Source organism: Streptomyces sp. PH10-H1 (assembly GCF_030063355.1).
Lineage (GTDB): Bacteria > Actinomycetota > Actinomycetes > Streptomycetales > Streptomycetaceae > Actinacidiphila.
On the sequence record NZ_JASISZ010000044.1, the window covers coordinates 1 to 55,587 of the forward strand.

The 55,587-nt window shown below is 71.6% G+C and carries 54 protein-coding genes and 1 pseudogene (1 of these 55 only partly in view); 23 read left to right on the forward strand and 32 right to left on the reverse strand.

Annotated features, from left to right (window positions below; all coding sequences use genetic code 11):
- From QMK24_RS24600 to QMK24_RS24615, 4 genes are all read left to right on the forward strand, one after another.
- On the forward strand, positions 1–253 hold a 253-nt coding region (locus QMK24_RS24600), incomplete at its 5' end, for an ATP-binding protein (protein ID WP_502989162.1).
- Positions 250–963, forward strand: a complete 714-nt coding sequence (locus QMK24_RS24605; protein WP_283468929.1) for a response regulator transcription factor — start codon at positions 250–252, stop codon at positions 961–963. The genes QMK24_RS24600 and QMK24_RS24605, both read left to right, overlap by 4 nt.
- Positions 964–1,082: 119 nt before the next feature.
- On the forward strand, positions 1,083–1,829 hold the full coding sequence (recO, locus tag QMK24_RS24610) for a DNA repair protein RecO (protein WP_283468930.1): 747 nt from the start codon (positions 1,083–1,085) through the stop codon (positions 1,827–1,829).
- Positions 1,830–1,911: 82 nt separating this feature from the next.
- Positions 1,912–2,730 carry an isoprenyl transferase gene (locus tag QMK24_RS24615; RefSeq protein ID WP_283468932.1) on the forward strand — a complete coding sequence of 273 codons (819 nt, stop codon included), beginning with the start codon at positions 1,912–1,914 and terminating at the stop codon, positions 2,728–2,730.
- A gap of 192 nt (positions 2,731–2,922) precedes the next feature.
- On the opposite strand, the gene QMK24_RS24620 is transcribed toward QMK24_RS24615, so the two are convergent.
- From QMK24_RS24620 to QMK24_RS24635, 4 genes are all read right to left on the reverse strand, one after another.
- Entirely contained in the window at positions 2,923–3,330 is a 408-nt protein-coding gene (locus QMK24_RS24620; protein ID WP_283468934.1) for a Fur family transcriptional regulator, read from the reverse strand.
- Between the two features lie 68 nt (positions 3,331–3,398).
- A complete protein-coding gene (locus QMK24_RS24625; protein WP_283468936.1) occupies positions 3,399–4,292 on the reverse strand; it encodes a metal ABC transporter permease in 894 nt (297 codons plus the stop codon).
- Entirely contained in the window at positions 4,292–5,059 is a 768-nt protein-coding gene (locus QMK24_RS24630; protein WP_283468937.1) for a metal ABC transporter ATP-binding protein, read from the reverse strand. The genes QMK24_RS24625 and QMK24_RS24630 overlap by 1 nt, the downstream gene beginning before the upstream one ends.
- 23 nt (positions 5,060–5,082) lie before the next feature.
- Positions 5,083–6,048, reverse strand: coding sequence for a metal ABC transporter substrate-binding protein (locus QMK24_RS24635; protein ID WP_283468939.1), 966 nt, complete (start codon positions 6,046–6,048; stop codon positions 5,083–5,085).
- Positions 6,049–6,189: 141 nt separating this feature from the next.
- Here QMK24_RS24635 and QMK24_RS24640 point away from each other — a divergent pair, with 141 nt between their 5' ends.
- The gene (locus QMK24_RS24640; protein ID WP_283468941.1) at positions 6,190–7,572 is read left to right on the forward strand and encodes a glycine--tRNA ligase; all 1,383 of its coding nucleotides are present in this window, start codon (positions 6,190–6,192) and stop codon (positions 7,570–7,572) included.
- A gap of 61 nt (positions 7,573–7,633) precedes the next feature.
- On the opposite strand, the gene QMK24_RS24645 is transcribed toward QMK24_RS24640, so the two are convergent.
- The gene (locus QMK24_RS24645; protein WP_283468944.1) at positions 7,634–8,173 is read right to left on the reverse strand and encodes a hypothetical protein; all 540 of its coding nucleotides are present in this window, start codon (positions 8,171–8,173) and stop codon (positions 7,634–7,636) included.
- A 169-nt stretch (positions 8,174–8,342) separates the two neighbouring features.
- On the opposite strand from QMK24_RS24645, the gene QMK24_RS24650 reads away from it, so the two are divergent.
- The 3 genes from QMK24_RS24650 to QMK24_RS24660 all read left to right on the forward strand — a co-directional run bounded on the left by QMK24_RS24650 (position 8,343) and on the right by QMK24_RS24660 (position 11,073).
- Positions 8,343–9,587, forward strand: coding sequence for a sensor histidine kinase (locus QMK24_RS24650; RefSeq protein ID WP_283468946.1), 1,245 nt, complete (start codon positions 8,343–8,345; stop codon positions 9,585–9,587).
- Positions 9,575–10,219: a response regulator gene (locus QMK24_RS24655; RefSeq protein ID WP_283468948.1), complete on the forward strand. Its 645-nt coding sequence runs from the start codon at positions 9,575–9,577 to the stop codon at positions 10,217–10,219. The genes QMK24_RS24650 and QMK24_RS24655 overlap by 13 nt, the downstream gene beginning before the upstream one ends.
- Before the next feature lie 92 nt (positions 10,220–10,311).
- Positions 10,312–11,073 (forward strand): DUF4097 family beta strand repeat-containing protein, encoded by a 762-nt coding sequence (locus QMK24_RS24660; RefSeq protein WP_283468949.1) that lies wholly within the window; start codon positions 10,312–10,314, stop codon positions 11,071–11,073.
- Here the strand turns inward: QMK24_RS24660 and QMK24_RS24665 are convergent.
- The 3 genes from QMK24_RS24665 to QMK24_RS24675 form a co-directional block, all read right to left on the reverse strand.
- Entirely contained in the window at positions 11,052–11,666 is a 615-nt protein-coding gene (locus tag QMK24_RS24665; protein ID WP_283468951.1) for a TetR/AcrR family transcriptional regulator, read from the reverse strand. The two genes, QMK24_RS24660 and QMK24_RS24665, sit on opposite strands and share 22 nt — an antisense overlap.
- A gap of 120 nt (positions 11,667–11,786) precedes the next feature.
- Complete coding sequence (locus QMK24_RS24670) at positions 11,787–12,737, reverse strand: aldo/keto reductase (protein WP_283469003.1); 951 nt, start codon at positions 12,735–12,737, stop codon at positions 11,787–11,789.
- Between the two features lie 177 nt (positions 12,738–12,914).
- Complete coding sequence (locus tag QMK24_RS24675; RefSeq protein WP_283469004.1) at positions 12,915–14,369, reverse strand: MFS transporter; 1,455 nt, start codon at positions 14,367–14,369, stop codon at positions 12,915–12,917.
- Positions 14,370–14,482: 113 nt separating this feature from the next.
- Here QMK24_RS24675 and QMK24_RS24680 point away from each other — a divergent pair, with 113 nt between their 5' ends.
- A complete protein-coding gene (locus QMK24_RS24680; protein WP_283468952.1) occupies positions 14,483–15,391 on the forward strand; it encodes a helix-turn-helix transcriptional regulator in 909 nt (302 codons plus the stop codon).
- A 15-nt stretch (positions 15,392–15,406) separates the two neighbouring features.
- Here the strand turns inward: QMK24_RS24680 and QMK24_RS24685 are convergent.
- Positions 15,407–16,178, reverse strand: a pseudogene (locus tag QMK24_RS24685) (MFS transporter); the annotation flags it as partial.
- Between the two features lie 107 nt (positions 16,179–16,285).
- Between QMK24_RS24685 and dusB the strand changes: the two are divergent.
- From dusB to QMK24_RS24700, 3 genes are all read left to right on the forward strand, one after another.
- Positions 16,286–17,428, forward strand: a complete 1,143-nt coding sequence (dusB, locus tag QMK24_RS24690) for a tRNA dihydrouridine synthase DusB (protein ID WP_283468955.1) — start codon at positions 16,286–16,288, stop codon at positions 17,426–17,428.
- Between the two features lie 388 nt (positions 17,429–17,816).
- On the forward strand, positions 17,817–20,531 hold the full coding sequence (gene ppdK / locus QMK24_RS24695; protein WP_283468957.1) for a pyruvate, phosphate dikinase: 2,715 nt from the start codon (positions 17,817–17,819) through the stop codon (positions 20,529–20,531).
- A gap of 170 nt (positions 20,532–20,701) precedes the next feature.
- Positions 20,702–21,514, forward strand: coding sequence for an HAD-IIB family hydrolase (locus QMK24_RS24700; RefSeq protein ID WP_283468959.1), 813 nt, complete (start codon positions 20,702–20,704; stop codon positions 21,512–21,514).
- A gap of 51 nt (positions 21,515–21,565) precedes the next feature.
- Here the strand turns inward: QMK24_RS24700 and QMK24_RS24705 are convergent, their stop codons facing one another.
- Positions 21,566–22,510 (reverse strand): hypothetical protein, encoded by a 945-nt coding sequence (locus QMK24_RS24705; protein ID WP_283468961.1) that lies wholly within the window; start codon positions 22,508–22,510, stop codon positions 21,566–21,568.
- Positions 22,511–22,743: 233 nt separating this feature from the next.
- On the opposite strand from QMK24_RS24705, the gene QMK24_RS24710 reads away from it, so the two are divergent.
- Positions 22,744–22,911 (forward strand): hypothetical protein, encoded by a 168-nt coding sequence (locus tag QMK24_RS24710; RefSeq protein WP_283468963.1) that lies wholly within the window; start codon positions 22,744–22,746, stop codon positions 22,909–22,911.
- 24 nt (positions 22,912–22,935) lie between these two features.
- Here the strand turns inward: QMK24_RS24710 and QMK24_RS24715 are convergent, their stop codons facing one another.
- From QMK24_RS24715 to QMK24_RS24730, 4 genes are all read right to left on the reverse strand, one after another.
- The gene (locus QMK24_RS24715) at positions 22,936–23,850 is read right to left on the reverse strand and encodes an oxidoreductase (protein WP_283468964.1); all 915 of its coding nucleotides are present in this window, start codon (positions 23,848–23,850) and stop codon (positions 22,936–22,938) included.
- A gap of 144 nt (positions 23,851–23,994) precedes the next feature.
- On the reverse strand, positions 23,995–24,444 hold the full coding sequence (locus QMK24_RS24720) for a hypothetical protein (RefSeq protein ID WP_283468966.1): 450 nt from the start codon (positions 24,442–24,444) through the stop codon (positions 23,995–23,997).
- Between the two features lie 274 nt (positions 24,445–24,718).
- On the reverse strand, positions 24,719–24,916 hold the full coding sequence (locus QMK24_RS24725; RefSeq protein WP_283468968.1) for a DUF397 domain-containing protein: 198 nt from the start codon (positions 24,914–24,916) through the stop codon (positions 24,719–24,721).
- A 13-nt stretch (positions 24,917–24,929) separates the two neighbouring features.
- Positions 24,930–25,781, reverse strand: coding sequence for a Scr1 family TA system antitoxin-like transcriptional regulator (locus QMK24_RS24730; RefSeq protein ID WP_283468969.1), 852 nt, complete (start codon positions 25,779–25,781; stop codon positions 24,930–24,932).
- 160 nt (positions 25,782–25,941) lie between these two features.
- Here QMK24_RS24730 and QMK24_RS24735 point away from each other — a divergent pair, with 160 nt between their 5' ends.
- Entirely contained in the window at positions 25,942–26,373 is a 432-nt protein-coding gene (locus QMK24_RS24735) for an ATP-binding protein (protein ID WP_283468971.1), read from the forward strand.
- Positions 26,374–26,389: 16 nt separating this feature from the next.
- Here QMK24_RS24735 and QMK24_RS24740 read toward each other — a convergent pair whose 3' ends face one another.
- The 13 genes from QMK24_RS24740 to QMK24_RS24800 form a co-directional block, all read right to left on the reverse strand.
- Positions 26,390–27,028 (reverse strand): PhzF family phenazine biosynthesis protein, encoded by a 639-nt coding sequence (locus QMK24_RS24740; protein WP_283468972.1) that lies wholly within the window; start codon positions 27,026–27,028, stop codon positions 26,390–26,392.
- A gap of 106 nt (positions 27,029–27,134) precedes the next feature.
- Entirely contained in the window at positions 27,135–28,373 is a 1,239-nt protein-coding gene (locus QMK24_RS24745) for a type III PLP-dependent enzyme (protein WP_283468973.1), read from the reverse strand.
- Entirely contained in the window at positions 28,370–30,139 is a 1,770-nt protein-coding gene (locus QMK24_RS24750) for an IucA/IucC family protein (protein WP_283469005.1), read from the reverse strand. The genes QMK24_RS24745 and QMK24_RS24750 overlap by 4 nt, the downstream gene beginning before the upstream one ends.
- 23 nt (positions 30,140–30,162) lie before the next feature.
- The gene (locus QMK24_RS24755; RefSeq protein ID WP_283468974.1) at positions 30,163–31,392 is read right to left on the reverse strand and encodes an MFS transporter; all 1,230 of its coding nucleotides are present in this window, start codon (positions 31,390–31,392) and stop codon (positions 30,163–30,165) included.
- An 11-nt stretch (positions 31,393–31,403) separates the two neighbouring features.
- The gene (locus QMK24_RS24760; RefSeq protein WP_283469006.1) at positions 31,404–33,149 is read right to left on the reverse strand and encodes an IucA/IucC family protein; all 1,746 of its coding nucleotides are present in this window, start codon (positions 33,147–33,149) and stop codon (positions 31,404–31,406) included.
- An 83-nt stretch (positions 33,150–33,232) separates the two neighbouring features.
- The gene (locus tag QMK24_RS24765) at positions 33,233–34,426 is read right to left on the reverse strand and encodes an ATP-grasp domain-containing protein (RefSeq protein WP_283468975.1); all 1,194 of its coding nucleotides are present in this window, start codon (positions 34,424–34,426) and stop codon (positions 33,233–33,235) included.
- Between the two features lie 84 nt (positions 34,427–34,510).
- Positions 34,511–35,533 carry an ABC transporter substrate-binding protein gene (locus tag QMK24_RS24770; RefSeq protein WP_283468976.1) on the reverse strand — a complete coding sequence of 341 codons (1,023 nt, stop codon included), beginning with the start codon at positions 35,531–35,533 and terminating at the stop codon, positions 34,511–34,513.
- Positions 35,534–35,609: 76 nt separating this feature from the next.
- On the reverse strand, positions 35,610–36,455 hold the full coding sequence (locus QMK24_RS24775; RefSeq protein WP_283468977.1) for an ABC transporter ATP-binding protein: 846 nt from the start codon (positions 36,453–36,455) through the stop codon (positions 35,610–35,612).
- Complete coding sequence (locus QMK24_RS24780; RefSeq protein ID WP_283468978.1) at positions 36,452–37,552, reverse strand: FecCD family ABC transporter permease; 1,101 nt, start codon at positions 37,550–37,552, stop codon at positions 36,452–36,454. Before QMK24_RS24780 ends, QMK24_RS24775 begins: the two co-directional genes overlap by 4 nt.
- Positions 37,549–38,517, reverse strand: coding sequence for a FecCD family ABC transporter permease (locus tag QMK24_RS24785; RefSeq protein WP_283469007.1), 969 nt, complete (start codon positions 38,515–38,517; stop codon positions 37,549–37,551). Before QMK24_RS24785 ends, QMK24_RS24780 begins: the two co-directional genes overlap by 4 nt.
- A 146-nt stretch (positions 38,518–38,663) precedes the next feature.
- Entirely contained in the window at positions 38,664–38,987 is a 324-nt protein-coding gene (gene nirD, locus QMK24_RS24790) for a nitrite reductase small subunit NirD (protein ID WP_283468979.1), read from the reverse strand.
- Positions 38,984–41,614, reverse strand: a complete 2,631-nt coding sequence (gene nirB, locus QMK24_RS24795; protein WP_283468980.1) for a nitrite reductase large subunit NirB — start codon at positions 41,612–41,614, stop codon at positions 38,984–38,986. Before nirB ends, nirD begins: the two co-directional genes overlap by 4 nt.
- A 2-nt stretch (positions 41,615–41,616) precedes the next feature.
- Entirely contained in the window at positions 41,617–42,873 is a 1,257-nt protein-coding gene (locus tag QMK24_RS24800; protein ID WP_283468981.1) for an NAD(P)/FAD-dependent oxidoreductase, read from the reverse strand.
- A gap of 182 nt (positions 42,874–43,055) precedes the next feature.
- On the opposite strand from QMK24_RS24800, the gene QMK24_RS24805 reads away from it, so the two are divergent.
- From QMK24_RS24805 to QMK24_RS24815, 3 genes are all read left to right on the forward strand, one after another.
- A complete protein-coding gene (locus tag QMK24_RS24805) occupies positions 43,056–43,481 on the forward strand; it encodes a MarR family winged helix-turn-helix transcriptional regulator (protein ID WP_283468982.1) in 426 nt (141 codons plus the stop codon).
- A gap of 76 nt (positions 43,482–43,557) precedes the next feature.
- Positions 43,558–44,142: a cysteine hydrolase family protein gene (locus QMK24_RS24810; RefSeq protein ID WP_283468983.1), complete on the forward strand. Its 585-nt coding sequence runs from the start codon at positions 43,558–43,560 to the stop codon at positions 44,140–44,142.
- Complete coding sequence (locus QMK24_RS24815; RefSeq protein WP_283468984.1) at positions 44,139–45,044, forward strand: GlxA family transcriptional regulator; 906 nt, start codon at positions 44,139–44,141, stop codon at positions 45,042–45,044. Before QMK24_RS24810 ends, QMK24_RS24815 begins: the two co-directional genes overlap by 4 nt.
- A 32-nt stretch (positions 45,045–45,076) precedes the next feature.
- On the opposite strand, the gene QMK24_RS24820 is transcribed toward QMK24_RS24815, so the two are convergent.
- The 3 genes from QMK24_RS24820 to QMK24_RS24830 form a co-directional block, all read right to left on the reverse strand.
- Positions 45,077–45,553, reverse strand: a complete 477-nt coding sequence (locus QMK24_RS24820) for an OsmC family protein (protein ID WP_283468985.1) — start codon at positions 45,551–45,553, stop codon at positions 45,077–45,079.
- 45 nt (positions 45,554–45,598) lie between these two features.
- Positions 45,599–47,773 carry a molybdopterin oxidoreductase family protein gene (locus QMK24_RS24825; protein WP_283468986.1) on the reverse strand — a complete coding sequence of 725 codons (2,175 nt, stop codon included), beginning with the start codon at positions 47,771–47,773 and terminating at the stop codon, positions 45,599–45,601.
- 68 nt (positions 47,774–47,841) lie between these two features.
- Positions 47,842–48,561: a SanA/YdcF family protein gene (locus QMK24_RS24830; protein ID WP_283469008.1), complete on the reverse strand. Its 720-nt coding sequence runs from the start codon at positions 48,559–48,561 to the stop codon at positions 47,842–47,844.
- Positions 48,562–48,798: 237 nt separating this feature from the next.
- On the opposite strand from QMK24_RS24830, the gene QMK24_RS24835 reads away from it, so the two are divergent.
- The 3 genes from QMK24_RS24835 (at position 48,799) to QMK24_RS24845 (ending at position 51,685) form a co-directional block, all read left to right on the forward strand.
- On the forward strand, positions 48,799–49,275 hold the full coding sequence (locus QMK24_RS24835) for a gamma-glutamylcyclotransferase family protein (RefSeq protein WP_283468987.1): 477 nt from the start codon (positions 48,799–48,801) through the stop codon (positions 49,273–49,275).
- 66 nt (positions 49,276–49,341) lie between these two features.
- Positions 49,342–50,295, forward strand: a complete 954-nt coding sequence (locus QMK24_RS24840) for a sirohydrochlorin chelatase (RefSeq protein ID WP_283468988.1) — start codon at positions 49,342–49,344, stop codon at positions 50,293–50,295.
- Positions 50,296–50,350: 55 nt separating this feature from the next.
- Positions 50,351–51,685 (forward strand): deoxyguanosinetriphosphate triphosphohydrolase, encoded by a 1,335-nt coding sequence (locus QMK24_RS24845; protein ID WP_283468989.1) that lies wholly within the window; start codon positions 50,351–50,353, stop codon positions 51,683–51,685.
- A 68-nt stretch (positions 51,686–51,753) separates the two neighbouring features.
- Here QMK24_RS24845 and QMK24_RS24850 read toward each other — a convergent pair whose 3' ends face one another.
- Positions 51,754–52,314 (reverse strand): NAD(P)-dependent oxidoreductase, encoded by a 561-nt coding sequence (locus tag QMK24_RS24850; protein ID WP_283468990.1) that lies wholly within the window; start codon positions 52,312–52,314, stop codon positions 51,754–51,756.
- Between the two features lie 12 nt (positions 52,315–52,326).
- On the opposite strand from QMK24_RS24850, the gene QMK24_RS24855 reads away from it, so the two are divergent.
- The 3 genes from QMK24_RS24855 to QMK24_RS24865 are packed head-to-tail and all read left to right on the forward strand — an operon-like array spanning position 52,327 to position 54,384.
- The gene (locus QMK24_RS24855) at positions 52,327–52,602 is read left to right on the forward strand and encodes a winged helix-turn-helix transcriptional regulator (RefSeq protein ID WP_349307908.1); all 276 of its coding nucleotides are present in this window, start codon (positions 52,327–52,329) and stop codon (positions 52,600–52,602) included.
- A gap of 45 nt (positions 52,603–52,647) precedes the next feature.
- The gene (locus QMK24_RS24860; protein WP_283468991.1) at positions 52,648–53,907 is read left to right on the forward strand and encodes an NAD(P)/FAD-dependent oxidoreductase; all 1,260 of its coding nucleotides are present in this window, start codon (positions 52,648–52,650) and stop codon (positions 53,905–53,907) included.
- A gap of 18 nt (positions 53,908–53,925) precedes the next feature.
- Positions 53,926–54,384 (forward strand): GNAT family N-acetyltransferase, encoded by a 459-nt coding sequence (locus QMK24_RS24865; protein WP_283468992.1) that lies wholly within the window; start codon positions 53,926–53,928, stop codon positions 54,382–54,384.
- A 28-nt stretch (positions 54,385–54,412) separates the two neighbouring features.
- Here QMK24_RS24865 and QMK24_RS24870 read toward each other — a convergent pair whose 3' ends face one another.
- On the reverse strand, positions 54,413–55,587 hold the 3' portion of the coding sequence (locus QMK24_RS24870) for a glycoside hydrolase family 9 protein (RefSeq protein ID WP_283468993.1). Its footprint extends 727 nt past the window's final position; 1,175 of the gene's 1,902 nt are visible here — the last part of the coding sequence; the start codon falls outside the window, past its right edge — the gene reads right to left on this strand; it ends in the stop codon at positions 54,413–54,415.

Below are 55,587 nucleotides of genomic sequence, written 5' to 3' on the forward strand. Positions count from 1 at the left end.
CGGCATCGTCGGCATGCGGGAGCGCGCCCGCAGCGTCGGCGGGCGGCTGGTGGCCGAACCCCGGGCGGACGGCGCCGGGTTCGCCGTCACGGCAGTGCTCCCGCTCGGGGGATCGCTGGAGGACGGCCTCGAAGACGGCGAAGACCCTCCGGAGGTCCCGGCAGAAGGATCGCTGCCAGACCCGATCGCAGTCCCGCTCGCAGATCCGATCGCAGTCCCGCTCGCAGATCCGCTTGAAGGAGCGACCCGATGACGTCACCGATGGCATCCACCGCAACCGCTCCGCCGACGATCCGGGTGTTGCTCGCCGACGATCAGACGCTGGTGCGGGCCGCGTTCGCGATGCTCGTCGAGTCCGCGGCCGACATGGAGGTGGTCGGGCAGGCGGGAACCGGCCGGGAGGCCGCGGCGCTGGCCGGCAGCGCCGGCGCCGATGTGGTGGTGATGGACATCCGGATGCCCGACCTCGACGGCATCGAGGCGACCAGGATCATCGCCGCGGACGGCGCTCTCGCCGGGGTGCGAGTGCTGGTGCTGACCACGTACGACACCGACGAGCACGTGGTCGCGGCGCTACGGGCCGGAGCCAGCGGCTTCCTGGTCAAGGACACCCGGCCCGCCGAGCTCCTGGACGCCATCCGCACGGTCGCCGCGGGCGACGCGCTGCTGTCGCCCGGCCCCACGGCCCGCCTCATCGCCCGCGTCCTGCGGCTGCCCGACCGGCCGCCGCCCGGCCCCGCCCCGGCCGGTCTCACGGGTCTGTCGGACCGGGAGCAGGAGGTCCTGACGCTGGTCGGCCGGGGCCTGAACAACACCGAGATCGGCGAGGCGCTCGGGCTCAGCCCGCTCACCGCCAAGACCCACGTCAGTCGCATCATGGGCAAGCTCGCGGTCCGCGACCGCGCCCAACTGGTCATCGCCGCCTACGAGTCGGGACTGATCCGGGCGGCGGGCGAGGGCTGAGGGCGAACGGGCGTCAGTGGGCGATGAGGACGAGCGCGAGGGCGATGAGCGCCGGGACGGTCTGTACGAAGACGATGCGACGGCCATGGGGCGCCGCGTGGTACGGGACAATGGGCCGTATGAGTCTGTTCCGCGACGACGGCATCGTGCTGCGCACCCAGAAGCTGGGTGAGGCGGACCGGATCATCACGCTGCTCACCCGCAGGCACGGGCGGGTGCGGGCGGTGGCCCGGGGAGTTCGCCGCACGAAATCGAAGTTCGGGGCGCGGCTGGAGCCGTTCAGCCACGTCGATGTGCAGTTCTTCGCAAGGGGCGGGGAGCTGGTCGGGCGCGGACTGCCGCTCTGTACGCAGGGTGAGACGATAGCTCCGTACGGTAGCGCCATCGTCGCCGACTACGACCGCTACACCGCCGGCACGGCGATGCTGGAGACGGCGGAACGGTTCACCGACCACGAGGGCGAGCCGGCCGTCCAGCAGTATCTGCTCCTGGTCGGCGCCCTGCGCACCCTGGCCTCCGGCGACCACCAGCCGCGGCTGATCCTCGACGCCTTCCTGCTGCGGTCGCTGGCGGTGAACGGTTACGCGCCGAGTTTCGACAACTGCGCGAAATGCGGGATGGGTGGGCCGAATCGGTTCTTTTCGGTTGGAGCGGGAGGAGTCGTCTGCGCCGAGTGCAGGGTGCCGGGAAGCGTCGTACCCTCACGGGAGTCCCTTGAACTCCTCGGCGCGTTGCTCGGCGGGGACTGGGAGACGGCGGACGCGTGCGAGCCGCACTTCTGCCGGGAGGGCAGCGGGCTGGTCGCGGCGTATCTGCAGTGGCACCTGGAGCGCGGACTGCGCTCGCTGAAGTTCGTCGAGAAGTAGCAGCAACACAAAAACACCAGCGGTAACAGCGGTATCAGCAGCAGAAGCAGTAAGAGACGTAGACGTAGGAGAGGCAACGCGCATGGCACGTCGCGGGATTCTGGGCCGTTCCCGACCCGAGTACCGGGCTCCGGACCCGCATCCGTCCGGCGCCCTGCCCCCCAAGATCCCGGGGGAGCTGGTACCTCAGCACGTCGCCATCGTCATGGACGGCAATGGCCGCTGGGCCAAGGAACGCGGCCTCCCGCGCACCGAGGGCCACAAGATCGGCGAGTCCGTCGTCCTCGACGTCCTCAAGGGCAGCCTGGAGCTGGGCGTCAAGAACCTCTCCCTGTACGCCTTCTCCACCGAGAACTGGAAGCGCTCGCCCGACGAGGTGCGCTTCCTCATGAACTTCAACCGCGACGTCATCCGCCGCCGCCGTGACGAGATGGACGCCCTCGGTATCCGCATCCGCTGGGTAGGCCGGATGCCCAAGCTGTGGAAGTCCGTCGTCCAGGAGCTCCAGGTCGCCCAGGAGCAGACGAAGAACAACGACGCCATGACGCTCTACTTCTGCGTCAACTACGGCGGCCGCGCGGAGGTCGCGGACGCGGCCGCCGCCATGGCCGCGGACGTGAAGGCCGGCAAACTCGACCCCTCCAAGGTCAACGAGAAGACCTTCGCGAAGTACCTGTACTACCCGGACATGCCGGACGTGGACCTCTTCATCCGCCCCTCCGGCGAGCAGCGCACGTCCAACTTCCTGCTCTGGCAGTCCGCCTACGCCGAAATGGTCTTCCAGGACGTCCTCTGGCCCGACTTCGACCGCCGCGACCTCTGGCGCGCCTGCCACGAATACGCTTCGCGCGACCGCCGGTTCGGGGGCGCGCTGCCGAACGAGGTTCCTCGGGAGGGCTGACGGTGTCCGAGGCGCGGGTCCGTTCGGCCGGGCGCGGCCTGGTCGCGGCGTCGCTGCTCGGACTGCCGGTCTCTTCATCGCGATGGGGCGCGCCGGGGTGGCAGAGGCGTCGCAGCCGGAGGCGTTCCCCGGCACCGGACGGGGCGTACACCTGCATCGACCGCTGAGCGGTCGGGCTTCCGTAGCCGGAGGCTATTTGGCGGCGCACTCGGCGCACGTGCCGAAGATCTCCACCGTGTGGGCGACGTTGACGAAGCCGTGGTCGGCGGCGATGGCCTCGGCCCACTTCTCGACGGCGGGGCCCTCGACCTCGACGGCCTTGCCGCAGACGCGGCAGACGAGGTGGTGGTGGTGGCCGTCGGAGCAGCGGCGGTAGACGGACTCGCCGTCGTCGGTGCGCAGGACGTCGACCTCGCCGGCGTCGGCGAGGGACTGGAGCGTGCGGTAGACGGTGGTGAGGCCGACGGAGTCACCACGGTGCTTGAGGAGGTCGTGGAGGTCCTGGGCGCTGCGGAATTCCTCGACCTCGTCGAGCGCGGCGGCGACGGCGGCACGCTGCCGGGTCGATCGGCCCTGCACGGGGGGCTTGGCGGTCGTCACCGGTGCCTCCTTCTCGGTCGTAACCGTCCGGATGTCCGGTCGGTCGTCATTGTGTCAGGCCGGAGCGGCTAAACCCGAACGTCGTCCTGCTGGGTGCGCGCCCCGGGCACCTCCAGGGTGCACCGGTTCTCGGCTGCAGCGGAACCACGCGCCCGTTTTCTGGCGAGCGGACCGGCCAGCGCGGCCAGCGTGATGAAGATGGCGATGGCCAGCAGAACGATCGTCGGTCCCGACGGTACATCGACGTAGAACGACGTGACGGCGCCGGACAACGAGACCGTGACGCCGATCAGGACGGCCAGCGCGAAGGTCATGGCGAAGCTGCGCGACAGCTGCTGTGCGGCGGCCACCGGGACGACCATGAGGGCGCTGACGAGCAGCAGGCCGACCACGCGCATGGCGACGGTGACGGTGACGGCGGCGGTGACCGCGACGAGCAGGTTCAGCAGCCGGACCGGCAGCCCGGTGACGCGGGCGAACTCCTCGTCCTGGCAGATCGCGAAGAGCTGCCGCCGCAGTCCGACTGTGACAAGCACCACAAAGCCGGCGAGCGCGCAGATGGTGGTGACGTCCTGCGGCGAGACGGTGTTGAGCGAGCCGAAGAGATACGTGACGAGATTGGCGTTGGAGCCCGTCTTGGACATGCTCATCAGCATCACGCCGCCGGCCATGCCGCCGTAGAAGAGCATCGCGAGGGCGATGTCGCCATGGGTCTTGCCGTACCAGCGGATCAGCTCGATGGCGACGGAGCCGACGACGGCGACGGCGGTGGCCATCCAGATCGGGCTGGCGTTGAGCAGGAAGCCGAGGCCGACGCCGGTCATCGCGACATGGCCGATGCCGTCGCCCATCAGCGCCTGGCGGCGCTGGACGAGGTAGATGCCGATGGCGGGGGCGGTGATGCCGACCAGGACGGCGGCGATCAGGGCCCGCTGCATGAAGGCGTAGTTGAGGATGTCCATCAGCTCAGCAGCCCCGTCCTGATCGGTTCGGCGTCATGGGCGTGCGGGTGCACATGGTCGTGGCCGGGCAGCGCGTGCTGGCCCACGGCCCGGGGCGGCGGGCCGTCGTGGACGACGCAGCCGTCGCGCAGCACGACCGCGCGGTCGATCAGCGGCTCCAGGGGTCCCAGCTCATGGAGGACGAGGAGCACGGTGGAACCGCCCGCGACCTGCTCGCGCAGGGTGCCGGCCAGTATTTCCTGGCTGGCGACGTCCACACCGGCCATCGGCTCGTCCATGATCAGCAGTTCGGGGCCGCCGGCCAGCGCGCGGGCGATGAGCACCCGCTGGTGCTGGCCGCCGGACAGCGCGTTGACGGAGTCCTTGGCGCGGTCGGCCATGCCGACGAGCTCCAGGGCCCGGTCGACGGCCGCGCGGTCGCCCCGGCCCAGCCGCCGCAGTCCGGTGCGGGCCAGCCGGCCGGAGGAGACGACCTCGCGGACGGTCGCGGGCACTCCGCTCGCGGCGGTGGTGCGCTGCGGTACGTAGCCGATCCTGGCCCAGTCGCGGAAGCGCTTGAGCGGGGTGCCGAACAGGTCCAGCTCGCCCTCGCTGAGCGGCACCTGGCCGACGACGGCGCGTACCGCCGTCGACTTGCCGGAGCCGTTCGCCCCGAGCAGCGCGACGACCTCGCCGCGTCCGACCGCCAGGTCGACCCCGCGCAGTACGGGCCGTGAGCCGAGTGAGGCCGTCGCCCCGCGCAGGGATATGACCGGGTCCCGCTGCATGCGTACCTCCGTCACTGGTGCCTTCATTTGGGGCCGAGCGCCGTCTGCAGGGCCTTGAGGTTGCTCTGCTGGACCTCGAAGTAGTCGCGGCCCTTGGACTTGTCGGTGATGCCCTCGAGCGGGTCCAGTACATCGGTCTTGAGCTTCAGGTCGCCGGCCAGGGTCTTGGCGGTGGTGTTGCTGGCCAGCGTCTCGAAGAAGACCGTCGTGACGTGGTGCTCGGCGGAGAGCTTCTGCAGGGCCTTGATACGGGCGCCGCTGGGCTCGGTCTCGGGGTCGATGCCGCCGATGGCCTCCTCGACCAGGCCGTAGCGCTCGGCGAGGTAGCCGAAGGCCGCGTGGGTGGTGATGAAGGTGTCGGAGGCGCGGTTCTTGAGCCCGTCGGTGAACTGGGTGTTCAGCGCGTCCAGCTTCTTGACCAGCGCGTCGGTGTTCTTCTGGTACGCGGCGGCGTTCTTCGGGTCGGCCTTGGCGAGCGTGGTGTTGACGCCCTTGGCGACCTCGGCGTACTTCACCGGGTCGAGCCAGACGTGCGGGTCGGCGCCGGCCTCGCCCACGCCGGAGTGGTTGTCGCCGGTGGTGTGGTGATGGCCGTCGACCTCGGTGCCGTGACCCTCGAGCTGGGTGAGGGATGCGGCGTCGGCGGTGTTCTTCACGCCGGACTGCTTGACGGCATCGTCCACGGCGGGCTGCAGGCCCTTGAGGTAGACGATCACGTCGGATTCGCCGAGGGCGGCGGTCTGCTTGGGGGTGAGCTCCAGATCGTGCGGCTCGACGCCCGGCTTGGTGAGCGCGGTGACGGCGACATGGTCGCCGCCGATCTGCCCGGCCAGGAACTCCATCGGGTAGAAGGACGCCGTGACCTTCAGTTTCCCGCTGTTCCCCGCGCTGCCGGCGGCGTCGGTCGCGGAGCACGCACTCAGCGTGAGCAGTGCGAGCGCGGAGACTGCGGCGACGGCGGCGGGTATCAGACCGGTGCGTTTGTTCATGACACCCATTTTCATCTGAAGTGGAAACGATTGTCAATTGGCCTAAGTCCCCGGACTTCCGCCGGAACCGATTTGATACCGGGGCCACGCCCGCCGGTAACCTGGGGCAACTGACCGCTTCGTCGTACTGAAGAGAGCACCGTGGCCGCCGACAAGATCGACACCATCGTCAGCCTGAGCAAGCGCCGAGGCTTCGTATTCCCGTGCAGCGAGATCTACGGCGGCTCCAAGGCCGCCTGGGACTACGGGCCACTCGGCGTCGAGCTCAAGGAGAACATCAAGCGCCAGTGGTGGCGCTCCATGGTCACCTCGCGCGAGGATGTCGTCGGACTCGACTCGTCGGTCATCCTGGCACGCGAGGTCTGGGAGGCATCGGGCCACGTCGCGACGTTCTCCGACCCGCTGACCGAGTGCACCTCCTGCCACAAGCGCTACCGCGCGGACCACCTGGAGGAGGCGTACGAGTCCAAGCACGGCCGTCCGCCGGCCAACGGCCTCGCCGACATCAACTGCCCGAACTGCGGCAACAAGGGCGCCTTCACGGAGCCCAAGCAGTTCTCCGGCATGCTGCAGACCCACCTCGGCCCGACCCAGGACGCGGGCTCCATCGCGTATCTGCGGCCGGAGACCGCCCAGGGCATCTTCACCAACTTCGCCCAGGTGCAGACGACCTCGCGCAAGAAGCCGCCGTTCGGCATCGCCCAGACCGGCAAGAGCTTCCGCAACGAGATCACGCCCGGCAACTTCATCTTCCGCACCCGCGAGTTCGAGCAGATGGAGATGGAGTTCTTCGTCAAGCCGGGCGAGGACGAGCAGTGGCACGAGTACTGGATGGAGCAGCGCTGGAACTGGTACACCGGCCTGGGCCTCAACCCGGACAACATGCGCTGGTTTGAGCACGCCAAGGAGAAGCTGTCGCACTACTCGAAGCGCACCACTGACATCGAGTACCGCTTCAACTTCGGCGGCAACGAGTTCTCCGAGCTCGAGGGTGTGGCCAACCGCACCGACTTCGACCTCAAGGCGCACTCCGAGGCCTCGGGCCAGGACCTGTCGTACTTCGACCAGGAGGCCGGCGAGCGCTGGTTCCCGTACGTCATCGAGCCGGCGGCCGGCGTCAACCGCGCCATGCTCGCCTTCATGCTCGACGCGTACAACGAGGACGAGGCGCCCAACGCCAAGGGCGTCATGGAGAAGCGCACCGTCATGCGCCTCGACCCGCGCCTGGCGCCGGTCAAGGTCGCCGTCCTGCCGCTGTCCCGCAACCCGCAGCTGTCGCCGAAGGCCAAGGGCCTGGCGACCGATCTGCGGAAGAACTGGAACATCGAGTTCGACGACGCGGGCGCCATCGGCCGCCGTTACCGGCGCCAGGACGAGATCGGTACGCCGTTCTGCGTCACGGTCGACTTCGACACGCTCGATGACAACGCGGTGACGGTGCGCGAGCGCGACACCATGAAGCAGGAGCGCGTGTCGCTGGACCAGATCACGTCGTACCTCGGTGGCCGACTGCTCGGCTGCTGATCGCTTTTCGCCTCAAACGCCCGGCGGGGCCGGAATCCAGCCCCGCCGGCGTTTGAGGAGATCAGTGAGGTGCTGACGCCCGTACGGCAAGTACCACGCACAGCGCGGCCAGTGGGAGTTCGGCGCACACCGCCATCCCGATCGCGGACGCGATATCCGCCCCGGGCGCGGCCGTCGTCACGTCGAACCACGCGTCGACCACCAGCAGCATCGCGGTGGCGGCGGCGGCCGGCCCCCGGCGGGCGTCGCGGCGGCGCAGCAGCAGGCCGGTGCCGATGAGGCCGATGGCCTCCAGAGCGTCGAGGCCCACCCAGGCGGTCGACCAGTGGGACGCCTGCGCCGTGGCCGGGAGCGAGGTCGCCAGGACGAAGAGCCAGGGGATCATGGCCAGGCCCAGCGCGACCAGGAGGTAGCCGAGCGGTCGCGGCCGGCGGGGCACGGGCTCCGGGACGGCGAACAGCTCGATGATCTCGGCGCCGTAGGAGTTCGCGCGGTTCGCGGCGTTCGCGGCGTTCGACGTGTGCGTGGTGTGCGTGGTGTGCGACGCGGCCGCGGTGGCCGACGGACCGATCCGGGTGGTCGGCATCTCCAGGACGGACATGGTGGTGATCTCCTTCCGGACCCGGCGGTCGGGCACAGGAGCAAGCCTCGTCCGCGGGCCCGCCCGGGTCAGTAACCCCCGGGTCCGACTTGAGGTGGTGCTGGCTATACCCCGAGACCGGACCCCTACGGGATGCACACGGCCCCACCTGGGGCTCTACGGTGAGCGCATGGCATCAACAGGGCCGCTGCGGCGCGCACTCCGACAAGCCGCCGCGTACGCCCCATGGTCGGCCTGGGCGTGGCGGAACACGGCGTTCGTCACGGCGGGTGTGCCGCCGGCAGCCGCGAGCGTGCTGCTGATCTTCGCCCTGGTGACGGACTGGTGGTCGCTGATCCTGCTGCCCGCGCTGCTCCTGGTGTCCGGCCCGCTGACGGCGCTGCAACGCAGCCGGTTCTGGTCGCTGCTCGGGCTGAACGTCCCCCGGGTGACCCGGGCGAGGCCCTGGTACACCCCGCGTGGCGCCTGGCAGTGGCTGCGTTCCGAGGCGACCTGGCGGCAGTCCGGCTACCACCTGCTGGCCGCCCCGCTGGCGGCCACCGGAGCGGTGGTCGTCGTCTGCTCCTGGGTCGCGGGGATCTTCGGCACGCTGGTCTTCTCCTGGGTGTGGGCGCTGCCGGTCCGTGACCGGCTGCCCGGCTGGACCGAGCAGTACACGCTCGTCACGGGTGTCGGACTCGTCCTGCTGTTCCTGACGCCCTTCCTGGCCGCCGCCGTCGCCCGGCTCGACACCTCCGCGGCCGCCGCGCTGCTCGGGCCCAACCGGGCCAAGGAGTTGCGGCGCCGCGTCGAGGACCTCGCCGAGAGCCGGGCGGGCGTGGTGGACGCGGCGGACGCCGAACGCCGCCGTATCGAACGGGATCTGCACGACGGCGCCCAGCAGCGGCTGGTGTCCCTCGCGATGAACCTCGGCCTGGCCCGCGCCACCCTCACCGACCTGCCGCCCGAGGCGCGAAAGGTGATCGACGAGGCGCACCGCGAGGCCAAGGAAGCCATCGAGGAGCTCAACAACCTGGTGCGCGGCCTGCACCCGGCCGTCCTGGACGACCGGGGCCTGGACGCCGCCCTGTCCGGGGTCGCCGCGCGAGCGCCGCTGCCCGTCCATCTGAAGGTGGAGATGGAGCGGCGCGCCTCGCCCACCGTGGAGGCCGTCGCGTACTTCGTGGTCTCCGAGGCGCTCGCGAACGTCGCCAAGCACGCGCGGGCGGACCGCGTGGACGTCGGGGTGCGGAGGCACGGGGACGTCCTGCGGGTGACCATCATCGACGACGGGATCGGCGGCGCCGACGTGGCCGGCGGGACCGGCCTGGCCGGGCTCGCGCAGCGCGTCGGGTCCGTCGACGGATCGATCCGGATCAACAGCCCCGCCGGGGGCCCGACCATCATCACTGTGGAGTTGCCGTGCGGGCTGTAATCGCCGAGGACTCGGTCCTGTTGCGCATCGGACTGGTCAAGGTCCTGGAGACCGCGGGCTTCGAGGTCGCCGCCGAGGTGGGCGACGCCGAGGCCCTGCTGTCGGCTGTCGACGAGCACCGGCCGCAACTGGCCCTGGTGGACGTCAGGATGCCGCCCGGCTTCACCGACGAGGGGGTACGGGCCGCCCTGGTGATCCGCCGGCAGTGGCCGGACACCGCCGTGCTGCTGCTCTCCCAGTACGTGGAGGAGCGGTACGCGGCCGACCTGCTGTCGGCCCATGGCGGCGGAATCGGCTATCTGCTCAAGCAACGCGTCGCGGACGTCGAGGAGTTCATCGACGCGCTGCGCCGGGTCGCGGCCGGCGGCACCGCGCTGGACCCGCAGGTGGTCGCGCAGCTGCTGCTGCGACGCAACACCGACCCGCTGGAGCGGCTGACGCCGCGCGAGCGCGAAGTGCTCTCGCTGATGGCGGAGGGCCGGTCCAACGCGGGGATCGCCGAGCAACTGGTGGTCAGCGAGAGCGCGGTCGCCAAGCACATCAACAACATCCTCGCCAAGCTCGATCTGCCGCAGTCCGACGGTGACCACCGCCGGGTGCTCGCCGTGCTGCGCTTCCTGGAGGGCGCGTGAGCGCCGCGGGCGCCGGGGGCGCCGGAGGTGTGGATGGCGGGCGGGTGGATGCCGGGCAACGGCGGCGCCGTGGGGCTTGGCTTGTCGTCGCGGTGATCAGCGCGCTGTTCATCGTGGCGCCGATGGCCGTGGAGACCTGGGCGTACTTCGGCGGGCACCGGCCCGAGCCCACCCAGTCGCTCGAACTCCCGCCCGGGGGACGGGTCCATCGGCTGCAGGTGGACGCGGGCAGCGCGTCGGTGACGGTGCGCCCCGGGCCCGCGGGCCAGGTGCGCGTCAAGCAGACGCTGACCTGGTCGACGGCGAAGCCGCAGGTCAGGAAGGTGTGGGATGGCGGTGTCCTGAAAGTGCAGGCGGAATGCCCCGGCTGGTGGTCGCTGACCGGCCTGGACTGCTCGGTGAAACTGGAGTTCGACGTCCCGCCGGAGATCGAGATCCAGGTCGTGGGCACCTCGGGGTCCACCGAAGTGCGCGGCACCACCGGCCGTCTCGACCTGACGAGTACCTCCGGGTCCACCACCCTGACCGATGTCGGGGGCACCATCTGGGCCCGCACCGGATCGGGGGCCATCGACGGCACCGGGCTCTCCTCCCGGACGGCCGACGTGGGGGCGAACTCCGGTTCGCTGGACCTGGCCTTCGCCTCCGCCCCCGACAAGGTGACGGCCGAAGTGGGTTCCGGCGCCGTGACGATCGGCGTCCCGCCGGGGTCCCGCTACCAGGTGGTCGGGCGCAGCGGGAGCGGGTCGCGGGAGTACGCCACGGGGCTGCAGGAGAGCAGTTCGCCGCGGATCATCGACGCGACGGCGGGGTCGGGCTCGGTGGATGTCGTCTATACGTCCGGGGCGCCCTGAGCCCGCAGTCCGTGCAGCAGCAGGTCGCAGACCGCGTCGAAGGCAGCGTCGATACCGGGCTGCGACCACTCGGCGGCGTACGCCGGGTCGTGGAAGCGGCCGGTGGCGTCCCAGACGGCGCGGGCGGCGGTGGCGGGGTCGACGGGTTCGGGCAGGGAGAATTCGCCGCGCGCGACCCCGTCCTCGACGATGGCGGCGAGCTGTCCGACCAGGTCCTCGACGTGCTGGGCGACCACCGCGCTGGCCTCGCCCGCGAGCGCCATGTACGTCGCGAACAGCTCCGGATCGCCGCCGGCCTTGCGGCGCTTCGCCGCGAACAGCTCCGTCAGCCACTGCCGCAGCCGCACGGGCGCGGGCTGCGGCCCCGCCGCGACGGCGGACAGCGTGGAGTGCGACTGGTCCAGCCAGCGCTGCGTGACGGCCTCGCGGAGCGCGGCCTTGCTGGCGAAGTGCCGGTAGACGGTGCCGTGGCTGACGCCCAGGGCCCGCGCCACATCCACGACGGTGGCCTTGGCGGGGCCGAAGCGGCGCAGTACGTCCTCGGTGGCTTCGAGGATGCGGTCGGTGGTCAGGGTCCGGGGTGGGGACGGCATGGGGGGCCTTTCGGTGCGGGGTGGTACGTCCCCAGTGTGGTGGGTGCGGGGGGTGAGCGGCTATCGGGTGCCGACGTATCCGCACCCGTCGCCGCAGGCTACGCCCCCGCAGGGATGGCGTCAGCGCTCGCTGTCGAGGTGCGCCATCTGTGCCTGCGGGTAGCGGTCGCCCGCTGCGGCGCCTGCCGGGACCGCGGCCTCGATCGCGGCGAGGTCGGCCGCGTCGAAGGTCACGTCGAGCGCGCCGAGAGCTTCGGTGAGGCGGTCGCGGCGGCGCGCGCCGACCAGCGGCACGATGTCCTCGCCCTGCGCCAGCACCCATCCGATCGCGGCCTGCGCGACGGTGGCGCCCTTGGCCCCGGCGATCTTCCGGAGCGCCTCGACGAGTCCGAGGTTGCGGTCCAGGTTGTCCCCGGAGAAGCGCGGGCTCATACCGCGGAAGTCGCCGTTCGCGCCGGATTCCGCGGAGCGCTCGCGCGTCCAGTGGCCGCTGAGCAGCCCGCGGGACAGCACGCCGTACGCGGTGACGCCGATGCCTAGTTCGCGGGCGGTGGGCAGGATGTCGTCCTCGATGCCGCGCGAGAACAGCGAGTACTCGATCTGCAGATCCGAGATCGGGGCGACGGCCGCGGCCCTGCGCAGGGTCTCGGCACCGACCTCGGACAGCCCGATGTGCCGTACATGGCCGGCCTGAACCTGCTCGGCCATGGCGCCGACGGTCTCCTCAATCGGCACGGCGGGGTCGACGCGGGCGATCCGGTAGATGTCGATGTGGTCGGTGCCGAGGCGGTTGAGCGAGTAGGCGAGGAAGTTCTTCACAGCGGCGGGCCGTCCGTCGTACCCGGACCAGCCCCCGTCCGCGTCGCGCAGCGCCCCGAACTTGACGCTGATGACGGCCTGGTCGCGGCCCTGGGTGCTGGTGCGCAGGGCGTCGCGGATGAGCAGTTCGTTGTGGCCCATGCCGTAGAAGTCGCCGGTGTCGATCAGGGTGATTCCGGCATCGAGCGCGGCATGGATGGTGGCGGTCGACTCGGTGTCGTCGCTGCGGCCGTAGAGGGCCGACATGCCCATGGCGCCGAGTCCGAGGGCGGAGACGCGGGGGCCGGTGGTTCCGAGGGTGCGGTGCTTCTGCACGGGGAGCTCCTTGGACGGGGAGTCGGGGAGGGGATACCAGAAGCATGGCATATGGACTGACATATTTCAATAATTGTCATTCGATAAGCGAGGGATGGGGGACGTACGGCCGGGTCAGACGATGGCGCGGGGCAGCCGCAGGCTCAGCAGAACGGTCAGGGCGACCACGCCGAGCTGCACGATCAGAGTGGTGACCAGGGCGTCCCGCATACCGACCGACGGGATCAGGGCGAGGAAGAGCGTGCCGAGCGTCGCCACACCGAGCGCGAGCGCGGACTGCTGGGTGGTGACCATGACCCCACTGCCGACACCGGCCCGCTCGGCGGGAACGTCCGCGAGCACGATCCGGAAGAGCACCGGGAGCTGCAGTCCCTGCCCGAAGCCGGCCACCGCCATGCCGGGCGCGAGCGCGAACCCGTTCAGGTGCGGCCAGTCGTACAGGGCGGCGGCCACCAGCAGGACGAGGCCGAGCGCCTGGATCAGGCCGCCGACGGTGACCACGCGGCTGCCGTACCGCGCCACCAGCCGCGGCCCCATCAGAGAGGCGACGAAGAAGGTGGCGGCGAGCGGTGCCAGCGCCGTACCGGCCGCGATCGGGCCGAAGTCCAGGCCCTGCTGCAGGGCCACCGCCATCACCAGCATGAAGCCGCCGAAGCCGATGGAGAACGGCAGCACGAGCGGGAGCCCGCGCCGCATGCCGGGCAGCTGGAACAGGCTCGGCGGCACCAGCGGGGTGCGGCCCTGCCGGTCCGCGCGGCGCTCGACGGCGTAGAACGCGCAGGCCGCGAAGGGGAACGCGGCGAGCGAGATCCAGGTCCACAGCGGCCAGCCGGCGGCGCGGCCCTCGGTCAGCGGCGCCAGCAGCGTGATCAGGGAGACGGCCAGCAGCAGGGTGCCGGGGACGTCGATCGGGGCAGGGCGCTCCGAGCGGGTCTCGGGGACGGTACGCGCTGCCAGGACCAGGCCGATCAGCGCGACCGGCACGTTCACCAGGAACACCGCGCGCCATCCGGTGCCCGCGATGTCGGCGGCGACCAGGACGCCGCCGAGGATCTGCCCGGCGACCATCGACAGGCCGGCCGTCGCCCCGTACAGGCTGAGCGCACGGGCGCGCCGCGTCCCGGCCGTGGAGGACTGAATGGTGGCGAGCACCTGGGGGAGCATCAGCGCGGCCGCGGCGCCCTGCGCCACCCGGGCCCCGACCAGCGTCCAGGCGTCGGGCGCGAGCCCGCAGGCCAGTGAGGTCAGACCGAAGGCGGCCATCCCGGCGAGGAAGAGCCGGCGGCGGCCGAACATGTCGCCGAGCCGCCCGCCGAGCACCAGCAGCACGGCGTACGCGGTCCCGTAGCCGGCCACCACGAGCTCCAGCATGGCCGGTCCCGCGGCGAGGTCGCGGTCGATGGTGGGCAGGGCGACGTTGACGATGAAGAAGTCGATCAGCGGCAGAGCCGCGCCGAGCAGCACGGTGAAGAGTCCGAGCGCCGTCAGTACGGGACCGGCGGGGGTCCCGATGCGGGTCACCCGGGGGAGGACCTCGGCCCGGGAGGGGAGGACACGGGTACGTTCCATTGGTTGGGTCACGGAAGCAACGATGCGCCTGATTTCAGGGTGGTACCAGAGAGTGTTTATCCAGGTATAAGAACCACTAGGCAACCGGCTGAGCTCTCAGGCATCCTGGGAGCATGACCACGATGACCACGGTCCCGCAAGAGTCGAGCGACAGCGTCCGGCGGCGCGAGCTGGCCTCGTTCCTGCGCAGCCGCCGCGAGCGCATCGCCCCCGAGCAGGTCGGCCTGCCGCCGGGACGCCGCCGCCGTACCCCCGGGCTGCGCCGCGAGGAGGTCGCCACGCTCGCCGCGGTCGGCGTCACCTGGTACACGTGGCTGGAACAGGCCCGGGACATCCAGGTGTCCGCGCAGGTCGCCGACGCCATCGCCCGCGCCCTGATGCTGGACCCGAACGAGCGGGTGCACCTCTTCACCCTCGCCGGAGTCCCCGACCCGAACCCCTACGGCGAGTGCCCCGGCATGTCGGACCAGATCCGCACGATGCTGGAGCAGCTCGAACCGCTGCCCGCCTACGTCGCCAACAGCCGGTACGACATCATCGCGTACAACCGCACCTACGGGCGGATGATCGACGACCTGGACGCGCGGCCCTTCGAGGACCGCAACATCATGTGGCTGGCGTTCACCGACCCCGCGTGGCGCGAGGCGCTGGTCGACCGGGAAGAGGTGGTCAGGACGATGGCCGCCAAATTCCGTTCCGCGATGGCCGAGCATCTTGCCGAACCCGCCTGGAAGTCGCTCCTCAAGCGCCTTCAGCAGGCGTCCCCGGAATTCTGCGAGGCGTGGGACCGCCATGAGGTCCTGCAACCGGAGACCCGCTCCAAGCGCTTCCTCAACCCGCAGGTCGGGCTGCTCACCTTCGACTTCACCCATCTGTGGCTCGGCCCGCGCCAGGGCAGTCCGCGCCTCATCACGTACACCCCGGTGGACGACGTGACGCGCGGCCGTTTGGAGCGGCTGTACGGGCTGTGCGGTCCCTCGTCGGGCGCGGGCCGAGTCCTCGCGGCGGCCGGTTCGTCCTGAAGCGGGATGTTCGGGCTCGATGAGGGGGTCGGTGCGGCGCCGCTCGTAGCTGAGCGGGCCGGCGAGCGAGCCGATGGAGACCGCCAGGCAGCCGAGGATGAGCGCCGAGGTCCAGCCCGCATCCGGGGCCTCGATGATCGCGTAGGTCAGGGAGCCGAGCAGGGCGATGACGAGCAGCTGCCCGACCGGGTCCACCCGGCGCGCCTTGGGGGCCCGCGACTCGGGGACGAAGCGAGCGGTCAGGGCCAGCGCGAGCAGCCCGACCGGGAGGTTGGTCCAGAAGATGGAGCGCCAGCCGACGCTCTCGACGAGCAGCCCGCCGAGCACCGGGCCCGCCGCCATGCTGACGCCGACGACACCGCCCCACACCCCGATCGCACGGGCGCGCTCACGCGGGCCGGTGAAAGGTGTCGGTGATGATCGACATCGCGACGGGGTTGAGCATCGAGCCGCCGACCGCCTGCACCATCCGGAACGCGATCAGCCAGCTGAGGCCCGGCGCGAGGCTGCACAGCACCGAACCGGCGGTGAAGAGCACCAGCCCGGTCTGGAAGACCCTGCGGCGGCCGATCCGGTCGGCCGTCGAGCCGGCCAGCATCAGCAGCGAGGCGAGCACCAGCGTGTAGGCGTCGATGGTCCACTGCAGACCGGCGACGGAGGAGTGCAGTTCCTTCTGCATGGAGGGCAGCGCCACATTGAGGATGGTGTTGTCGAGGCTGACCATGAGCAGGCTCATGCAGCAGATCGCCAGCACGAGCATGCGGCGCCGGCGGCTCAGCTCCGGCACGTCGGGCCTCCCCGTGGCTCCGTGGCTCCGTGACCCCGTGGTGAAGGGCACACAATTACGTGAGCGGTACATCGATTTCCCCGTCCGGCGTACGCGACAATGGGGCCATGACCGCTGACGCCCCCATGCCACTCCAGATCGGCCCGCACACCGTGTGGCCGCCGGTGGTGCTCGCCCCCATGGCCGGCATCACCAACGCGCCGTTCCGCACGCTGTGCCGCGAGTTCTCCGGCGGCAAGGGACTGTTCGTCAGCGAGATGATCACCACCCGCGCACTCGTCGAGCGGGACTCCAAGACACTGCGGCTGATCCGCTTCGACGCGACCGAGAAGCCGCGCTCCATCCAGCTCTACGGCGTCGATCCGGTGACCGTCGGCAAGGCCGTTCGTATGATCGCAGACGAGGGCCTCGCCGACCATATCGACCTCAACTTCGGCTGCCCGGTGCCCAAAGTGACCCGCAAGGGCGGCGGCTCAGCCCTCCCGTACAAGCGGAACCTGCTGCGCGCGATCCTGCGCGAGGCGGTCGGGAACGCGGGCGATCTGCCGGTCACCATCAAGATGCGCAAGGGCATCGACGACGACCACATCACGTACCTCGACGCCGGGCGGATCGCGGTCGAGGAGGGCATCACCGCGGTCGCCCTCCACGGCCGTACCGCCGCCCAGCACTACGGCGGCACCGCCGACTGGGACGCCATCGCCCGCCTCAAGGAGCACGTCCCGGAGATCCCGGTGCTCGGCAACGGCGACATCTGGCGCGCGGACGACGCGATCCGGATGATGCGCGAGACCGGCTGCGACGGGGTCGTGGTCGGCCGCGGCTGCCTCGGCCGCCCCTGGATCTTCGGCGACCTGGTCAGCGCCATGGAGGGCGGCTCCGCCCAGGCCCGGCCGGCCTTCAAGGAGGTCGCCGTCGTCATGCGGCGCCATGCCGAGCTGCTCGGCGAGTGGATCGGCGACGAGGAGCGCGGCGTGGTCGACTTCCGCAAGCACGTCGCCTGGTACACCAAGGGCTTCTCGGTCGGCTCCCAGCTGCGCCGCAGCCTCGCCGTCTCCTCCTCACTGGCCGAGCTGGACGAGCACCTGGCCGCCGTGGACCTCGACCAGCCCTGGCCCGAGAGCGCCGAGGGCCCGCGCGGCCGCACCGCGGGCAACAACCGCGTCGTCCTCCCGGACGGCTGGCTGAACGACCCCTACGACTGCGCCGCCATCAGCCCGGACGCCGAACTCGACACCTCGGGTGGCTGAGGCGTCCGGACTGTAAGACGGAGCGTCCAGCCCGCCCTCGTGAGCGCGTGATTCACGCCACGTTTGATAGGGGTTGCGCTCAGATGAGCGACTGGGGAGCCACTGCATCTCTCCAATGCATGGCACTGAGTGCCACCAAGTCGTCTCCACTTGATCAACGATTCCTCACTCCTCGTGACCGATCGGCCGCGAGTGGAGCACACTGCGCGATCATTAATTCGACAAGTGAACGAAATCAATCGCAGCCCGTTGAGCCGGAATACTTTCGATCTAGTGGCAGACGAGTGGTTACGGCCGTGTGACGTGGTGATGGACATAGTTCAGAGCCTTGGAGATGGGTACGCTCCCGGCCAGTCAGGGCATCCCGTCACCGAGGAGTCGAGGCCCCGTGTCGGAACGACAGGTAACGCAGAAGTTCGTCTACGACTTCACAGAGGGCAACAAGGAACTCAAAGATCTGCTCGGCGGCAAGGGAGCGAACCTCGCCGAGATGACCAACCTCGGTCTGCCCGTCCCTCCGGGCTTCACCATCACCACCGAGGCCTGCAAGGTCTACCTGGACTCCGGCCACGAACCGGCGGAGTTGCGCGACGAGGTGAGTGCGCACCTCGACGCCCTCCAGCGGCAGATGGGCAAACAGCTCGGGCAGCCGGACGACCCGCTGCTGGTGTCCGTGCGGTCCGGGGCGAAGTTCTCCATGCCGGGCATGATGGACACGGTCCTCAACATCGGCCTGTCCGACGCCTCCGTGGCCGGGCTCGCCGCCCAGGCCGGGGACGAGCGCTTCGCGTGGGACTCCTACCGCCGGCTGCTCCAGATGTTCGGCAAGACCGTGATGGGCGTGGACGGCGAGCTCTTCGAGGAGGCACTCGAAGAGGCCAAGCGCGCCAAGGGCGCCGACAGCGACCTGGGGCTCGACGCGGCCGACCTCGAGCAGCTCGTGCAGCAGTTCAAGGGCATCGTGCTCAAGGAGGCCGGCCGGGAGTTCCCGCAGGAGCCGCGCGAGCAGATGGACCTCGCCGTGCGCGCGGTCTTCGAATCGTGGAACACCGACCGCGCCAAGCTCTACCGCCGCCAGGAGCGCATCCCCGGCGACCTGGGCACGGCCGTCAACATCTGTTCGATGGTCTTCGGCAACCTCGGCCCCGACTCGGGCACCGGCGTCGCCTTCACCCGTGACCCGGCCAGCGGCCACGCGGGCGTCTACGGCGACTACCTGCAGAACGCACAGGGCGAGGACGTGGTCGCGGGCATCCGCAACACCGTGCCGCTCGCCGATCTCGAAGGCATCGACAAGTCGTCCTACGACCAGTTGATGCAGATCATGACGAAGCTCGAAACGCACTACAAGGACCTGTGCGACATCGAGTTCACCATCGAGCGCGGCCACCTGTGGATGCTGCAGACCCGCGTCGGCAAGCGCACCGCGGGCGCGGCCTTCCGGATCGCCACGCAGCTGGTCGACCAGGGACTGATCGACGAGGCCGAGGCCCTGCAGCGGGTCAACGGCGCGCAGCTCGCGCAGCTGATGTTCCCGCGTTTCGACGAGAGCACCAAGGCGCAGAAGCTCGGGCGCGGCATCGCCGCCTCGCCCGGCGCGGCCGTCGGCAAGGCGGTCTTCGACTCCTACACCGCCGTCAAGTGGTCGCGGTCCGGCGAGAAGGTCATCCTGATCCGCCGTGAGACCAACCCGGACGACCTGAACGGCATGATCGCCGCCGAGGGCATCCTGACCTCGCGCGGCGGCAAGACGTCGCACGCGGCCGTCGTCGCCCGCGGCATGGGCAAGACCTGTGTGTGCGGCGCCGAGGAGATCGAGGTCGACACCAAGCGGCGCCGGATGACCGCCCCCGGCGGGATCGTCATCGAGGAGGGCGACGTCGTCTCCATCGACGGCTCCTCCGGCACGGTGTACCTCGGCGAGGTCCCGGTCGTCCCGTCCCCGGTCGTCGAGTACTTCGAGGGCCGGATGCACGCGGGCGCCGACGACGCCGACGAGCTGGTCCAGGCCGTCCACCGGATCATGGCCTACGCCGACCGGGTACGCCGGCTGCGCGTACGGGCCAACGCCGACAACGCCGAGGACGCCAACCGCGCACGGCGCTTCGGCGCCCAGGGCATCGGCCTGTGCCGCACCGAGCACATGTTCCTCGGCGAGCGGCGCGAGCTGGTCGAGCGGCTGATCCTCGCCGACACCGACAGCGAGCGCGATGAGGCACTCAGTGCCCTGCTGCCGCTCCAGAAGGCCGACTTCATCGAACTCTTCGAGTCGATGGACGGCCTCCCGGTGACGGTCCGGCTCCTCGACCCGCCGCTCCACGAGTTCCTGCCCGATATCACCGAGCTGTCGGTGCGGGTGGCGCTCGCGGAGTCCCGCAACGACGCCAATGAGAACGATCTGCGACTGCTGCAGGCCGTCCACAAGCTCCATGAGCAGAACCCGATGCTCGGGCTGCGCGGCGTCCGGCTCGGCCTCGTCATCCCCGGTCTGTTCTCGATGCAGGTACGGGCGATCGCTGAGGCGGCCGCCCACCGCAAGAACATGAAGGGCGACCCGCGTCCGGAGATCATGATTCCGCTCGTCGGCACCGTCCAGGAGCTGGAGATCGTCCGCGAGGAGGCCGAGAAGGTCATCGCCGAGGTCGAGGCCGCCACCGGCATAAACCTCAAACTGACCCTCGGCACGATGATCGAACTGCCGCGCGCGGCCCTGACCGCGGGCCAGATCGCCGAGGCCGCGGAGTTCTTCTCCTTCGGCACGAACGACCTGACCCAGACCGTGTGGGGCTTCTCCCGCGACGACGTCGAGGCCAGCTTCTTCACCGCCTACCTGGAGAAGGGCATCTTCGGCGTCTCCCCGTTCGAGACCATCGACCGGGACGGCGTCGGCGCGCTCATCCGCTCCGCCTGCGAGGCCGGCCGCGCTGCGCGCCCCGATCTCAAGCTCGGCGTCTGCGGCGAGCACGGCGGTGACCCCGAGTCCGTCCACTTCTTCCACGAGGTCGGGCTCGACTACGTCTCCTGCTCGCCGTTCCGCATCCCTGTGGCCCGTCTCGAAGCGGGCCGCGCGGCGGCTGCGCCGTCGGGCAACGACAGCCGGTGACCGTCTGGGGTGACCAGCGTGCGGCCGGTCACCCCGCACCCCGCACCCCGCACCCCGTTACCCCGTCACCCCGTCACCCCGTAGAACCATTTCCCACCCTCACCGGGGGCGGCGTCTCGTGCGGAGGCGCCGCCTCCACCCTTTTCCGCCGCATCTGCCATGATCCGAACATGACTGCTAACCGGCCCCATTCGCTTCCCCGGATCGTGGCCACCGACCTCGACGGCACCCTGCTGCGCAGCGACGGAACGGTCTCGGCACGGACCCGGCGGGCGCTGCGTTCGGCGGAGGCGGCGGGCGCCGAGGTCGTCTTCGTGACCGCTCGGCCGCCGCGCTACGTGGACAGCATGGCCGAGGCGGCAGGCCACGAAGGGATCGCGATCTGCTGCAACGGCGCGATCGTCTACGACGTTCCCGGTCGGCTGTTCCTCGACTCACGGCTGCTGCCGACGGCCGTGGCGCGCAAGGCGGCGGAGGTGCTCGTCGCGGTGCTGCCCGGCTCGACGATCGCCCTGGAGACCGGGCGCCGCCTCGTCAGCGAACGGGACTTCGGGAAGAAGGACTTCCAGGAGGTGATCGTGGACACCGCCGCCGAACTGTGGGAGACCGACGAATCCATCGTGAAACTCCTCGTGCACTCCACCGGCCACCACGCGGACCTGATGATGACGGCGGCGCACGATGCCGCGCTCACCGGTGTCGAGGTCACCCATTCCGGCGGCTCCGGCATGCTCGAGATCAGCTCGCCCGGCGTCACCAAGGCCGGCACGCTGGCCCTCTGGTGCGCGGCGCGCGGGATCGGCGCCTCCGAGGTGGTCGCCTTCGGCGACATGCCGAACGATCTGTCGACCTTGACCTGGGCGGGGACCGGCTACGCGATGAGCAACGCCCACCCGGACGTGCTGGCCGCGGCGCCGCTGCGGGCCGCCGCCAATGACGACGACGGGGTGGCCCGCGTCCTGGAGGAGATCTACGGCCTCTGACCCGCCCGCGCCTCTGACCCGCCCGCGCCGTGCGGGGCGGATCCGGACGGCTCACCGCAGGGCCCGCTCCTGCCAGTGGGCGAACTGCTCCAGCGGATCCCCGTTCAGCCGCCACGGCCAGGGGGTGACCGTCGTCCCGATCATCCTGAACGCCTCGGCGGCATCCAGGATGCGGTTGGCCTGAACCAGCGTGTAAGCGAGGAGGTTGAGGTCGGCCAGCGCTGCCGCGTGGTGCAGGAAGCCCGGCTTCGTCCAGTTGTTGAACGCCTGGTCCAGGGCGGTCGAGGCGGGCGGATTCGCCCACTGCCTGCTGGCCAGGATCGCGTTGACGCCACCGCCTCTGACGGTCTTGCGGTGGCGCTCCACCCCCGCGGTGAGTTCCATGCTCACGGCCGGGGCGTCGGAAGGCATCCGGGACCGGACGACATCGATGAAGTCGAGTACCTGCGCGTGGGACCCGCACTCGTCGGGCGAGAGATAGCCGAGCATCTGCAGATAGGCCTCGCGGTGCCAGGTGTCGCGGGCCAGCACCTCGTGCCAGACGGGGAACACCTCGCGTGAGGGGCGGTGCATCAGCCGCAGCACCCCGAGGAGCACCACCCAAGGGGTCGGGTCGTCGGGTTGCAGGTCAGCGGCGCGGTGGCAGGTGTCGATCGTGGACTGGGCGTCCGCCAGGGCTCCCTCCCGGCTGCCGAGTACGAGGTCCACCCGCGCCTGGAGGATCAACGCGTCGGCGTTGTCGGGCTGGCGCCGGAGCCAGGCCTGCGCCAGATGGGAGTCGGCGGCACGGTCGGCCAGCACCGCGCTCCGGTGCGCCCGGCGATCCCAGTCCGTTTCCGCGTCCCGGATGACCTGCGCCACCTGCTCGATCTGGATGTCGACCAGACCGGGTGTCGGCGGTGCCTGCAGTTGCTTGCAGACCCTCCCAAGTCTGCTGTCGTCAAGTTCGGGGGCCAGACGAGGTCTGGCGCTCCGGCGGATTCCAAAGATCGGCATGGCCGGAGCGTAGGCGGAATCTGCGAATTGGCCATAGCAAGGCAGGAATTGTTACCTCAGGAGCACGAACCGATACATTACCGGCTCGTACGGTGAGACCTCGCGGTCACGGTTGACAGTGCTGTTGGGGCCTTCATGCGCGCCGCAGAGTGCCGTCAAAAGGGACGGGGACGGTGTCAGCACCGCATCAACGGACCGTCCGGCCGGCCCCCGCCGGTTCTAGCGTCGGTGGCATGGGACTCCGCGACGTATCCGCCGCCGCCTCCGGCGGTCAGCAGCACGACCCCGGCGAACCCCTGCCGCCGCCCGCCGCCTTGGCGGTGCGTGGCCAGGACCGGGCCTGGTACGGCGATCTGCGCGCGGCGTTCCTCTCCTCGGCGTCGGCGTCGGGCCTGGACTGACGCCGCTCCGCCGGAGTCAGTGGATCAGAACTTGTACGCCACGCCGGTCAACTGCTCGGAGGCGGTCCACAGCAGCTCGCCCGCGCGGTCGTCCTTCGTCCACGACGCGCGCCAGGAGCGGCTCGGCGCGCCGCGCCAGCCCTGCCAGCGCGGGCCGGTGAACGAGTCGGGGGCCACATCCGGCGCGGTGGCCGCATAGAGGGTGGGCAGTGCGCCCGCCGCGGCGGACTGGCCGATGATCCGGTTGCCGATGCCGATGAGCCGCTCGGCGGCCTTGCGGCCCTCCAGCTTCGCCCCCGCCGTCTGCAGATTCGTTTCGGCGTAGCCGGGGTGCGCGGCGGCGGCCACGACATCCGCGCCCACCGCCTCCAACTGCCGCGCCAACTCGTGGATGAACAGCAGATTGGCGCTCTTGGAACGGCCGTACGCGATCCAGCGCCGGTAACTCCGCTCGCTGTTGAGGTCCCCGAGATCCACGTTCGCGATCGCGTGCATCCCGCTGGAGACGCTGACCACCCTGGCTCCCGGAGTGGCGAGCAGCTTCGGCAGCAGCAAGCCCGTCAGGGCGAAGTGCCCGAGGTGGTTGACGCCGAACTGCGTCTCGAACCCGTCGGCGGTCTGCGCGTACGGCAGGGCCATCACGCCCGCGTTGTTCACCAGCAGATCCAGCCGGTCGCCCTCGTACTCCTCCGCGAACGACCGCACCGACGACAGATCCCCCAGATCCAGCCGCTGGAACACGACCCGCGCGGCCGGCACCTCGGCCGCCAGCCGCTCGGCCGCCGCCGTCCCCCGCACCTCACTGCGGCACGCCATCACCACCCGCGCCCCGTGCCGCGCCAGTTCCCGGGCGGCGCAGTACCCGATCCCGCTGTTCGCCCCGGTCACCACAGCGATGCGGCCGGTCTGGTCGGGGATGTCGTTCGCAGTCCAGCCCATGGTGACCGGTTCTCCTTGTGTCGCTGGCCGAAATAGGATCCCCCGGTCGTCAGCTTAGAGATCGAGCCGCGGATGCACGAGGCGCGTGCACCGGAGCGATGGATTCACCGTGTGTTCTGCGCGGGTGCGGGTCCGAGCGTGACGTCAGCGATGGGCGAGGACGCTGGTCGCTTGGCGGATGACCGCGTCGAGATTGCGGCGGTCGGCCGCCAGGGCCGCCGCGTTCTCCTGGATGTACCGCTGCTGGATCCGGGATTCGGCCTCATGCCAGACTTCGGCGATCTTGTACGTGTCGCGGCAGGAGAGGTCGGCCATGGCGGTGGCGATCTCCAGCGGTGATACCCCCTTGGGGCTCGGCCGGAAACGCGGATCGTCGTTGGGGTCCATCGGGGCGGCGTAGCTGAAGCCCTTCTGCCGCATGCATCCGGACCATTGGGCGAAGACGGCCTTCACCCCCGGGTCGTTCATCGATTCCGGGTACGACTTGTTGGTGAGCTGCTGCACAAGGGGAGAGACCCCCCGGGTCGAGCTGCCGAGGATCTGGCGCGCCTCGCCGAAGCACCCGCCAGGCGGCACCTTCTTGCCCGCGATCATCCCGCGCCCGGCATCTGGCCCTGCCGGGGTCACACCGTCGCGGGGCCGGGGAGTGCAAGCCAAGCAGCAGATTAGGCTGCCGCAGGGGCGCCGAGGCGTCTCAGGCGTCCCAGAGACGTCCCGGGACGTCGCACTCCCATCCACCTCGCCCGGACCGCGCAGCGGGTCGGTATCGCTGGGTGGCGCGCAGCGCCGGGCTCCGCGCCCCGCCCCCCGGGCCAGGAGCGAAGCGACGCAGAAACGCACTCCGCACAGCTTGAACCTCACCCCTGAACTAGCCGAGGTGGTCGAACCGACCGGTCTGTACGCCGAGGAGGAACGCTTTGAGCTTCGCGGGGGTGGTGGTAACGATGGCCTGGGGGTCGTCGCTCTCGCGGAGGCGGATCGTTCCGGCGACGGTGGCCAGTTCGACGCAGTCGGCTCCGTCGCCCTGCCCGGAGTAGGAAGATTTCTGCCAGTTGATCTCGGACATTGATTGCCTGACCTTACGTGTGGTGGATGATGTTGCGGATGAAGTCCCGTGAGTCCTTGGGCGACAGCGCAACCTTCGCGGTCCTTTCCAGGATCCCCCGGTGGTTGACCAGTTGTGTCTCCGCGTCGAGGAATGCGGAACCATAGGCGGCGTCGAGCTGGACGGTGTCCAGTTGGGGGACGGGCCCCGTGGCGTAGATGAGTGAGACTCCGGCTACGGGAAAGCCGTTTGTGTCCAGCGGGATGGCGCGCACGGTGATGTTCGTGCGCTCGGACGCCTCCAGCACATGGTCGAGCTGGGTGAGGAGCACACTCCGGTTGCCGAACCTCGTACGCAGCGCGGCCTCGTGGATGACGAACGTGCAGGGTGGTGGGTCGGCCCGGTCCAGGATGTCCCGGCGCCGAAGCCGGTGGGAGAGCCTGCGGCGGAGTTCTGTCGACGACCAGGCGGGTACGGCCTCGCTCAGGATCGCCCGCGCGTAGTCCTCGGTCTGGAGGAGGCCGGGGATGTGGAGGATCTGAACGGTGCTGAGACTCCTGGCGTGGTGTTCGAGTTCGGCCAGGTCGAGCCCGCCGGCCGCCAGGGATCCCCGGTACTCCTCCCACCAACCGCCCTTGCGTTCACGGGCCATCGCGGCCAGGGCGTCAACATAGGGCTCGTCCGGGTAGGTGTAGTTGGCGGCGAGCGTGCGCACGCGCTCCTCACTGACCCCGAACTTGGCGAGCTCTATGTTCGTGATCAGCGATCGGCCGACGCCCAGAAGGTCGGCAGCCTCCTGGATGCCGAGGCCGGAATGCTCGCGCATCCTTCGCAACTCCGTGCCCAGCCGGGTCTGGCGGGCCGTCGGAGTGCTCCTCGGGGGCATGGCTACCTTCCTGTGGGTCTGCCGTCACAGTGTGTCGCGCGACCTGGAGCAGGTCCAGCTCGTAGACCAAGTCATGTGATCCGGTAGCGGATGTTATACATACATCGCTACCTTGTGTATTGCGCCCGCTACGCTGCGTGCTGCACAAGGGAGTTGGCCCATGGAGCCCGAAACCCGCACCCCCGCCCGGCGGCCGGTGGCGGTGGACGTGCCGCATTCGTTCACGTTGCGCAGCGCCTGTGTGGTGACCGCGCCGAAAGTGTGCCGGGACTTCGTGTCCGGCGTGGTCAGGGCGATCGGGTGCGAGGAGCTCGTCGAGGCGGCGGCGGTCTGTACGTCGGAGCTGGTGACGAACAGCTATCTCCATGCCGAGGGGGCGAACTTACTGCTGCGGGTCCGGGTGTCCCCGGGGCGTGTGCGGGTGACCGTCCTCGACGGGAGTGCGGTGCGGCTTGCTGGGCGCCGGGCACCGGAGGAAGAAGCGCTGAGCGGGCGCGGGCTGTTTCTGGTCGCGGCGCTGGCCGACCGGTGCGGGACGGCGGACTGCGGGGGCGTGTGGTTCGAACTGGACGCGGCGCGGAAGGCAGTGTGAGCCCCAGCGCTTGACGTCACTGGGCATGCGCGACCCGGCCGCCCACATCGACCGTGCCGTCCGGACCCGGGCGCGTCACGATCTGGGAGTCCGTGCCCTGGTGGATGTCGAGGGGGCGGGCGAGTTCGGTGGTGAGGATGATGGCGGCGGCGCCCGTCGCCTCGTCCTCGATGATGCCGTCGCCCCGGCGCGGGAAGGCGCGGGCGCGGATCCGGCCTGCGGCCTCGTCCGCCCAAGCCCAGGCGTAGAGCCAGCCCTCGCCGGGCGGCGGGGCGGGCAGGGCGTCGACCTCGGCGGCGGTCGCGTACTGCTCGGTGCGGCGGCCAGGTGCCCACGCGGCGCGGCCACGGATCCAGGTGAAGTCGCCCTCGGTCCAGGCGGGTACGTCGCCGGCCGGGGGGCGCAGCAGCGTCGACTTCAGGAGCCAGGCCGTGCCGACGAGGGGGTGGCCGGCGAACGGGAGCTCCACGCTGGGCGTGAAGATGCGCACCTTGCCGTGCTCATCGTCGATGAACACCGTCTCGCTGTAGCCGAGTTCGGCGGCGACGGCCTGGCGCGCGGGCGCGTCGGAATCGTCGTTGAACACGACTCCGAGGAGGTTGCCGCCCCGGCCGTCGGGACCGATGAAGACACGCAGCGTTTGGTGATCAGCCATGACGGGATTCAAGCACCTGGGGGATCGGCGCGGGGGTACGGGTGTCGGGGGTACGGGTGTCGGGGGTACGGGTGTCGGGGGTACGGGGGTCGTCCCCCGGGAGGTATCAGCAAGCACCCAGGAAGTGGAAGCCCGGGCGCGGGTGCATCAGGAAGTCGTGGTGGGAGATGTTCCACGCGTAGGCCCCGGCCAGCGCGAAGACCACGCGGTCGCCTGCTCGCAGGCCCGGTGCGGGGAACCGGCGGGCGAGGACGTCCTTGGGGGTGCAGAGCTGGCCGGTGAGGGTGACGTGATCGTGCCGGGCGGCCGGGCGCGGCCAGGGGTGGGGCCAGTGGTCGACGGGGAGGACGGTGCAGGGCTGGTCGTGGCCCTTGGTTGCCGGGGTGCGCAAGTGGTGGGTGCCGCCGCGCAGGACGGCGAACTCCTCGCCGTGGCTGGGTTTCACGTCCAGGGCCTCGGTGGCGTACCAGCCGCAGTAGGCGGTCAGGGCGCGGCCCGGTTCGATGCGCAGCAGCAGGCCGGGGTGGGCGGCGGTGAGGCGGTCGAGGCCTTCGCCGTAGGCGGTCCAGTCGACGCGGGCGACGGGGTCGGCGTAGTCGACGGTCATGCCGCCGCCGACGTTCACCTCCGGGAGGACGATGCCGTGCCGGGCGGCCAGGCCCGTCGCGAAGGCGACCACTTCCCCGGCCACGGCGAGTTGCCGCGCCGCGTCGAGGCCGCTGGCGAGGTGGGCGTGAATGCCGCGCAGCTCCAGCTGCGGGTGGCTGCCGTCGGTGAGCAGCCGGACGGCGCTGTCGGCCTGCGCGGGGTCGAGGCCGAAGGGCGTCGGGCGGCCGCCCATGGCCAGCGAACTGCCCTCCAGGGCGGCGCCCGGCACCGGCAGGTTGAAGCGGAGCAGGACCGGTACGGTCCTGCCGGGGGGCAGCCGGGCGGCGAGCGCGCCGAGCATGCGCAGCTCGTACTCGCTCTCCACGTGGAAGCGTTCGACGCCCAGCTCCAGCGCGGCGGCGATCTCTGCGGGGGTCTTGCCCGGTCCGCCGAAGGCCAGCGGGCGGTTCGGGACCGCCTTGCGGACGTGGGCCAGTTCGCCGCCGGAGGAGACCTCGTAGCCGTCGACGTACGGGGCGAGCGCGGTCAGGATCTCCGGCTCGGGGTTGGCCTTGGCGGCGTAGTAGAGCTCGACGCTCTCGGGGAGCGCGGCCCTGACGGCGGCGGCGTGGGCGCGCAGTTCCGTCAGGTCGTAGAGGTAGGCGGGGAGGTCGTCGGCGGCGAGGTACGCGGCCCGCTCGCGTACCGCGTCGGTGAGCAGCGGGTTCGGCGGGTTCACGGCGTTCGGCGGGTTCATCGGGCGCTCCAGGATTCGGTGCGGTCGGTTCCGTGGATCGACGCTCCGGACAGCACGTCCTCGGCGAGCGGGGAGGGCAGGCGTACGTAACCGGCCTCGCGGTCGGCCTTGCGCTCCCAGCGGGTGAGCAGATTGGCCTTGGCGGGCAGCGGGACTCCGGCGAGCAGGGCGCTGAGCCGGGGCGGGCAGCCGTGGTCGTCCGCGTACTCGCGCAGGACGGTGCGGACCCGCTCCCACAGGGCCGTCTCGGTCTGCGGGTGGAGGTCGGCGAGGGCCGCGAGCAGCTCGGCGACATGGTTGACGAGCAGGCAGTAGATGACGCGGTCCCAGCCGCGTTCCGCGTCGTACGTCATCGGGGCCGCGACGTCCTCGGGGAGCGCGGCGAGGGTGGCGGCGTGGTGCTCGGGGACGAGCTTGGTGCCCTCCAGATCGCGGAAGAGGACCTGGACGGGGAAGCCGTCGCCGTCCACACCGATCAGTACGTTCTGCAGATGCGGTTCCAGGACGACGCCGTGGTCGAAGTAGGCGGCGAGCACCGGCGGTAGGAGCAGCCGCAGATACGCCGTCCACCAGTCGAGGCCGGCCTGCGGGCCCGCCCCGTCGAGGAGCCGGGAGATGTGGGCGGAGCCGGTGGGGTACTCGTCGGCGACGGCGGCGGCCAGCAGCGGGGTCACACCCGGGCGCAGATGGGCGTCCAGGCCGTCGCGGACGATGACGCCGAAGCCCTCCAGCAGGCCGATGTCCGGGCGCCCGTCGGCGCCGGGCAGGGCGAGGCTGCGGTAGGCGGGCTCGCGCAGCATGGCGCTGTCGGGGAAACGCGCTGCCAGATCGGTGAGGACCGGGTCCAGGAGGCGGGTGAGCGCGACCGCCCCGGACAGCTCGTAGGCGGCGTTCTTCCGGAGGCAGTTGGTGATCCTGATGTTGAGGCTGAACTTCAGGAACGTGTCGCCGTCGTAGAGGGTGCGGACCGAGGCGGTCGGCGTCGCGGGCGCGTCACCGGTGCCCAGGTCGAGGATGTCGCCGCTGGCCAGGGCGGCGCGCAGCGCCGGGTGGTCGTGCAGCAGCCCGTACTGCCACGGGTGCGCGGGCAGCAGCCGGTAGCCGGCGGGGACCGGCCGCAGCCGGTCCAGCGGGTCGGCGGCGCCGGGTTCGCTGCGCTCCTCGGCGATCAGGTGCTCGCGCACGGCGAGGTGACGCAGCGGGAAGGTCGCGCCCGCCTCGGGGGCATACGCGGCCCACGACGCCGGGTCCCCGGTGCGCGCCTTGGGGGTGGGGTGGAAACGGTGCCCGAACAGCAGCGACTGCTCGGACACCAGATAGTCAGGGGCGGGGACCGATTCCCCGGAATCGCGGGGGAGCGACAGGGCGGCGGTGACCCCCTGGTGGCTGGAGGCGATCTGGTCCAGGAACTCCTCGTTGCGCACCCCGGTACGGAGGGACAGCTCGGCGTGCACGTACTCGGCCAGTCGGTACCAGTCCAGCTCCTTCCACTCGTCCGCATGTTGCTCCGCCACGGGGCCGGTGAACCGGTGGGCGCCGAGCAGCGACGTGCGGCGCAGCGCCACGCGCAGGAGCACGCCCGCGCGGGGCAGCCGCAGCAGCAGGCGACCGTCCGCGACTGCGGTCTGGTGCTCGGGGCCCGAGACCTCGCGGAGCAGGCAGTTGAGGAGGGTGTGGGCCACAACATCGTCGGCTTCGGGAAGTCCGCTGTCGGGAAGCCCGGTGTGGGGGAGTTCGGCGTGGGCGGAGGACTGCGCGAGGCGCATGGGAAGCGTCATCAACGGCTCCATCAAGGGTGCGAGAAGAGAGCGTGTGCGGCGGCTGCGACGGTGATCAGGGCGACGGCGGTACCCGCCAGCACGGGCGCGGTCGGTCCGACGACGCTGTTGCCGAGCGCGGCGACCACTCCGGCGGCGACGGCCCCACCCTTGGAGACGAACTCCAGGGAGCCGAACATCCGGCCCGGCGACCGTCCCTGCACCGCGTCGGCGGCGAGCAGCGACAGACAGACCAGACCGAGCGTGAGCCCGGCACCGAGCAGGAGCCGGACCGCCGTGAACGTGATCAGCGAACCGGCCACCGCGTGTCCGGCGAGGCCTGCGGCGACCGCCGCGAAACCGAGGGCGATACCGAGCCGGGGGCGGCTGCGGAAGGCGGAGTGCACGGGCGCCGCGAAGAGCAGGTAACACAGATGCGGCAGGGCGAAGAGCGCCCCGGAGACGACCGGGGAGATCCCCGATATTCGGTCCCCGAGCAGGGCGATGAGGTAGGGGAAGGAGATGACGGTCGAGAAGACGAACGCGAACTCGAAGACGTACAACTCCCGCAGGAGCCTGCGCTGCCCGGCGGCCGGCTGGTGCCGTTCCGCCGGCTGCCCGTCCGCCGGCCGCGATTCCACGGGAGGGCCGACGGCGGTCACGACCGCCTCGCGCGGCTCCGGCAGCGCCAGCAGCATCGCGGCGGCGCCGAGCGGGAGGAGGGCGAGCAGGGCGTACTGGCGGTGCGGGGACAGCCAGGGGGACAGGCTTCCGACCACGATGGGGGCGGCGACCAGGGCGGCGCGGGCGCTGCCCTGCATCAGGGTCAGGGCCCACGACAGCCGGGTGCCGTCGAGACCGGCGGCGAGATAGCCGTTGGTGGCGGCGAAGGTGCCGCCGAGGATGCCCTGCAGGACGAGGGCGGCCGTGAACGTGGGCAGCGAGTCGGCGGCGCCGGCCAGCAGAAAGGACAGCGCCAGCCCGAGCTGGGCCCGCAGCAGCAGCCGTTTGCGGCCGTAACGGTCGGCCAGCCGCCCCCAAAGGGGAGCGGCGAGACCGCCGAAGACCGTGGGCACGATGTACAGAAGTCCGGCCCAGTGCGCGGTCCTGTCGCCCAGTTCCGGCAGGATCGAGGTCAGATACGGGGGCAGGCCGAGTGCGGCGAACGAGGCGACGAAGTAGCAGGCCGCCACCGCGTGCACCTGACGGCGCCCCAGCACCGGCGCCGCAGCGGCGGGAATCGTCGCCGCTTCCGCACTCACCGCTTCCGTACTCACCGCGAACCAGCCCCGTCCAGCAGGTAGTTCGGGCCCGTCGTGTAGTGCTTGTTGATGTCGGCCGCGCCGGAGCGCTCCTTGCTGAGCAGCGTTCCCGCGCTGACCATCGCCTTGACGGGCAGCCGCTCGGCTTCCAGCACCCGTTCGCGCAGCACGTCTGCGGGTTCGCCGCCCAGCCGGTCGACCGCCTCGGTGAGCCGGTCGCGCACCAGGCGCAGCAGTTGATCGAGCGGGGCCCGGCCGTGGGCGGCGAGCCCGAAGGCGTACGAGCCGGCGCACAGATGGACGGTGATGGTGGTGAACAGATCGACGAGCGGGTCGTCGGAGGCGCAGAAGATCCGTTCGTCGTCGAACTCGTCGATGCGGGACGGGAGTTCACCGAGCGCCTGGCGCAGCCGGGCGGTGTTGATGCGCGGCCCGTCGTTGTCCTTGAGGACCAGCCGCAGCCGGGTGGTGCCCGTCCGCCGGTCCCGGTCCAGGGCGAGGGAGATGTTCTGCTGGTGGGATTCCAGGGCGATCCCGTAACCGAAGAGCGTGGTCTGCCAGTCGAAGAGCAGCGCCAGGAGGCCGTCGAGGAGGGCGACGGGGTCACTGTCGTAGAAGCGGTCGGCGAGCTGGTCGATCACCAGCCGCCCGCCGGGAGCCTGCGCGAGCAGCGCGGCCATGGGGACGAGTACGGAGTTCTGCAGGTCCTCCGGGTAGCGGCGCAGCATGACGGCGAGCAGTTCATGTCCGGCGTGGGCGTAGCGCCGCTCGTCGGCGAGCAGCACGGATTCCTGGAAGCGCGGTTCGCGGGCGATCACCTGGCGCAGCAGGAGCTGGCAGGCGGCGCCGTCGGCGAGGGTGCCGGGCTTGATGGTCCGGCGGTTGCGCAGGCCCAGGGTGGCGGTGGCCAGCGGCAGTTTGAGGTGCAGCAGCGGATGGGCGCGGTCCGCGAGGGTCCGCATGGAGAGGGTGGGGAGGAGCGCGAGGTGCGGCCGGTCGGCGAGGAACGCGCGCCCTTCCAGGCCGGTGGCGCGCAGCGCCTCCGCCAGGGGCCTGCCCACGGTCAGCGGGTGGACGGGGAGCACGGTGTGGCTGTCGCGCAGCTCCGGCATGCCGAGGGAGGCGGGTGTCGGCCACAGCAGGGAGTACACCTCGCCGGGACCGCCGCAGGACTCGGTCACGGCCTCGCGGGGCAGTACGAGCCAGCGCGGCGCGACCTCCTGGTGAAACTCCGGTGCGTAGGCGTGCAGTTCGGTCTCGGAGAGTCCGCTGCGGCCGCGCGAGGTCGGATAGACGGGGTGGTCGTGGAAGGCGGCGAGGGCGTCGAAGCCCAGGCTGCGGGCGTAGGTCCAGTCCGCGGTGTCGGGGCCGTACCGTTTCGCGAGCCGGCCGATCGCCTCTTCGCGCACCCGGGCGTGCAGCCGCAGGGTGGCGGTGGTCTGGCGGCACTCCTCGGCGAACGCGTCGAATCCGGCCTGGTCGGCGGGGTCGGCCAGCGCGCGCAACGCCCTGAGGACGGTGTCGGTGCCGGTGAGTTCCCGCCCGTCGGAGGCGCGCCGCAGCAGTGGCAGCCGGGCGGCGTACTCGCTCTGGAAGCCGTCCTCGGTCACCGGGAGCAGCAGCGCGTCCTGGTGGCTGCCGTCCCCGTACGCGTAGGGCAGCCGCAGCCAGCGGCCGTCCGGCTCCTCGACGAGGGTGCTGCGGGTGCGCAGCCCGACGACGTCCTCACGCAGCAGCGCGCTGAGCACGCGCAGCATCAGCTCCGCCTCGGTGCAGGTGTCGGCACCGCTCTCAGCAGTGGTTTGGGTGTCGGTGTCGGTACCGGTGTCCGGGAGGCTTGTCACGGAGTGATCTCCCAGTGCTGCGCGGCGAGGAAGTCCGTGACCACACGGTCGACGGCCTGCCGGTCGGTGCCCGTGGCCCGCAGGACGCCGAGGTAGTCGCGGTTGGTGTGATGCAGTTCGTGCCGCTCGCCGGTCCCGCGCAGCGGGCGGTAGACCAGCCGGACGCCGTCGACCGTCAGCTCGGTGGCGGTGGGAGCGGCGGTCAGGGTGCCGGCGCGCTGCGCGCAGGGGTATTCGAGCCGGGCGTGGCCGTCGTCACGCGCGCCCAGGTCGGCGGGGAGCGGTTGGCCGAGGTGGACGCGGAGGATGTGTTCGAAGAGCGGGATGCCGAGCAGCCCGGCGAGCAGCAGGTCGCACTGGTCGCCGATGGCACGGTAGTTGACCTCGATGATGCGCACCCGGCCGTCCTGGACCACGAACTCGGTGTGGCACGCGCCGAACCCGACGCCGAGGGCGTCCAGTTGGGCGAGGACCTGCGCGACGACCGCCGCCGGGTGGGCCGGGACGAAGGTGAGGCGCTCCTCGATGAAGTAGGGGAGCGGCGAGAGTTCGGTGTGGAATCCGCCGAGTACGTGCCGGGTGCGGCCGTCGCCGAGCGTCTCCAGCGTGTACAGCTCGCCGGTGAGGTACTCCTCGACCACCAGCGCCGCCTGCGGGCGCCGGGCCTGGATCTCCTTGCAGCGCAGGACCAGTTCCTCGGACCCGTCGACGAGGACCACGTCCTCGCTGGCCACGCCTTCGCGCGGTTTCACCACGCACGGATACGGGACCGGCAGGGCGGTCAGCCCCGCTGGGTCCTCCCCGGCCGGGAGTTCGGTGGACCAGACGGTGTCGGTGCCGGTGGCGGCCAGGTGGCGGCGCATCTGCGCCTTGTCCTTGGCCCGCAGGGCCGCCTGCCAGGGCTTGGCGGGCAGGCCGAAGTAGTCGGCGGCGAGGGCGGCCTGGGTCTGCAGGTGATCACTGTTGGTGAAGACCGCGCGGGGGGCGTGGTGGGCGGCGATCCGGGTGATGACGGCACGGAAGTCACTTATGTCGCACTCCAGAACCTCCACCTGGGTGCTGTACAGCTCCCGGTGGGCGGCGGGCGAGTCGGTGAGCACGGTGACGTCCAGGCCGAGCCGGGAGGCGGCCGGCAGAAAGCCCTCGGTGACGGAGTCCGTGGGGTTGAGCGCGAGCAGGTACAGCCGCATGGCCGGGTGTCCTCTTCTGGGAACGTGTGGAGGGGGAGGGGGCGGGCCGGTGGGGGGCGGCCCGCCCCTCTCACACGGGGGGCGTTACTTCGGCAGGTCCACGCCCGCGGCCTTGGCCACGTCGGCGAGCATGCTGGTCGCGGCCTGGACGCCGATGCCGGACATCCAGGTCTCGTCCGTCACCTTGACGACCTTGTTGTTCTTGACCGCGCCCAGGTCCTTCCAGACCGGGTTGGACTCGACGACGCTCTGCTGCGTCTTGCCCGGGTCGTCGGAGACGGTGACGAACACCAGATCCGCGTCGGCCTTGTCGATCTGCTCGGGGCCGACCTCCAGCATCGCGCCGTGGACGTCCTGCGAGGCCGGGCGGCGCAGGCCGATGTCGCTCAGCACGACGCCGCTGAACGAGTCTTTCTGGTAGAGCCGGGTCGGGCCCGCGACGAAGCGGACGACCGACGCGGTCGGCTCCTTGCCCCCGTTCTTGGCCTTGATGGCCGCACCGAGCTTCCTGGCGCGGTCCTCGTAGGTCTTCAGGGCCGTGGCGGCCTCGTTCTCCCGACCGAGAGCCTTGGCGTGGACGGCCAGGTTCGCCTTCCACGGGAAGCCGGTGGTCGCGGTGAAGACGGTCGGGGCGATGGCTTTGAGCTTGTCGTAGATCTTCTCGTGGCGGACCTTGGAGGACAGGATCAGGTCCGGCTTGAGGGAGGCGATCAGCTCCAGGTTGGGCTCGGCGGACGGGCCGACGTCCTTGGTGCCGTCTGTCCTGCCCTTGAGGTACGCGGGGAAGCCGCCCTCGGACTTCAGGTGCGGCGCGACCGCGCCGACCGGGGTGATGCCGAGCATCGTCACGTCGTCCAGCTCGCCGGTGTCGAGCACGACCACGCGCTTGGGCTTGGCGGGGATGGTGGTGCTGCCCATGGCGTGGGTGAGAGTGCGCGGGAATCCGTCGGCGGTGGCGGCGGCGTTCGCCTTGTCGTCCTTGCCGTTCTTGCCGTTCTTGGCGTCGGTGTCGCTGCCGCAGGCGGCGAGCGCGCCCATGCCGATGACGAGGGCGACGGGCGCGGCGATCAGCCGGGCGAAGCGGCGGAGCGGGGCTCTGGTGTTCATGAGGGTGGGTGTCCTTGCTTGTACTGGGCAGGAGTTGAGCGGGGGGAGGGGGGACGGATCGGGAGACGGTACGGAGTCAGGCGGCGGCGTGGCGCCGTGCCCGGCCGCGGGGGACGACGAGCGGGGTGCCGGTCTCGGGGTCGGGGATGACCTGGCAGTCCACATCGAAGACGGACTTCACCAGGGCCGCGTCGAGCACCTCGGCGGGCGGCCCGGCCGCGGCCAGCCGCCCGTTCTGCAGGACGACCAGGTGGTCGGCGTACCGGGCGGCCTGCCCGAGGTCGTGCAGCACCATGACGACGGTCCTGCCGGCCTCGGCGTGCAGGTCGGCGACCAGGTCGAGTACGTCGAGCTGGTGCCGCAGGTCGAGGAACGTGGTGGGCTCGTCGAGGAGCAGCAGCTCGGTGTCCTGGGCCAGGGCCAGCGCGATCCAGGCGCGCTGCCGCTGGCCGCCCGAGAGCTGGTCCACCTGCTGGTCGCGCAGCTCCGTGGTGCCGGTGCGTTCCAGCGCCTCGTCGACGGCGGCCTGGTCGGTGGCCGACCAGGGGCTGAGCAGCCGCTGGTGCGGATAGCGGCCGAGCCGGACCAGCGCCTCGACGGTGATCGCGTCGGGGGTGACCGGCTGTTGCGGCAGCAGACCCATCCGGCGGGCCAGCGAACGGGCCGGCATCCGGTGGATGTCCGCGCCGTCCAGGGCCACGCTGCCGGCGGCCGGGGCGAGCAGCCGGGTCAGCCCGCGCAGCAGTGTCGACTTGCCGCAGGCGTTGGGGCCGACGATGGCGGTGATGGCGCCGCCCGGCAGGACGAGGTCCAGGCCGCCGACCACCAGGTGGTCGCCGTAGCGCAGATCGAGGCCGTGCGTGGAGAGCTGGTTCGAGTGGGGCTGCTTCGAGTGGGGCCGGCGGGCGGCGGGGGCGGTCATCCGAAACTCCTGTGCGTCGGCCTGCTCTGACGGATCATCAACACCAGTAGCCAGGGGGCGCCGAGGGTCGCGGTGACCACACCGACGGGCAGCCCGTGCACCGGCAGCAGGTGCTGCACCACCAGGTCGGAACCGAGCAGCAGGACGGAGCCGGTCAGCGCCGACAGCGCCAGCGTTCCGGCGGTCGGCGGCCCGGCGATGAAGCGGACGACATGCGGTACGGCGAGCGCCACGAACGCGACCGGGCCGGTCAGCACGGCGGCCAGCGAGGCCAGCACGACGGCGGTGAGAAGCAGTTGGAGGCGCGCGGTGGACGGCGCCAGGCCGAGCCCGCCTGCCGAGTCGTCGCCCAGGTCCAGGACGGCCAGCCGCCGGTGCAGTACGAAGGCGACGGCCATCGCGGCGGCGACGGCCCCGCCCGCGGCGGACACTTCGGTCCAGGTCCGCCCGTACAGCGAGCCGGTGGTCCACTGCAGCGCTGAGTTGGCGAGTTCGGCGGGGAACCGCACCACCATCAGGTTCACGGCGGCGGCCAGCCCCGCCTGGACGGCCAGGCCGACCAGGACGAGACGGGTGACGCCGAGTCCCGAGCGCCAGGCGAACGCGCCGAGCAGGACGGCGGCGAGCAGTCCGCCGCCGAGGGCGGCCACCGGGATGAGGGTCTGCGAGGCGCCGGCGGCGAGCAGCGCGACGGCTCCGAGGGAGGCGCCGCCGGTCACCCCCATCACATCGGGGGAGGCGAGCGGATTGCGGAACAGCCGCTGCAGCAGCGCACCCGCGACGGCGAGTCCCGATCCCGCGACGATCGCCGCGGCCATCCTGGGGGCCCTGAACTCCTGGACCACCAGCACATCGCCGGGGTCGCCGAGCCCGATCAGGGCGCGCAACGCGGTGAGCGGGGGCATCGGGATCTGCCCGGTGGTGAGCGCGGTGGTGGCAAGCACGAGGATCGCCGCCCCGGCGCAGACACTCAGCAGCACGGTGCGCCGTCGCGGGGAGGGCCGCCGCCGGGTCGCGGTGCGCGGCTCTGTGGGGAGAGCGGGCAGAATGGCGGTCTTCGCAGCGGTCGTAGAGGTGTTGGAGGCCGGGGGATTCATCGGGCCACCTTCCGGGCCAGCACCGCGAGCAGCGGGGCACCGAGGAAGGCGGTGACGATGCCGACTTCGAGTTCGGAGGGCGCGACCACGACGCGGCCCAGGACGTCGGCGCTGAGCAGCAGCACGGGGCCGGCGATCAGACAGCCGGGCACGAGCAGCCGGTGGTCGTTGCCGAACACCAGGCGCACCAGGTGCGGGGCGGCCAGGCCGATGAAGGCGACCGGGCCCGCCACCGCGACGGCGGAGCCGGCGAGCAGCACCACGGCGAGGCCGCCGGCCACCCGGATCCTGGCCACTGGCACGCCCAGCGCCTGCGCGGTCTCGTCGCCCAGGGCAAGGGCGTTGAGTGCCGGGGTGATGGTCAGTGCGAGCACCAGGCCGACGGCGATCAGCGGGAGTACGGGGTAGAGCACGTCGAGCCCCCGCCCGGCCAGGGAGCCCGCGAGCCAGAACCGGGCCTCGTCCAGGGTGCGGTTGCTCGCCAGCATCACGGCCGATGTCCAGGACACCAGGACGGCCGTCAGCACGGTGCCGCCGAGCGCGAGGCGTACCGGGTCGAGGTCGTCCGCCCGCCGCGCGAGCGTCTGGGCGAACAGCGCGGCGGCCGCGGCTCCGGCGAACGCGAACCACAGGTACTGGGCGGGATGGGTCAGATGCAGTGCGTAGATCGCGGTGACCACGGCGAAACCCGCGCCGGCGTTGATCCCCAGAGTGGTCGGCGAGGCCAGCGGGTTGCGGGTGACGCCCTGTGCGACGGCTCCGGCCACCCCGAGCGCCGCGCCGACCGCGAGTCCGACGAGGGTGCGCGGTACGCGGAGTCCGGTGACCACCACGGCGTCGCGGCCGTGGGCGTGACCGAAGAGCGCGTCGATCACGGTGCTGATCGGCACCGGCCGCGACCCGAGCGCGAGGCTCGCGAGGGCGCAGAGCACCAACGCGACGGCGCCGAGGAGGAACAGCGGTATCCGCCGTACCGGGGAGGGGAGCTGACCGCTGACGGCCGCCCGCTGATTGGTGAACACGAATCAGGATCTTAAGTTAGGTAAGCCTAACCTTGTCAATTCGCGGCGTGTCTGCGGCGGTGCCCGATCCGCCGTCGGCGGGGCGCGGATTACATCATGCGTACGGCATATGTGACGTTGCTGACCGATTCGTCGTCCAGGCAACGGCCCGAGGCCAGGTCGAAGCGCTGCTTGAGCAGCGGGGAGGCGACGTAGGCGCGGCCGGCGTCCGAGCCGATCAGGCCGCGGGACAGCACATGGGCGCCGGTGAACGGGTCGCGGTTGTCGATCGCGTACAGAGTGCCGTGCCGGTCCTGGAAGAGGGCGGCCTGCCTGCCGTCGGGCAACAGGGCGGCCACCCCGCGGCCGGGGGTCAGCAGCATGTCGTCGCAGACGGGGAACCACTCGTCGTCGAGGAGGAGTTCGATGGTCATGACGTGACCGTCCCTTCGAGGGTGCGGATGGTGAGGGACGGGCCGGCGAGCAGGACGGGTCCGGCCGGCGCGGCGAGGTCGGGCTTGATCTGGTCGCGCTCCTCGACGAACCGGACGCTGGGGTCGGGAACGTCCGGCGCGTTGACGAACGAGACGAAACGGCTCAGCCGCTCGGGATCGCTGATCGTGTCGGCCCACTCGTCGCGGTAGCCCGCGACATGGTCCGACATCAGCGCCTCCAGCTCCTCGCAGATGCCGAGCGAGTCGTGCACGACGACATCGCGTACGTGCTCGAGGCCGCCCTCGATCCGCCCCAGCCAGGCGGAGGTGCGCTCCAGCCGGTCCGCGGTGCGGATGTAGAACATCAGGAACCGGTCGATGAGGCGCACCAGTTCCGCGTCGCTGAGATCCTGCGCCAGCAGATCCGCGTGGCGCGGATCGGCGCCGCCGTTGCCGCCGACGTACAGATTCCAGCCCGACGCGGTGGCGATGATCCCGAAGTCCTTGCCGCGCGCCTCCGCGCACTCGCGGGCGCAGCCCGAGACGGCGGACTTGAGCTTGTGCGGTGAGCGCAGGCCCCGGTAGCGCAGCTCCAGGTCGATGGCCATCTTCACGCTGTCCTGGACGCCGTAGCGGCACCAGGTGCTGCCCACACAGGACTTCACCGTACGCAGCGCCTTGCCGTACGCGTGGCCGGACTCGAACCCGGCGTCCACCAGCCGGGTCCAGATCAGCGGCAGCTGGTCGACGCGGGCGCCGAAGAGGTCGATCCGCTGGCCGCCGGTGATCTTCGTGTAGAGGCCGAAGTCCCGGGCCACCTCGCCGATCACGATGAGCTTCTCCGGGGTGATCTCACCGCCGGGGATGCGCGGCACGATCGAGTACGAGCCATTGCGCTGGATATTGGCGAGAAAATGGTCGTTGGTGTCCTGGAGCGCGGCCTGTCCGCCGTCGAGTACATGCGTCGGCGCGCCGATCGACGGCGCGAGCGAGGCGATGACCGAGGCGACCGCGGGCTTGCAGATCTCACAGCCCTCGCTTCCCCTGGCGCCGTCACGGCCGTGGTTGTCGAGCAGTTCGGCGTACGACGTGATGCGCAGCGCCCGCACGATCTCGTACAGCTCCTGCCGGGTGTGGGCGAAGCAGCCGCACAGGCCCTTGTCCTCGGCGGCGGGCAGCAGCTGGCCCAGCACCTTGAGGCAACTGCCGCAGCCCGTACCGGCCTTGGTGCACTTCTTGATCTGCGGCACGGTGGTGCAGGAGTGCTCGGCGACGGCGGACAGGATCGCGCCCTTGGTGACGTTGTGGCAGCTGCAGATCACCGCCGTGTCGGGCAGTGACGACGGCCCGAGCTCGACCGGCGCGCCCGCGCCCGCCGGCAGCACCAGCCGCTCGGGCGGGACGGGCGGCACCGAGCCGGTCAGCGGGCGCAGCATGCCGTACGAGTCGGCGTCGCCGATGAGGATGCCGCCCAGCAGCACGCCCTCGCGCGAGACCACCAGCTTCTTGTACACACCGGAACGGGAGTCGGAGTAGAGGACGTCCAGGCAGCCGGGGGTCGCCCCGTGGGCGTCGCCGAAGCTCGCCACGTCCACGCCGAGCAGCTTGAGTTTGGTCGACAGGTCCGCGCCGCGGAAGGAGCCCGCGTCGCCCGCGATCTCCTTCGCGGCCGTCTCCGCCATCTCGTAGCCGGGCGCGACCAGTCCGTACACCCGGCCGTCGGAGGCCAGCGCGCACTCGCCGATCGCGTACACCGCATCGTCCTGCGGCGTACGGCACTGGTCGTCCACCACGATCCCGCCGCGCTCGCCGACCGGCAGGCCGCAGTCCCGGGCCAGCTGGTCCCGGGGCCGTACGCCCGCAGAGAAGACCACCAGGTCGGTGGCGAGCGACGAGCCGTCCGACAGCGACATCGCGGCGACGCGGCCGTCCTCGCCGGCCTCGATCGCCTGGGTGCCGACGCCCGTGTGGACGGCGACCCCCATCTCCTCGATCGTGCGCCGTAGCGCCTCGCCGCCGCCCTCGTCGACCTGCACCGGCATCAGACGCGGCGCGAACTCCACGACATGGGTGTCGAGACCGAGCCCCTTGAGCGCGCCCGCCGCCTCGAGGCCCAGCAGTCCGCCGCCGACGACGGTGCCGGTCGTGCCCTTTTTGGCGTACTCCTCGATCGCCAGCAGGTCCTCGATCGTGCGGTACACGAAGCAGCCCTCGGCGTCCTTGCCCGGCACGGGCGGCACGAACGGGTACGAGCCGGTGGCCAGCACCAGCGTGTCGTACGCGACGGTCAGCCCGGAGCGGGCCGTCACCGTACGGGCCGCGCGGTCGATCGTGAGCACGGGATCGCCCAGGTGCAGCTCGATGCCGTGCCGCTCCATGAACCCCTCTTCCGCGAGGGCGAGTTCACCGGGTGTCGTCCCCGAGAAGTAGGAGGTCAGATGGACCCGGTCGTACGCCGCCCGGGGCTCCTCGCACAGCACGACCACCCGCGCGCGATCGGTGACCCCCCGGTCGGCCAGTGCCTCCAGGAACCGCTGTCCGACCATGCCGTGTCCGACCAGCACGATCGTGGGAGCAGCCGTCGGGTCTGCGGCCGTCCGGTCTGCGGCCGTCGTGTCAGCAGCCATGGTCAGGAACCTCCGTCGTTGGTGAGCAGGTGGAGCAGCGGAGCGGACGTGGCCGGGAGCGCTTCGTCGGCCTCCCAGGTGCGGGCGAGCGTGCCCACCGCGGCGAGATCGCCGAGCAGGATCCCGCCGACCAGCCGGTCGTCACGGATGACGACCTTCCGGTACGCGCCGCGGGTCGCGTCCGCGAGCCGCAGCACGTCGTCGCCGGGAGCGGGACGCGGGTCGCCGAACGCGGCGATGTCGAAGGGGGCGATACCGGTGCTGCCGAAGGGGGTGGCGGAGCCGCCGAGGGTCAGCCGGGTGAGCGCGCGGGTGCCGCCGTAGCCGGCGGCGGTCTCGCCGGCCAGCAGCCGCGCCAGCACATCGGCCTGCTCGCGGGCCGCGTTCGCCAGGCCGTACACGACGCCCCGGTGCTGCGCGCAGTCGCCGATCGCGTGGATGCGCGGGTCGGACGTACGCAGCTCGTCGTCCACGACGATGCCCTTGGCGACGTCGAGTCCGGCCGCCTGCGCCAGTCCGACGCGGGGGCGCACTCCGCAGGCGAGAACGACGATGTCGGCTCCCAGGCAGTAGCCGTCGGCGAGTTCGACGGACTCCACGACGCGGGGGCCGTCCTGCGCGCCGGGGGACTGTGTGCGCAGCCCCCGCACCCGGCACTCCGTGTGGACCTCCACGCCGAGCGACTCGAGATGGGCGCGCAGCAGCCTGCCTGCCGGCTCGTCCAGATGGCGTTCCATGAGGTATTCGCCCTGCTGGGCGAGGACCACCTGGGCGCCGCGCGCCGCCAGTGCCCGGGCCGCGGAGACGCCGAGCAGGCCGCCGCCGACCACCACGGCGCGCACGCCGGGGCCCACCGCCTCGGACAGCGCCAGGCAGTCGTCCATGGTGCGGAAGGCGTGGACACCCAGCGGCAGATCGCCCCGGCCGTCCTCGAACAGGCCGCGCAGCGGCGGAAGTACCGGGTTCGAGCCGGTGGCCAGCACCAGCCGGTCGTACCGGACCACCGAGCCGTCGTCGCACACCGCGACCTGCTCCGCGCGGTCCACCCGCACCACGCGCCGGACCGTACAGCCCGCGGCCGGCAGCGCGATGACATCCGGCGCGTAGCGCCCGGCGAGTACCTCGGCGAGCAGCACCCTGTTGTACGGCGCGTGCTGCTCCTCGCCGATGAGCGTCACCCGCACGTCGTGCGGAGCGAGCTGCTGCGCCAGGCGCGCGCCCGCCATCCCGCCGCCGATCACCACGATGTCCATGCCCATGCCCACGAGCCTGCGCGGCGGCTGTTACCCGGCCGCATCACCGCCATTTCCTGCGGGGAACGGTGCGCTCTTCGCCGCACCGGGCGAGGTGTGAGCGTACGGGTGGCCCTGCCGTGAGGCGCGGCGTGTCAGGGGTGGCCCGGCCCGGCGTCCCGGGCCACGGGGACCGGTACGGTCGGACGGTGCCCGCACCCGACGACAGTCCCGGCTTCCTGTTCTGGCGCGCCTCGCTCCACTGGCAGCACGCCATCGCGGCGGCCCTGGCCCCGCTGGACCTCACCCACGCCCAGTTCGTCCTGCTGGCCGGCCTGTGGTGGCTGGACGGCCGGGGCGAGCGGCCCAACCAGCTCCGGCTGGCCCGGCACAGTGGCACGGACGTGAAGATGACGTCCCAGGTGGTGCGGCGGCTGGAGGACAAGGGCCTGCTCACCCGCGTGACCGATCCGGGCGACACCCGGGCCAAGCGGCTCGGCATCACACCGGCGGGAGCGCGGCTCGCCACCGAGGCGGTCGCCGCGGTCGAGGCCGCCGACGCGGCGTTCTTCGGCGCGGTCCCCGACCGGGCGGCGCTGCTCGCCGTACTGCGGCCGCTGGCCGCCGAAGAGTGATCGCTGACCGGATCGGTCCGCATCCAGGCACAATGGTGTCTGTCGCGGGGGCCACTCCGAGGGCCAGGATCGAGGCATGAACCGAGCACTGATCGTCATCGACGTCCAGGAGTCCTTCCGGCAGCTCCCGCTGTGGCAGGCCTCGTCCAACCCCGGCATCGTCGGGAAGGTGAACAGCCTCGTGGCGTACGCCCGCGAGTCGGGTGACCTCGTCGTCTGGGTGCTGCACTCGGAGCCGGGCACCGGAGGCGTCTTCGACCCAGCCGGCGGCCACGTACGCCTGATGGAGGGGCTGGAGCCGCTCGACGGGGAGCCGGTGCTCTCCAAGACCTCGCACAACGCCTTCACCACCACGAATCTCCAGCAGCTCCTCACCTCGCGGGGTGTCACCGAGGTCATCACCAGCGGCATCCGCACCGAGCAGTGCGTCGAGACGACGACCCGGCTCGCCTCCGACCTCGGCTACGAGGTCACCTTCGTCGTAGACGCGACCGCCACCACCCCCCGCGAGCACTGGGACGCACCCGCCGACCGCTCGGTGGAGGAGATCCTCGCCGACCCGCTCACCCTGTCCACCGACGACATCATCGCCCGCACCGAGTACGCGCTCGCCGGCCGGTTCGCCAGGGTCACCACCGTCAAGGAGCTGACCGGATCGTGACCCGGGTCGTCTTCCTGCTCGTCCCGCAGCTGCATCTTCTGGACCTCGCGGGGCCCGCGCAGGTGTTCTCCACCGCGGCCGACCACGGCTACGACTACGAGACCCGTTACGTCGCCGAGCAGGAAGACATCCCGACCGCCCAGGGCGTCCCGCTCAGGGCGGACACCCGCTGGCCGGACCTCGCCCCCGACGACCTGGTGATCGTCCCCGGCTGGCGGTCCAGCACACTCCGCCAGAACGGGCAGATCGGCGCGGCCACGCTCCAGCGGCTGCGCGACCACCACGCCGCGGGCGGGGTCGTCGCCAGCATCTGCGCGGGCGCCGACGCCCTCGGCCGGGCCGGGCTCCTGGACGGGCGGCGCTGCACCACCCATCACGACGTGCAGGACGAACTCGCCCGCCGCTACCCGCGCGCCACGGTCGTCCGCGACGTCCTCTACGTGATCGACGACCGCGTCATCAGTTCCGCCGGCATCGCCAGCGGCATCGACCTCGCCCTCCACCTCGTCGCCGTCCGGCACGGCCCGGGCGCCGCCGCCCGGGTGGCCCGCGAGATGGTGGTCTTCGCCCGGCGCAACGGCGACGCGCAGCAGGCCAGCGCCATGCTCCGGCACCGCTCCCATCTGAGCGACGCCGTCCACCGCGTCCAGGACCTCATCGACGCGCGCTTCTCGGAACACCTCGGCCTCGCCGACCTCGCCGCCACCTCCGGCGTCAGCGAACGCACCCTCACCCGCCGCTTCGGCGAGGCCACCGGCCTCACCCCGCTCCGCTACCAGCAGGTGCTGCGCGTCGAGCGCGCCGAACACCTCATCTCCCACGGCACCACGGTCGAATCGGCCGCCCGCGCCGTCGGCTTCGAGGACGCCCGTATGCTCCGCCGCCTCCGCGCGCGGACCTGACATCTTCCGCTCAGCGTCGGGCCAGGAGTGGGTCAGGCGAGGGGGCGGACCGTGACGACCGGGTCGTGGCGGACCGGGAAGTTCACCGAGCTCGCGATGAAGCAGGAGCGGTGGGCGTCGTCGTGGAGGGCGATGGCCTTGTCGGCCATGTCCTGGGAGGCGACCTCGACCTGCGGGCGCAGTACCGCCTCGGTGAAGTGGCCGCCGGTCGCGGTCTGTTCCATCGTGCCGTGCGCGTGATCCGTATAGCCGGTCACGGTCACGCCGCCGACGGCGCAGACGTGCAGATAGGCCAGCATGTGGCACTGCGACAGCGCGGCGAGCAGCAGTTGCTCGGGGTTCCAGCGGGTCGCGTCGCCTCGGAAGGACGGGTCGGAGCTGCCGAGGATGGTCGGCAGGCCGGCGGCGGACACCGCGTGGGAGCGGTCGTAGGAACGGTAAGTGCTGGTTCCGGTACCGAGGTTGCCGGTCCAGGTGACCTGGGTGTCATAGCTGTGAGGCGTGGGCACGGCCGCTCCTTCTGTCGGTCAGGCGGTCAGGCACCCAGCATATGTTCAGGTCCGCACCCGGTCGGCGGCCTCGACGCGGACCGCGCAGACCTTGAACTCCGGCATGCGGGACGTGGGGTCGAGGGCCGGGTTGGTGAGGGTGTTGGCGCGGCCCTCGCCCGGCCAGTGGAAGGGCATGAAGACGGTGTCGGGGCGGATCGCGGTGCTGACGCGGGCGGGCGCGACGGCGCGGCCGCGGCGGCTGGTCACGGCGAGTTCATCGCCCTCGGACACACCGAGCCGGGCGGCGAGCTGGGGGTGGAGCTGTACGAAGGGGCCGGGGGAGGCGGCGTTGAGTTCGGGGACACGGCGGGTCTGGGCACCCGACTGGTACTGGGCGAGGACGCGGCCGGTCGTCAGATACAGCGGATAGTCGGCGCACGGCTCCTCGGCGGACGGCCGGTGGAGGACGGGGACGAAGCGGGCGCGGCCGTCAGGGGTGGCGAAACGGTCGAGGAAGAGGCGTGGCGTACCGGGGTGCGGTGCGGGCCCGGGCCCGGTCGCGGGGACGGCCGCCGACGTGACCTCCGGCCCGGTCTCCGGCCTCGTCTCCGGGCACGGCCAGAAGACGCCGTCCTCCTCCACGATCCGCCGGTAGGTGATGCCCGAGTAGTCGGCCGGGCCGCCCGCCGAAGCGCGGCGCAGCTCGTCGAAGACCTCCTCGGGGTCGGCGGGGAAGCCCTTCTCCCAGCCGAGGCGCGAGGCGAGACCGTTCAGCACTTCCAAGTCGGTGCGGACGTCGGGCGGCGGGTCGATCGCCTTGCGGCGCAGGATGACGCGGCCCTCCAGATTGGTGGTCGTGCCGGTCTCCTCCGCCCACTGCGTGACGGGAAGCACCACGTCCGCCATCGCGGCGGTCTCGGAGAGGACCACGTCGCAGACGGCGAGGAAGCCGAGCGAGGCGATCCGCTCGGTGATGTGCGCGGCGTGCGGCGCCGAGACGACCGGGTTGGAGCCCATCAGCAGCAGCGCGTGGACATCCACGCCGAGCGCGTCGAGCAGTTCGTACGCGCTGCGGCCGGGCGCGGGCAGGTCGTCGGGGTCGACGCCCCACACCGCCGCCACGTGCGCGCGCGCCGCGGGGTCGTCCAGTTTGCGGTAGCCGGGCAGCTGGTCGGCCTTCTGGCCGTGCTCGCGCCCGCCCTGCCCGTTGCCCTGCCCGGTGAGGCAGCCGTAGCCGGAGAGCGGGCGGCCCGCGCGGCCGGTGGCGAGGCACAGATTGATCCAGGCGCTGACGGTGTCGGTGCCCTTGGACTGCTGCTCGGGGCCGCGCGCGGTCAGGACCATGCCTCCCCCGGACTCCGTCCGGGAGGTGCCCCCTGGAGTGCCGCAGAACATCCGTACGGCCTCCCGGAGTTGCGGCACCGGCACCCCGGTGATGCGCTCGACCAGCTCAGGCCAGTGCGCCATGACACCCGGCCGGGCCTCGGCCCAGCCGTTCGTACGCTCCGCGATGAACGGCTCGTCCAGATACCCCTCGGCGACGGCCAGGTGCAGCAGCCCGAGCGCGAGCGCCAGGTCGGTGCCGGGCCGGGGCTGCAGATGCAGGTCGGCGTGTTCGGCGGTACGGGTGCGGCGCGGGTCGACGACGATCAGCTTGCCGCCGCGCTCACGCAGCTCCGTCAGATAGCGCAGCGCGGGCGGCATCGTCTCGGCGAGGTTGGAGCCGACGAGGATCACGCAGCCGGTGCGGGCGATGTCCTCCAGCGGGAAGGGCAGACCCCGGTCGAGCCCGAAGGCCCGCTGGTGGGCGGCGGCCGCCGACGACATGCAGAAGCGGCCGTTGTAGTCGATCTGCGAGGTGCGCAGCACCACCCGCGCGAACTTGCCGAGCGCGTACGCCTTCTCGTTCGTCAGCCCGCCGCCGCCGAAGACCCCCACGGCGTCCCGGCCGTGCGCGGCCCGGGTCCGCAGCAGCCCCTCGGCGACCCGGTCCAGCGCCTCGCCCCAGCCGGCCGGCTCCAGCTCCCCGCCCGCGCCGCGGACCAGCGGTCCGGTCAGCCGGGCGCCGCGTGCCAGCACCTCGGGCGCGGTGCGCCCCTTGCCGCACAGCGCGCCCCGGTTCACCGGGAACGCCGGCCGCTCCACGACCTCGACGCCGCCTTCGGGCCGCGTCGCGAGCCCCATCCCGCACTGCAGGGCGCAGTAGGGACAGTGGGTGTCAACGGTGCTCGGGCTCATGCGCCCAGCCTGCGGCGTGCGTGTTTCGCCCCGGTACGCGACGGGGTTACGCGGCCGGTACGCGCCCCTCAGCGCGCCGCCGGGTCCCCTGTGAGGGCCCGCGTCACGCCCGGTTCCCTGGGCCCGAGGAAGGCCGGGTCGGGCTTGACCGCGGCGTTCAGCGCAGCCTTGCTCGCGGCGATGACCTCACGCGCTCCGCCGTAGAACCAGGTGGCGTCGTGCGGTTCGTCGACCCCGACGCCGTACCCCTCGACGCCCGCCGCGTCGCACAGCGCCAGCGCCCGCCGGATGTGGAAACCCTGGCTGACCAGGATCGCCCGGTTCACTCCGAAGATCCGCTTGGCTCGGCTGCACGAGTCCCAGGTGTCGAATCCCGCGTAGTCCAGCACGACCTTCGACGCGGGCACGCCCTTCTTCTCCAGATAGCGGAGCATCGCGCCCGGCTCGTTGTAGCCGGTGCGGCTGTTGTCGCCGGTGACGAGGATCGCCCGCACCTTGTGCGCCCGGTACAGCTCCGCCCCCGCGTCCAGCCGGTGCGCGAGATACGGCGTCGGCTTGCCGTCCGCCAGCCCCGCCCCGAACACCACCGCCACCGGCTCCGCCGGTACGTCCGCGCCCGCCCGCACCCGGCTGTCCGCCGAGACCTGCAGCCAGCCGGCGGGCAGCAGCGCCAGGACGGAGCAGATCATCGCGCCCCGCAGCAGGCGGCGCCAACCCCGCCGGGTCCTCGGCGGGCGCAGCCTGCGCAGCGCGGCGGGCACCGCCGCGCGTATCCGGCCCGGCTCCATGCACATGTCCCCTCGCAGACCATCACTGTCGTCCGGATCGACGCGTACGGCGCCGCCGCGGTTCCGGACACGGGAACGCGGCACCTTGGAGGCGGCACGGGTACGCGGCACAGGAGTGCGGCACAGGAGTGCGGTACGGGAACGGAGCACCGGACACGGTGCCAAGGACGCGGCACCATGGAGGCCGCATCGCGAGCAACCCGCCGACTCGCGCCGTGCGACGAGAGGACCGTCTCCTTGACCCCGCCGACCCTGCCCCGCCTGCCCTTCTTCGTGTACGGGACGCTGCGCCCCGGCGAGGCCAACCACGGCCTCCTGGAGGGACGCACCGCCGCCCAGCGCCCCGCCGAGCTGCCCGGCGCGGTGCTCTACGACGGGCCCGGGTACCCGTACGCGGTCGCCGTCACCGGAACCGCCGGCGAGGCCGTCGCCGAGGCCGCCTCCGTCCACGGTGACCTGGTGCACCTCCTGCCGGAGCTGTACGAGTCCGTCCTCGCCGATCTCGACCGGCTGGAGGAGCACGTGCCGGGGGCGCCGGGAAACCTGTACGAGCGGGTCGTGCGCGAGGTGTGGTGCGACGGCCGGGCCCGCGCGGCCTGGGTGTACCTCGCGGGGGAGGAGCTGGCCCGCGCGCTGCGCGAGTCCGGCCGGCTCGTGCCGGGCGGGGACTGGGGACGCGCCCGGCAAGCTCACAGGCCGCCAGGACGCGCGTGAGCTCAAGGAAAACACTTGTCATCCCCGCGCAATGCGGGCGCAACCTGCGCACTTCAGGCTCGGCCTATGACGGCGTCGACAGCGCATCCGAAACCGCACCCGGAGCACGGCCCGGCCCCCGCTGACACCTTCGGCAGCTTCGACAGTACGGCGCAGCTATTGAACCGGATCACCGCACAGCTCAGCAGCCAGCTCTCCCACGTCACTCTCACCTCGGTCCCGCGTGAAGCGCGTGAACGCCGTGAGCCGAATGAACGCCGTGAGCCGCGCAAGCCGCGCGAGTCGCGGGCACCGCACGCCCCCGCCCTGGTCGCCGTGGCGCACGGCAGCCGTGACCCCGGGGCGCTGCGCACCGTGCGCGCGCTGCTCGACCGGGTCCGGGCGCTGCGCCCGGACCTGCCCGTACACCTCGGTCACATCGAGCTGAACGAGCCGCTCCTCGACGACACGCTCGCCGCACTGCGCGGCGATGTGGTGCTCGTCCCGCTGCTGCTCGGCCGCGGCTACCACGTCAAGCAGGACCTTCCGCAGGCGCTGGCCCGCGCACCGCACCTGCGCGGGCTGACCGCCGCGCCGCTCGGCCCGCACCCGCTGCTCGCCGAAGCCCTGCATGTGCGTCTCGCGGAGGCCGGCTGGCGCAAGGGCGTGCGGCGCGCGGGCGTCGTCCTGGCCGCCGCGGGCTCCCGGGACCCCGACGCGGCCGCCGACACCGCTCACACCGCCGAGCTGCTCAGCCGGCGGCTGGGCGGCGTCCCCGTGCTCCCCGGCTACGCCTCCGGCGTGGGACCGTCCGTCGCGGAGGCGGTCGGTGCGCTGACCGCGCGCGGCCACCGTGTCGCCGTCGCCTCGTACTTCACCGCCCCCGGGCGGTTCGCCGCCCAGGCCTCCGCCGCCGCCCCCTGGATCGCGGCGGCGCCGCTCGGCGCGCACAGCGCCATGGCCCGTCTGGTGCTGCACCGGTACGACCAGGCGCTCGCCGCCCCCACCCTCGCGGCGCCTTTTCATCTGGCCAGCGCGTAAGGGCGTGAGTGCCGCCGAGGCGCGTCTGTCACTGCGGAGCGTTACGGTCACAGGCATGGAAGCGAACTACCGGACCGACGCGGCGGCCGCGCACCTCGGGCCGTATGAGCGGTACGGGCCTTACGGGGACGCCGACACCGACCGTTTCGTGCCGGAGCCGGACAAGCGGCCGGGCCGCACCGCGTTCCAGCGCGACCGGGCGCGGGTGCTGCACTCGGCCGCGCTCAGACGCCTGGCGGGCAAGACCCAGGTGGTGGACCCGGGCTCGGCGCTGATGAACACCAGCCCGCGTACCCGGCTCACCCACTCGCTGGAGTGCGCGCAGGTGGGACGGGAGCTGGGCTTCGCCCTGGGCAGCGATCCCGATCTCATGGAAGCCGCGTGCCTGGCGCACGACATGGGCCATCCGCCCTTCGGGCACAACGGCGAGCAGGTGCTGTCCGAAGTCGCCGAGGCGTGCGGCGGCTTCGAGGGCAACGCGCAGTCGCTGCGCCTGCTGACCCGCATCGAGCCGAAGCGCTTCGTGCGCGACGGCGACGGCACGATGGTGAGCGTCGGCCTGAACCTCACCCGCGCCGCCCTGGACGCCGCCACGAAATACCCGTGGCCCCGGGGCGGTCACCCCACGAACCCCGCCAGCCCCAAGTTCGGGGCCTACGAGGACGATCTGCCGGTCTTCGACTGGCTGCGCGAGGGCGCGCCGGCCGACCGGCAGTGCTTCGAGGCCCAGGTCATGGACTGGTCCGACGATGTCGCGTACTCCGTGCACGACGTGGAGGACGGCCTGCACGCCGGCCACCTCGACCCCAACCTGCTGCTCGCCGAGCCCGAGCGCGCCGACATCTTCGCCTGCGCCGGCGACCGGTACGCGTCCGACGCGTCCCCCGACGAGCTGGCCGAGGCCCTCGACCGGCTCCTGGAGCAGGAGTGGTGGCCGCACGGCTATGACGGCTCGGCCATCGCCCAGGCCCGGCTGAAGGACGCCACCTCGCAGCTCATCGGCCGGTTCTGCCTGGGCGCCGAGCGCGCCACCCGCGAGGCGTACGGCACCGGGCGGCTCACCCGCTACCGCGCCGAGCTGGTCGTCCCGCGCGAGCAGCGCCTGGAGTGCGCGGTCCTCAAGGCGGTCGCCGACCGCTACGTCATGCAGCGCGCCGCGCAGGAGCGCCGCCGCGCCGACCAGCGCGTCCTCATCGGCGAGCTGGCCGAAGCGCTGCTGGCCCGCGCCCCCGAAGGCCTGGACCCGCAGTTCCGCGGCATCTTCGACGAGGCGCCCGACGACCGCGCGCGGCTGCGCGCGGTCGTCGACCAGATCGCCTCGCTCACCGACGCGACCGCCACCGTGCTGCACGCACGGCTCACTTCGGGAAGATCCGCACGACTCCTGTGACCGCGCCCTGACGGTACGGGGCGGCGGGGTAGCGGGACGGCGGGGCGGCGAACGGATGGCCGGTTCCGTCAGCCCCCGGCCGGAACCGCCGTCCGGTGATGCTTCGGCGTCTCGATCTCGTCGAGGATCTCCACGGCCGGCAGCGCGCGGTCGATCTCCATCGGCGGCATCATCAGCAGCCAGTCCACCTCCGGCCCCGCGCCCCGCAGCAGCTCCAGTTCCGCCACCCGCGCCAGCGAGAAATCCCGTCCCTCCGCCGGGAATCCGGGTGTGTCCAACACCATCAGGCCCGGCTCGACCTCGCGGGTGGACACCACGCCGACGACCAGCAGGCGCGTCGTTCCCACCCCCGTGAGGAGCGCCCGTGCCGCTGCCGGGTAGAGCTGGCCGGCGGCCACCTCCGCGCCGTACACGGAGCCGACCACCACGTCATGGCCCGCCGAGAGCGCCGCGACGCTGCCGGCGTCCGTGATGTCACCGGCGGCGAGCGTCACCCCGGCACCGGCCAGCTCCGGGTACTTCGCCGGATCCCGCACCACCGCCGTCACCTGATGCCCGCGCCCGACCGCTTGCGCCACCACCAGCCGGCCCAACTGGCCGCCCGCACCGAATACCGCGATCCTGCTCATAACGGCCTCCCGTTGTCGACTGACGGGACCGTAGCCGCCGACCTGCCGGTTACCGCAACGAAACCGGCCCCGGCTCACATCCGCGACGGCATCGTGACCCGCACCGCCCATGACGAGAATCCGCCCCGCGTCGAGTACGAGCTCACGAGCCTCGGACGTACCCTCTTCGCCCCCATCGAGGCCACCTGTGACTGGGCGCGGCAGCACCTCTCAGAACTGCTGGAGGCGCGTGAGGCATACGAGGGGCGCTTTGTCGACTCGGCGCGGCGCTCTTCCCGCCAGCCGTGACGTGAGGGACGCTCGCAGATACGGCATCTGTTGGGGAGGCGCACAGTGGTGGACGCAGACCAGACCTTCGTCATCGTCGGAGCGGGACTCGCTGGGGCGAAGGCGGCTGAATCGCTCCGCTCGGAGGGCTTCACCGGGCGGGTGATCCTGATCGGCGATGAACGCGAGCACCCTTACGAACGGCCGCCCCTGTCCAAGGGCTATCTGATCGGCAGCGCGGAACGCGACTCGGTCTTCGTCCAGGAGACGGCCTGGTACGCCGAGCACGACATCGAGCTGCACCTCGGCCAGCCGGTCGTGCACCTCGACCCCGCCGCCAAAACGGTGCGGCTCGGGGACGGCACCGTCCTCCCGTACGACAAACTGCTGCTCGCCACCGGCGCCGAGCCGCGGCGGCTGGACATCCCCGGCACCGATCTGGCGGGCGTCCACCACCTGCGGCGGCTCGCGCACGCCGAGCGCCTCAAGCACGTACTGACGTCGCTCGGCCGCGAGAACGGCCACCTCGTCATCGCCGGAGCGGGCTGGATCGGCCTCGAGGTCGCCGCCGCCGCGCGCGGCTACGGTGCCGAGGTCACCGTCGTGGAGCCCGAGCCGACCCCGTTGTACTCGGTGCTCGGCCCCGAACTCGGCGGGGTCTTCGCCGACCTCCACCGCGAACACGGCGTCCGGTTCAAGTTCGGCGCGAAGCTCGCGGGCATCTCCGGCCACGACGGCATGGTGCTGGCCGCTCTCACCGACGACGGTGAGGAGCACCCCGCCCATGACGTCCTCGCCGCGATCGGCGCCGCCCCGCGCACCGCGCTCGCCGAGGCCGCCGGGCTCACCCTCGCCGACCGCGCGGCGGGCGGCGGTATCGCCGTCGATCCCTCGCTGCGCACCTCCGACCCGCACATCTACGCGGCCGGCGATGTCGCCAACATCGAACACCCGCTGGGCGGCCGGCTGCGCGTCGAACACTGGGCCAACGCCCTCAACAGCGGTCCGGCCGCCGCCCGCGCCATGCTTGGCCGGGACGTCAGCTACGACCGGGTCCCGTACTTCTTCTCCGACCAGTACGACCTGGGCATGGAGTTCTCCGGCCATGCCGCGCCCGGGAGCTACGACCAGGTGGTGTGCCGGGGCGATGTCGGAAAGCGGCAGTTCATCGCCTTCTGGCTCAGCGAGGGACGCGTCCTGGCGGGGATGAACGTCAACGTCTGGGACGTGACGGAGCCCATCCAGCAGCTGATCCGCTCGGGCCGTTCCGTTGACCCCGACCAGCTGTCCGATCCGACCGTGCCGCTAGCCTCTTTCCTGGACTGACCAGGAGAGGACCACGTCATGCGCACCGCCGTTGTACCCGTCGAGGAGATCTTCGCGCTGCGCTGGGCGGTGCTGCGCACCGGACTGCCCCGCGAGAGCGCGGTCTACCCGGAGGACTCCCGCGAGCCCGCCTTCCACATCGCGGCCTACGACGACGAGGGCGCTGTCCAGGCGTGCGTCACCTTCTTCCCCGACCCGCTGCGCGGCGAGGGCGCCGCCGCATACCGCTTCCGGGGTATGGGCAGCGCCCCCGAAGTGCGCGGCCAGGGGTACGGCGCGGCCGTCCTGCGCGCCGGTCTCGTGGAGGCCACGGCCCGCGGCGCCGAGCTGGTCTGGTGCAACGGCCGGACGTCGGCCCAGGGTTTCTACGAGCACCTCGGCTTCACCGTGACGGGTGAGGAGTTCGTCATCGAACCGAGCGGACCGCACTTCATCTTCGTGATCAAGCTGGACCAGGACCGGCCCGGCCCGCGCTGAACGGGGACCGGACCGGACCCGACAGGGCCTAGCTGGACAGGTAGAACGCCAGCAGTCCCGACGCGTCCATGTCGAGCGCGGGCTCGGAGCTCTGCCAGGACCTGACATCGTCGACATAGCGACTTCCGTGCCCTGTGAAGGCACCGAACGGATCGCCGGCGGCCGGGCACTTGCGCATGCCGGCGAGGTAGTCGCCCAGGCCGCCGTTGAACTGCGACGACCCGTTGGGCCCGTTGACGATCGCGCCGGTCTCCAGCGGCGCCTTGCCGTCGAGGCTCCCGGCGAGGTTGCCGAGCTGGCCCGCGGTGCACTGGGGGTAGGTGGAGCCCTCGCCGACCATGAAGGACGTGCCCCACGCGTTGGCGCCGAGCAACCAGTCGAGCTGCTGGACGGCGAACCGGTCGACGGAGGTGTCGCCGGTCAGACCCCGGTACAGACGGGTGGTGGTCGCCAGGCCGAGGGTGTGCGAGTCGGCGTCGAAGTCGTTGTAGACCGCGCCGGCGTGGAACGGGTCCTTGTCGGCGCGGGCCTGCCCCGAGGCGATCTGCGCCTTGAGGTTGCCGACCAGGGTGTCGTACGAGACCGGCAGCCCGGCCGGCTGCCCGGCGGCCTTGATGGCGCGGGCCAGATCGGCGTAGGCGAGCGCGCTGGTGTCGTACATGTTGAGCGTGTCACCGGTGGTGCCGTACGCCTTCGCCCAGGTCGCCGACTGCTTCAGCCATCCGTCGGCGCGGGAGTCGCCGAGCTTCTGGGCGGCCAGCGCCAGCTCGGCGCCGCCGAAGGCCAGGTCGTCCTGCCAGCTGGTCTCGGGGTAGTACGCGTGCGGGACGGTCGTGACGAGGGTGCCCGGGTGGGTGTCGGCGAGTGCGTAGACCTGCGCGGCGGCCGTCAGATAGCCCTTGGCCTTCGCGGGGTCGGAGACGGCGTAGCGCTGGGCGCCGAGCGCGAAGTCCGCGGCGAGCCGGCCGGCCTGGTTGGGGCTGATCCTGGAGCCGGGGGCACCGGCCCGGAACACCGGGCGGTCACGGAGGAACGGGTTGGCGGTGTCGGCGTCGTCCTTCTGCGGCAGCCGCCAGGAGTCGTGGTCGCCGACGACGCTGCCGCTGGCGGTGCCCGAGCCGAGGCCGACCTGGATGTAGAGGGTCCCGGTGTCGCCGTCCCACATCTTGTCGAGCCAGTCGAGGCCGTGCTGCGCTTCGGCGC

Coding starts and splice junctions, on each gene's coding strand:
- QMK24_RS24605 (WP_283468929.1), top strand. CDS start 250: ATGACGTCACCGATGGCATCCACCGCAACCGCTCCGCCGACGATCCGG.
- recO (WP_283468930.1), top strand. CDS start 1,083: ATGAGTCTGTTCCGCGACGACGGCATCGTGCTGCGCACCCAGAAGCTG.
- QMK24_RS24615 (WP_283468932.1), top strand. CDS start 1,912: ATGGCACGTCGCGGGATTCTGGGCCGTTCCCGACCCGAGTACCGGGCT.
- QMK24_RS24625 (WP_283468936.1), bottom strand. CDS start 4,292: ATGGACATCCTCAACTACGCCTTCATGCAGCGGGCCCTGATCGCCGCC.
- QMK24_RS24630 (WP_283468937.1), bottom strand. CDS start 5,059: ATGCAGCGGGACCCGGTCATATCCCTGCGCGGGGCGACGGCCTCACTC.
- QMK24_RS24635 (WP_283468939.1), bottom strand. CDS start 6,048: ATGAACAAACGCACCGGTCTGATACCCGCCGCCGTCGCCGCAGTCTCC.
- QMK24_RS24645 (WP_283468944.1), bottom strand. CDS start 8,173: ATGTCCGTCCTGGAGATGCCGACCACCCGGATCGGTCCGTCGGCCACC.
- QMK24_RS24650 (WP_283468946.1), top strand. CDS start 8,343: ATGGCATCAACAGGGCCGCTGCGGCGCGCACTCCGACAAGCCGCCGCG.
- QMK24_RS24665 (WP_283468951.1), bottom strand. CDS start 11,666: ATGCCGTCCCCACCCCGGACCCTGACCACCGACCGCATCCTCGAAGCC.
- QMK24_RS24670 (WP_283469003.1), bottom strand. CDS start 12,737: ATGGGCATGTCGGCCCTCTACGGCCGCAGCGACGACACCGAGTCGACC.
- QMK24_RS24675 (WP_283469004.1), bottom strand. CDS start 14,369: ATGGAACGTACCCGTGTCCTCCCCTCCCGGGCCGAGGTCCTCCCCCGG.
- QMK24_RS24680 (WP_283468952.1), top strand. CDS start 14,483: ATGACCACGATGACCACGGTCCCGCAAGAGTCGAGCGACAGCGTCCGG.
- dusB (WP_283468955.1), top strand. CDS start 16,286: ATGACCGCTGACGCCCCCATGCCACTCCAGATCGGCCCGCACACCGTG.
- QMK24_RS24700 (WP_283468959.1), top strand. CDS start 20,702: ATGACTGCTAACCGGCCCCATTCGCTTCCCCGGATCGTGGCCACCGAC.
- QMK24_RS24705 (WP_283468961.1), bottom strand. CDS start 22,510: ATGCCGATCTTTGGAATCCGCCGGAGCGCCAGACCTCGTCTGGCCCCC.
- QMK24_RS24710 (WP_283468963.1), top strand. CDS start 22,744: ATGGGACTCCGCGACGTATCCGCCGCCGCCTCCGGCGGTCAGCAGCAC.
- QMK24_RS24715 (WP_283468964.1), bottom strand. CDS start 23,850: ATGGGCTGGACTGCGAACGACATCCCCGACCAGACCGGCCGCATCGCT.
- QMK24_RS24720 (WP_283468966.1), bottom strand. CDS start 24,444: ATGATCGCGGGCAAGAAGGTGCCGCCTGGCGGGTGCTTCGGCGAGGCG.
- QMK24_RS24725 (WP_283468968.1), bottom strand. CDS start 24,916: ATGTCCGAGATCAACTGGCAGAAATCTTCCTACTCCGGGCAGGGCGAC.
- QMK24_RS24730 (WP_283468969.1), bottom strand. CDS start 25,781: ATGCCCCCGAGGAGCACTCCGACGGCCCGCCAGACCCGGCTGGGCACG.
- QMK24_RS24735 (WP_283468971.1), top strand. CDS start 25,942: ATGGAGCCCGAAACCCGCACCCCCGCCCGGCGGCCGGTGGCGGTGGAC.
- QMK24_RS24740 (WP_283468972.1), bottom strand. CDS start 27,028: ATGGCTGATCACCAAACGCTGCGTGTCTTCATCGGTCCCGACGGCCGG.
- QMK24_RS24745 (WP_283468973.1), bottom strand. CDS start 28,373: ATGAACCCGCCGAACGCCGTGAACCCGCCGAACCCGCTGCTCACCGAC.
- QMK24_RS24750 (WP_283469005.1), bottom strand. CDS start 30,139: ATGCGCCTCGCGCAGTCCTCCGCCCACGCCGAACTCCCCCACACCGGG.
- QMK24_RS24760 (WP_283469006.1), bottom strand. CDS start 33,149: ATGCTGCGCGTGCTCAGCGCGCTGCTGCGTGAGGACGTCGTCGGGCTG.
- QMK24_RS24765 (WP_283468975.1), bottom strand. CDS start 34,426: ATGCGGCTGTACCTGCTCGCGCTCAACCCCACGGACTCCGTCACCGAG.
- QMK24_RS24770 (WP_283468976.1), bottom strand. CDS start 35,533: ATGAACACCAGAGCCCCGCTCCGCCGCTTCGCCCGGCTGATCGCCGCG.
- QMK24_RS24775 (WP_283468977.1), bottom strand. CDS start 36,455: ATGACCGCCCCCGCCGCCCGCCGGCCCCACTCGAAGCAGCCCCACTCG.
- QMK24_RS24780 (WP_283468978.1), bottom strand. CDS start 37,552: ATGAATCCCCCGGCCTCCAACACCTCTACGACCGCTGCGAAGACCGCC.
- nirD (WP_283468979.1), bottom strand. CDS start 38,987: ATGACCATCGAACTCCTCCTCGACGACGAGTGGTTCCCCGTCTGCGAC.
- nirB (WP_283468980.1), bottom strand. CDS start 41,614: ATGGCTGCTGACACGACGGCCGCAGACCGGACGGCCGCAGACCCGACG.
- QMK24_RS24800 (WP_283468981.1), bottom strand. CDS start 42,873: ATGGGCATGGACATCGTGGTGATCGGCGGCGGGATGGCGGGCGCGCGC.
- QMK24_RS24810 (WP_283468983.1), top strand. CDS start 43,558: ATGAACCGAGCACTGATCGTCATCGACGTCCAGGAGTCCTTCCGGCAG.
- QMK24_RS24825 (WP_283468986.1), bottom strand. CDS start 47,773: ATGAGCCCGAGCACCGTTGACACCCACTGTCCCTACTGCGCCCTGCAG.
- QMK24_RS24830 (WP_283469008.1), bottom strand. CDS start 48,561: ATGGAGCCGGGCCGGATACGCGCGGCGGTGCCCGCCGCGCTGCGCAGG.
- QMK24_RS24840 (WP_283468988.1), top strand. CDS start 49,342: ATGACGGCGTCGACAGCGCATCCGAAACCGCACCCGGAGCACGGCCCG.
- QMK24_RS24845 (WP_283468989.1), top strand. CDS start 50,351: ATGGAAGCGAACTACCGGACCGACGCGGCGGCCGCGCACCTCGGGCCG.
- QMK24_RS24850 (WP_283468990.1), bottom strand. CDS start 52,314: ATGAGCAGGATCGCGGTATTCGGTGCGGGCGGCCAGTTGGGCCGGCTG.
- QMK24_RS24865 (WP_283468992.1), top strand. CDS start 53,926: ATGCGCACCGCCGTTGTACCCGTCGAGGAGATCTTCGCGCTGCGCTGG.